Origin of the sequence: Mycolicibacillus koreensis (assembly GCF_002104795.1) — a bacterium.
Taxonomy (GTDB): Bacteria; Actinomycetota; Actinomycetes; order Mycobacteriales; family Mycobacteriaceae; genus Mycobacterium; species Mycobacterium koreense.
In genome coordinates this window covers 1-56,731 of record NZ_NCXO01000013.1, presented here as the reverse complement: position 1 = coordinate 56,731, position 56,731 = coordinate 1, and the positions used below count along the sequence as shown (strand labels likewise).

54 protein-coding genes (1 of these 54 cut by a window edge) are annotated in these 56,731 nt (G+C 69.7%); 40 read left to right on the top strand and 14 right to left on the bottom strand.

Annotated features, from left to right (window positions below; genetic code table 11):
* Nucleotides 1-723: the 3' portion of a DUF7937 domain-containing protein gene (locus tag B8W67_RS08180; protein WP_133056077.1), read on the top strand. The gene continues 750 nt to the left of window position 1, outside the view; only the last 723 of its 1,473 coding nucleotides appear in the window; its start codon lies beyond the left edge, outside the window; the stop codon is at nt 721-723.
* Between the two features lie 12 nt (nt 724-735).
* Here the strand turns inward: B8W67_RS08180 and B8W67_RS08175 are convergent, their stop codons facing one another.
* Nucleotides 736-1,287 (bottom strand): RDD family protein, encoded by a 552-nt coding sequence (locus tag B8W67_RS08175; RefSeq protein ID WP_069392220.1) that lies wholly within the window; start codon nt 1,285-1,287, stop codon nt 736-738.
* 237 nt (nt 1,288-1,524) lie between these two features.
* Here B8W67_RS08175 and B8W67_RS08170 point away from each other — a divergent pair, with 237 nt between their 5' ends.
* The 8 genes from B8W67_RS08170 to B8W67_RS08135 all read left to right on the top strand — a co-directional run bounded on the left by B8W67_RS08170 (nt 1,525) and on the right by B8W67_RS08135 (nt 9,281).
* A complete protein-coding gene (locus tag B8W67_RS08170) occupies nt 1,525-2,766 on the top strand; it encodes an NAD(P)/FAD-dependent oxidoreductase (RefSeq protein ID WP_085303364.1) in 1,242 nt (413 codons plus the stop codon).
* Nucleotides 2,767-2,842: 76 nt separating this feature from the next.
* The gene (locus B8W67_RS08165) at nt 2,843-3,289 is read left to right on the top strand and encodes a GreA/GreB family elongation factor (protein ID WP_085303362.1); all 447 of its coding nucleotides are present in this window, start codon (nt 2,843-2,845) and stop codon (nt 3,287-3,289) included.
* An 88-nt stretch (nt 3,290-3,377) separates the two neighbouring features.
* Nucleotides 3,378-5,555, top strand: a complete 2,178-nt coding sequence (locus B8W67_RS08160; RefSeq protein WP_085303360.1) for an acyl-CoA dehydrogenase family protein — start codon at nt 3,378-3,380, stop codon at nt 5,553-5,555.
* Between the two features lie 36 nt (nt 5,556-5,591).
* Nucleotides 5,592-7,337 carry a ubiquinone-dependent pyruvate dehydrogenase gene (gene poxB / locus B8W67_RS08155; protein WP_085303348.1) on the top strand — a complete coding sequence of 582 codons (1,746 nt, stop codon included), beginning with the start codon at nt 5,592-5,594 and terminating at the stop codon, nt 7,335-7,337.
* Between the two features lie 57 nt (nt 7,338-7,394).
* The gene (locus B8W67_RS08150; protein WP_069392215.1) at nt 7,395-7,787 is read left to right on the top strand and encodes a carboxymuconolactone decarboxylase family protein; all 393 of its coding nucleotides are present in this window, start codon (nt 7,395-7,397) and stop codon (nt 7,785-7,787) included.
* Nucleotides 7,788-7,815: 28 nt separating this feature from the next.
* Entirely contained in the window at nt 7,816-8,085 is a 270-nt protein-coding gene (locus B8W67_RS08145; protein ID WP_069392257.1) for a metal-sensitive transcriptional regulator, read from the top strand.
* Between the two features lie 43 nt (nt 8,086-8,128).
* Nucleotides 8,129-8,536: a DUF302 domain-containing protein gene (locus tag B8W67_RS08140; protein WP_085303346.1), complete on the top strand. Its 408-nt coding sequence runs from the start codon at nt 8,129-8,131 to the stop codon at nt 8,534-8,536.
* A 229-nt stretch (nt 8,537-8,765) separates the two neighbouring features.
* Nucleotides 8,766-9,281, top strand: a complete 516-nt coding sequence (locus tag B8W67_RS08135; RefSeq protein WP_085303344.1) for a 2-isopropylmalate synthase — start codon at nt 8,766-8,768, stop codon at nt 9,279-9,281.
* 6 nt (nt 9,282-9,287) lie between these two features.
* Here the strand turns inward: B8W67_RS08135 and B8W67_RS08130 are convergent, their stop codons facing one another.
* Nucleotides 9,288-10,763 (bottom strand): cytochrome P450, encoded by a 1,476-nt coding sequence (locus B8W67_RS08130; protein WP_085303342.1) that lies wholly within the window; start codon nt 10,761-10,763, stop codon nt 9,288-9,290.
* Nucleotides 10,764-10,919: 156 nt separating this feature from the next.
* Between B8W67_RS08130 and B8W67_RS08125 the strand changes: the two genes are divergently transcribed.
* The 5 genes from B8W67_RS08125 to nrdE all read left to right on the top strand — a co-directional run bounded on the left by B8W67_RS08125 (nt 10,920) and on the right by nrdE (nt 15,865).
* Nucleotides 10,920-11,558 (top strand): TetR/AcrR family transcriptional regulator, encoded by a 639-nt coding sequence (locus B8W67_RS08125; protein WP_069392212.1) that lies wholly within the window; start codon nt 10,920-10,922, stop codon nt 11,556-11,558.
* Between the two features lie 37 nt (nt 11,559-11,595).
* Nucleotides 11,596-12,480 carry an SDR family oxidoreductase gene (locus tag B8W67_RS08120; RefSeq protein WP_085303340.1) on the top strand — a complete coding sequence of 295 codons (885 nt, stop codon included), beginning with the start codon at nt 11,596-11,598 and terminating at the stop codon, nt 12,478-12,480.
* A 507-nt stretch (nt 12,481-12,987) separates the two neighbouring features.
* Nucleotides 12,988-13,227: a redoxin NrdH gene (locus B8W67_RS08115; protein WP_085303338.1), complete on the top strand. Its 240-nt coding sequence runs from the start codon at nt 12,988-12,990 to the stop codon at nt 13,225-13,227.
* A gap of 56 nt (nt 13,228-13,283) precedes the next feature.
* Nucleotides 13,284-13,730 (top strand): class Ib ribonucleoside-diphosphate reductase assembly flavoprotein NrdI, encoded by a 447-nt coding sequence (gene nrdI, locus B8W67_RS08110; protein ID WP_069392209.1) that lies wholly within the window; start codon nt 13,284-13,286, stop codon nt 13,728-13,730.
* A gap of 53 nt (nt 13,731-13,783) precedes the next feature.
* On the top strand, nt 13,784-15,865 hold the full coding sequence (nrdE, locus tag B8W67_RS08105; protein WP_069392208.1) for a class 1b ribonucleoside-diphosphate reductase subunit alpha: 2,082 nt from the start codon (nt 13,784-13,786) through the stop codon (nt 15,863-15,865).
* 34 nt (nt 15,866-15,899) lie between these two features.
* Here the strand turns inward: nrdE and B8W67_RS08100 are convergent, their stop codons facing one another.
* Complete coding sequence (locus B8W67_RS08100) at nt 15,900-16,136, bottom strand: hypothetical protein (protein ID WP_085303336.1); 237 nt, start codon at nt 16,134-16,136, stop codon at nt 15,900-15,902.
* Between the two features lie 45 nt (nt 16,137-16,181).
* Nucleotides 16,182-17,363, bottom strand: a complete 1,182-nt coding sequence (locus B8W67_RS08095; RefSeq protein WP_085303334.1) for an NAD(P)/FAD-dependent oxidoreductase — start codon at nt 17,361-17,363, stop codon at nt 16,182-16,184.
* Between the two features lie 166 nt (nt 17,364-17,529).
* On the opposite strand from B8W67_RS08095, the gene B8W67_RS08090 reads away from it, so the two are divergent.
* Nucleotides 17,530-18,264, top strand: coding sequence for a TetR/AcrR family transcriptional regulator (locus B8W67_RS08090; protein WP_069392192.1), 735 nt, complete (start codon nt 17,530-17,532; stop codon nt 18,262-18,264).
* Nucleotides 18,265-18,372: 108 nt separating this feature from the next.
* Complete coding sequence (gene nrdF, locus B8W67_RS08085) at nt 18,373-19,347, top strand: class 1b ribonucleoside-diphosphate reductase subunit beta (protein ID WP_109470109.1); 975 nt, start codon at nt 18,373-18,375, stop codon at nt 19,345-19,347.
* A gap of 97 nt (nt 19,348-19,444) precedes the next feature.
* On the opposite strand, the gene B8W67_RS08080 is transcribed toward nrdF, so the two are convergent.
* Nucleotides 19,445-20,491, bottom strand: coding sequence for an NAD(P)-dependent alcohol dehydrogenase (locus B8W67_RS08080; RefSeq protein WP_085303332.1), 1,047 nt, complete (start codon nt 20,489-20,491; stop codon nt 19,445-19,447).
* Nucleotides 20,492-20,751: 260 nt separating this feature from the next.
* On the opposite strand from B8W67_RS08080, the gene B8W67_RS08075 reads away from it, so the two are divergent.
* The gene (locus B8W67_RS08075; RefSeq protein WP_085303330.1) at nt 20,752-22,641 is read left to right on the top strand and encodes a hypothetical protein; all 1,890 of its coding nucleotides are present in this window, start codon (nt 20,752-20,754) and stop codon (nt 22,639-22,641) included.
* Here B8W67_RS08075 and B8W67_RS08070 read toward each other — a convergent pair.
* Nucleotides 22,634-23,695 (bottom strand): ABC transporter substrate-binding protein, encoded by a 1,062-nt coding sequence (locus B8W67_RS08070; protein ID WP_372507476.1) that lies wholly within the window; start codon nt 23,693-23,695, stop codon nt 22,634-22,636. The two genes, B8W67_RS08075 and B8W67_RS08070, sit on opposite strands and share 8 nt — an antisense overlap.
* A gap of 242 nt (nt 23,696-23,937) precedes the next feature.
* Between B8W67_RS08070 and ctaD the strand changes: the two genes are divergently transcribed.
* From ctaD to B8W67_RS08025, 9 genes are all read left to right on the top strand, one after another.
* Entirely contained in the window at nt 23,938-25,665 is a 1,728-nt protein-coding gene (gene ctaD, locus B8W67_RS08065; RefSeq protein ID WP_069392188.1) for an aa3-type cytochrome oxidase subunit I, read from the top strand.
* 19 nt (nt 25,666-25,684) lie between these two features.
* Nucleotides 25,685-26,917 (top strand): phosphoserine phosphatase SerB, encoded by a 1,233-nt coding sequence (gene serB, locus B8W67_RS08060; RefSeq protein ID WP_085303328.1) that lies wholly within the window; start codon nt 25,685-25,687, stop codon nt 26,915-26,917.
* Nucleotides 26,918-27,073: 156 nt separating this feature from the next.
* Nucleotides 27,074-27,913, top strand: coding sequence for an ABC transporter ATP-binding protein (locus B8W67_RS08055; protein ID WP_069392186.1), 840 nt, complete (start codon nt 27,074-27,076; stop codon nt 27,911-27,913).
* The gene (locus B8W67_RS08050; protein ID WP_069392185.1) at nt 27,913-28,737 is read left to right on the top strand and encodes an NUDIX hydrolase; all 825 of its coding nucleotides are present in this window, start codon (nt 27,913-27,915) and stop codon (nt 28,735-28,737) included. The genes B8W67_RS08055 and B8W67_RS08050 overlap by 1 nt, the downstream gene beginning before the upstream one ends.
* Nucleotides 28,725-29,393, top strand: a complete 669-nt coding sequence (locus B8W67_RS08045) for an enoyl-CoA hydratase (RefSeq protein WP_085303326.1) — start codon at nt 28,725-28,727, stop codon at nt 29,391-29,393. The genes B8W67_RS08050 and B8W67_RS08045 overlap by 13 nt, the downstream gene beginning before the upstream one ends.
* A 195-nt stretch (nt 29,394-29,588) precedes the next feature.
* On the top strand, nt 29,589-30,908 hold the full coding sequence (locus B8W67_RS08040) for a phosphoglycerate mutase family protein (protein ID WP_085303324.1): 1,320 nt from the start codon (nt 29,589-29,591) through the stop codon (nt 30,906-30,908).
* A gap of 152 nt (nt 30,909-31,060) precedes the next feature.
* Nucleotides 31,061-32,032: a class I SAM-dependent methyltransferase gene (locus B8W67_RS08035; protein ID WP_085303323.1), complete on the top strand. Its 972-nt coding sequence runs from the start codon at nt 31,061-31,063 to the stop codon at nt 32,030-32,032.
* A gap of 10 nt (nt 32,033-32,042) precedes the next feature.
* A complete protein-coding gene (locus B8W67_RS08030; protein ID WP_085303321.1) occupies nt 32,043-33,251 on the top strand; it encodes a class I SAM-dependent methyltransferase in 1,209 nt (402 codons plus the stop codon).
* A 45-nt stretch (nt 33,252-33,296) separates the two neighbouring features.
* Nucleotides 33,297-33,995 carry an esterase gene (locus tag B8W67_RS08025; RefSeq protein WP_085303383.1) on the top strand — a complete coding sequence of 233 codons (699 nt, stop codon included), beginning with the start codon at nt 33,297-33,299 and terminating at the stop codon, nt 33,993-33,995.
* Nucleotides 33,996-34,013: 18 nt separating this feature from the next.
* Here B8W67_RS08025 and B8W67_RS08020 read toward each other — a convergent pair whose 3' ends face one another.
* Both B8W67_RS08020 and B8W67_RS08015 read right to left on the bottom strand, forming a co-directional pair.
* On the bottom strand, nt 34,014-34,376 hold the full coding sequence (locus tag B8W67_RS08020; protein ID WP_085303319.1) for a DUF6264 family protein: 363 nt from the start codon (nt 34,374-34,376) through the stop codon (nt 34,014-34,016).
* On the bottom strand, nt 34,373-35,668 hold the full coding sequence (locus tag B8W67_RS08015) for a BamB-related PQQ repeat family beta-propellar protein (protein WP_085303317.1): 1,296 nt from the start codon (nt 35,666-35,668) through the stop codon (nt 34,373-34,375). Before B8W67_RS08015 ends, B8W67_RS08020 begins: the two co-directional genes overlap by 4 nt.
* Before the next feature lie 50 nt (nt 35,669-35,718).
* Here B8W67_RS08015 and B8W67_RS08010 point away from each other — a divergent pair, with 50 nt between their 5' ends.
* Both B8W67_RS08010 and B8W67_RS08005 read left to right on the top strand, forming a co-directional pair.
* Entirely contained in the window at nt 35,719-36,456 is a 738-nt protein-coding gene (locus B8W67_RS08010; protein ID WP_085303315.1) for an acyltransferase, read from the top strand.
* Between the two features lie 211 nt (nt 36,457-36,667).
* Nucleotides 36,668-37,030, top strand: a complete 363-nt coding sequence (locus B8W67_RS08005; protein ID WP_069392177.1) for a hypothetical protein — start codon at nt 36,668-36,670, stop codon at nt 37,028-37,030.
* A 24-nt stretch (nt 37,031-37,054) separates the two neighbouring features.
* On the opposite strand, the gene B8W67_RS08000 is transcribed toward B8W67_RS08005, so the two are convergent.
* From B8W67_RS08000 to B8W67_RS07990, 3 genes are read right to left on the bottom strand one after another with little or no spacing between them, the layout of a single operon-like run.
* Nucleotides 37,055-38,299 carry a glycosyltransferase family 4 protein gene (locus tag B8W67_RS08000; RefSeq protein WP_069392176.1) on the bottom strand — a complete coding sequence of 415 codons (1,245 nt, stop codon included), beginning with the start codon at nt 38,297-38,299 and terminating at the stop codon, nt 37,055-37,057.
* Nucleotides 38,296-39,858, bottom strand: a complete 1,563-nt coding sequence (locus B8W67_RS07995; RefSeq protein WP_174254773.1) for a 1,4-alpha-glucan branching protein domain-containing protein — start codon at nt 39,856-39,858, stop codon at nt 38,296-38,298. Before B8W67_RS07995 ends, B8W67_RS08000 begins: the two co-directional genes overlap by 4 nt.
* Before the next feature lie 26 nt (nt 39,859-39,884).
* Entirely contained in the window at nt 39,885-40,694 is an 810-nt protein-coding gene (locus tag B8W67_RS07990; protein WP_085303309.1) for a class I SAM-dependent methyltransferase, read from the bottom strand.
* 220 nt (nt 40,695-40,914) lie between these two features.
* On the opposite strand from B8W67_RS07990, the gene B8W67_RS07985 reads away from it, so the two are divergent.
* The 7 genes from B8W67_RS07985 to B8W67_RS07955 all read left to right on the top strand — a co-directional run bounded on the left by B8W67_RS07985 (nt 40,915) and on the right by B8W67_RS07955 (nt 49,468).
* Nucleotides 40,915-41,706 carry an electron transfer flavoprotein subunit beta/FixA family protein gene (locus B8W67_RS07985; RefSeq protein WP_069392173.1) on the top strand — a complete coding sequence of 264 codons (792 nt, stop codon included), beginning with the start codon at nt 40,915-40,917 and terminating at the stop codon, nt 41,704-41,706.
* Nucleotides 41,707-41,738: 32 nt separating this feature from the next.
* Nucleotides 41,739-42,695, top strand: coding sequence for an electron transfer flavoprotein subunit alpha/FixB family protein (locus B8W67_RS07980; RefSeq protein WP_069392172.1), 957 nt, complete (start codon nt 41,739-41,741; stop codon nt 42,693-42,695).
* 101 nt (nt 42,696-42,796) lie between these two features.
* The gene (locus B8W67_RS07975) at nt 42,797-43,975 is read left to right on the top strand and encodes a cysteine desulfurase family protein (protein ID WP_069392171.1); all 1,179 of its coding nucleotides are present in this window, start codon (nt 42,797-42,799) and stop codon (nt 43,973-43,975) included.
* On the top strand, nt 43,972-45,045 hold the full coding sequence (gene mnmA / locus B8W67_RS07970; protein ID WP_085303307.1) for a tRNA 2-thiouridine(34) synthase MnmA: 1,074 nt from the start codon (nt 43,972-43,974) through the stop codon (nt 45,043-45,045). Before B8W67_RS07975 ends, mnmA begins: the two co-directional genes overlap by 4 nt.
* Before the next feature lie 2 nt (nt 45,046-45,047).
* Entirely contained in the window at nt 45,048-46,079 is a 1,032-nt protein-coding gene (locus B8W67_RS07965; RefSeq protein ID WP_085303305.1) for a uroporphyrinogen decarboxylase/cobalamine-independent methonine synthase family protein, read from the top strand.
* On the top strand, nt 46,076-48,145 hold the full coding sequence (gene ligA, locus B8W67_RS07960) for an NAD-dependent DNA ligase LigA (protein ID WP_085303303.1): 2,070 nt from the start codon (nt 46,076-46,078) through the stop codon (nt 48,143-48,145). The genes B8W67_RS07965 and ligA overlap by 4 nt, the downstream gene beginning before the upstream one ends.
* A gap of 147 nt (nt 48,146-48,292) precedes the next feature.
* Nucleotides 48,293-49,468, top strand: a complete 1,176-nt coding sequence (locus tag B8W67_RS07955; protein ID WP_069392167.1) for a DUF4878 domain-containing protein — start codon at nt 48,293-48,295, stop codon at nt 49,466-49,468.
* Nucleotides 49,469-49,475: 7 nt separating this feature from the next.
* On the opposite strand, the gene B8W67_RS07950 is transcribed toward B8W67_RS07955, so the two are convergent.
* On the bottom strand, nt 49,476-50,120 hold the full coding sequence (locus B8W67_RS07950; protein ID WP_174254772.1) for an ACT domain-containing protein: 645 nt from the start codon (nt 50,118-50,120) through the stop codon (nt 49,476-49,478).
* 75 nt (nt 50,121-50,195) lie between these two features.
* Here B8W67_RS07950 and gatC point away from each other — a divergent pair, with 75 nt between their 5' ends.
* The 3 genes from gatC (at nt 50,196) to B8W67_RS07935 (ending at nt 53,114) form a co-directional block, all read left to right on the top strand.
* Entirely contained in the window at nt 50,196-50,495 is a 300-nt protein-coding gene (gatC, locus tag B8W67_RS07945; protein WP_069392253.1) for an Asp-tRNA(Asn)/Glu-tRNA(Gln) amidotransferase subunit GatC, read from the top strand.
* The gene (gatA, locus tag B8W67_RS07940; protein WP_069392165.1) at nt 50,492-51,976 is read left to right on the top strand and encodes an Asp-tRNA(Asn)/Glu-tRNA(Gln) amidotransferase subunit GatA; all 1,485 of its coding nucleotides are present in this window, start codon (nt 50,492-50,494) and stop codon (nt 51,974-51,976) included. Before gatC ends, gatA begins: the two co-directional genes overlap by 4 nt.
* 106 nt (nt 51,977-52,082) lie before the next feature.
* The gene (locus B8W67_RS07935) at nt 52,083-53,114 is read left to right on the top strand and encodes an ATP-dependent 6-phosphofructokinase (RefSeq protein ID WP_069392164.1); all 1,032 of its coding nucleotides are present in this window, start codon (nt 52,083-52,085) and stop codon (nt 53,112-53,114) included.
* A gap of 22 nt (nt 53,115-53,136) precedes the next feature.
* On the opposite strand, the gene B8W67_RS07930 is transcribed toward B8W67_RS07935, so the two are convergent.
* Nucleotides 53,137-53,523 carry a DUF2237 family protein gene (locus B8W67_RS07930; RefSeq protein ID WP_085303300.1) on the bottom strand — a complete coding sequence of 129 codons (387 nt, stop codon included), beginning with the start codon at nt 53,521-53,523 and terminating at the stop codon, nt 53,137-53,139.
* Nucleotides 53,524-53,628: 105 nt separating this feature from the next.
* Here B8W67_RS07930 and tenA point away from each other — a divergent pair, with 105 nt between their 5' ends.
* Nucleotides 53,629-54,297 (top strand): thiaminase II, encoded by a 669-nt coding sequence (gene tenA, locus B8W67_RS07925; RefSeq protein WP_085303298.1) that lies wholly within the window; start codon nt 53,629-53,631, stop codon nt 54,295-54,297.
* 11 nt (nt 54,298-54,308) lie between these two features.
* Here the strand turns inward: tenA and B8W67_RS07920 are convergent, their stop codons facing one another.
* Nucleotides 54,309-54,950 carry a hypothetical protein gene (locus B8W67_RS07920; RefSeq protein WP_131814673.1) on the bottom strand — a complete coding sequence of 214 codons (642 nt, stop codon included), beginning with the start codon at nt 54,948-54,950 and terminating at the stop codon, nt 54,309-54,311.
* Between the two features lie 117 nt (nt 54,951-55,067).
* Here B8W67_RS07920 and gatB point away from each other — a divergent pair, with 117 nt between their 5' ends.
* Nucleotides 55,068-56,570 (top strand): Asp-tRNA(Asn)/Glu-tRNA(Gln) amidotransferase subunit GatB, encoded by a 1,503-nt coding sequence (gene gatB / locus B8W67_RS07915; protein ID WP_085303296.1) that lies wholly within the window; start codon nt 55,068-55,070, stop codon nt 56,568-56,570.
* Nucleotides 56,571-56,731: the final 161 nt, after the last annotated feature.

Sequence of the window (56,731 nt, the reverse complement as noted above, 5' to 3'; positions counted from 1 at the left end):
GCGGGGGTGGGTTTCGAGGGGTATCTGGCCTGGGTCGCCGCCGCCGCGCTCGTCGGCCCCGCCGTGGTGGCGGCGGTGAGGTCCGGCGATGCGGCCCGACTCTGGCCCGCTGCCGCCCGGTCAACGCTGATCCTCATCGCGGCGTGGTGCGGCGGCACGGCGGTGCTGAGGATCACCGGGGTGGCGCTGACCGGGGTGCTCGACCTGCCCGGCCCGCCGTACAACAACACCGCGTTGATGGCCGCCGACGTGATCGCGGCAGTGATCGCAATCTGGTTGGCGCTCAACGGGACCGGCCGAGCCGCCCCGCGCGCGGTGAGTGCGGTGCTGTTCGGCGCCCTGTCCGTGGTGGCGGTGTGCCGGCTGATCCTGGGGGTCGCGTTGGTCCCGCGCAGTGAGCCGCTGAACCCCGGGGTGATCAACGCCGTGTTCGGCAATTCGCTGTCCCAGCAGATCACCAGCACATTCGATGTGACGGTGGCCGTGGCCGCGGCGGTGCTGCTCACCGCGGTGTGGGTGACCGAGATCGCGGCGCGCCCGGTGCCGCCGGCGCGCCCGACGCCCCCGGCGCAGCGGCCCGCGGCGGCTCCCAAAAGCGCGGCTCCCAAAAGCCCGGCTCCCAAGAGCGCGGCGCCGAAGATCGCGGCACCGCCGAAGATCGCCGCGGCCGGCCCGCCCGCACCGCCGAAGATCGCCGCGCCGCCGTCGGAGCGGCCGGACTGAGCGCGCCGCGCCTCAGCGGTAGTCGTCGAGGCGGGGTGGCCCGGCGACCGGGTCGGCGCCGTTGAGCACATCGAGCACGGTGAGACCGGTGAGGCGGTCATGCCAGCCGGGTGCGCCCCGCAGCACCGGCAACCCGGCCACCCCGACGGTGAGCAGAAAGATCAGGCTGCGCCCGAGCGTGGCGGCCAGTCCCGGCGGACGGAAGTCGGCGGCCCGGACTAAGCGAAGACCCAGAATCGACTTGCCGAAGGTGCTGCCCGACAGCGACTGCCAGATCTGCATCCAGGCCCAGATCGCGACGAAACCGACCGGCACCACCAGGTAGACCACTGCCGCGACCCCCAGCAGGGCGGCGATCACCGCCAAGGGCAGTGCGGGGCTGAGCATCGCCGCCAGGTCGAGCAGGAAAGCGCTGCAGCGGACCACCCGCCCGGCCGGTTGATAGACCGACGGATCGACCGGCGGCAGGGCGCGGCCGCACATCGTGCAGAACTCCCCGTCGGCGGGGGTGTCGAAACCACAGTGCGGACACGCGTAGGTCGCGCCGCTGAACCGTCCTGACATCCCTAATACCCCGCCGTCACCGCGAACCGCCGCCGTTGCTCACTGCCCGGTGGGCCCGGCGACCATGGCCGCCCGCCTGATCAGCGTGGCCCCACCGGGCTGCGCTGCCGACGGTCCGTCGATCTGCGTCGGCCAGTTTATCCGTTCGGCGCCGGCCGGCCTCGGACGTCGGCGCCGAACCACATTTTTCACCATCATGGAAGAGACGGGTCGCCGAAGGAGAGACGGAGGACAGGGATGGCAGGCAACGCACCGCGCACCGCGATCGTCGTCGGAGCGGGGATCGTCGGGTTGTCCACGGCGTGGTTCCTGCAGGAACGCGGGGTGCAGGTCACCGTCGTCGACCGTGCCGGGGTGGCGGCCGGCTCATCGTGGGGCAACGCCGGGTGGATCTCACCGGCGTTGACGATCCCGCTCAACGAGCCCTCAGCACTGCGCTACGGGCTGACCTCGCTGTGGGACCCGACCGCGCCGCTGCGCATCGCGCTCTCCGCCGACCGGCGCATGTGGGGATTTTTGCTGCGCTTCGCCGCGCACTGCCGATGGTCGGCGTGGCGGCGCGCCGCGCAGGCCGCCGTCGGAATCAACGCGATGATCCTCGACTCCTACGACCTGCTCGCCGCCGGCGGCGTCGACGCCCCGACGACCGACGGGCCCATCACCGCGGTGTTCGAAACGACCGAACAGGCAACCCGATTCGAAGCCGAACTGCGGCGGTTCGCCGACACCGGCCAGCCCGTCGATGCCACTGTGCTCTCCGGTGCCGAGCTGCGCGAGCAGGTCCCGGCGGCTTCGGCGCGGGTCACCGCCGCGGTCAACGTCAACGGTCAACGCTTCTTCGACCCGGGCCGGTTCGTCACCGCCTTGGGCAACGCGGTGGCCGACCGCGGGGGACACCTGCCCATCGCCGAGGTCACCGCCGTGCGGTCCGAGCGCGGCGCGGCGGTGGTGGCGACCCGCGACGGCGCGGACCTGCGCGCCGACGTCGCGGTGATCGCCACCGGGGCGTGGCTGTCGCAGCTGGTGGGCTCGCGCACCCGCAGCCCGGTGCACGCCGGGCGCGGCTACTCGTTCACCGTGCCCACCGACCGGCCGGTGCCGACACCGATCTACCTGCCCGACGCCCGCGTGGCCTGCACCCCGTACCGGGACAAACTGCGGGTGGCCGGAACCATGGAATTCCGCTCGGCGGATGCGCCGGCGGTGCCGGCCAGGTTCGACGCGATCGCCGCGGCAGCCGCACCGCTTCTCGACGGGATAAACTGGGCGCAACGCACCGACCTGTGGGTGGGGCCACGCCCGTTGACCGCCGACGGTCGGCCGTTGATCGGAGAACTTCCGGAGCGTGGAATCTATGTCGCAGGGGGGCACGGAATGTGGGGTATCGCCCAGGGCCCGGCCACCGGTCGGCTCTTGACCGACCTGATCACCACCGGCAAACTCCCCGCAGCACTGCGCGACTTCGATCCGGCGCGTTAACGTCGCGGCACCGCCCGCACACCACCGAGCCACCACCTGCTAGTTTCCCGGCATACCCGAGAACGGAGAAGACCTGATGACCGGCCCGCAATCTGTCTGGATGACACGCAGCGCACACAATCGGCTGCAGGCCGAGTTGAACGAGCTCCTCGAGACCCACGAGGAGGACGAATCGGTGGCCCTCGATCACCTGCAAGCCAACCGGGCACGGATCGCGCAGATCCGCGACCTGCTCTCCCACGCCGTCGTCGGCGAGGACCCGCCGGATGACGGCATCGCCGAGCCCGGGATGGTGCTCACCGTGCGGTTCGACGACACCAAGGAGACCGAGACGTTTCTGCTCGGCGTGCGCGACGTCGACCCCGGCGACATCGAGGTCTACTCGCCGCAGTCCCCGCTGGGCACCGCACTGGCCGGCGCCCGCCCGGGCGAGCAGCGCAGCTACCGCGTCCCGAGCGGGGACTCGGTGTCGGTGACGCTGCTGTCCGCGGTGCCCTACAGCCAGCGCGACGCCACCGCTTAGCCCTGATCCGCGCCACCCCCGCGCGGCCACCGTCGCCGCGGGCGCGATAGCTTGCGGGGACGATCCGGCGACGCGTCAAGGAGGCCCTATGGGGATCGCACTCACCGACGACCACCGCGAGCTCGCCGAGGTGGCGGCCTCGTTCCTCACCGCCCAAAAGGCGCGGTCCGCCGCGCGAGCGCTGCTCGACGCCGACGAGGAGTCCCGGCCGCCGTTCTGGGATGCCCTCGCCGGTCTGGGCTGGCTGGGGCTGCACATCGACGAGGAGCGCGGCGGATCCGGCTTCGGGCTGCCCGAACTGGTGGTGGTCGTCGAACAACTCGGCCGGGCGGTGGCCCCGGGGCCGTTCGTGCCCACCGTGATCACCTCGGCGACGATCGCCGCGGCCGGCACCGACGACCAGAAGAGCCGGTTGTTGCCCGGCCTGATCGACGGCCAGGTCATCGCCGGGGTCGGTTTCGCCGGCACCGTGGACCTCGCCGGTGGGGTGGCCAGCGGCGACGCCGGCATCGTGCTGGGCGCCGGGCTGGCCGACCTGTTGCTGCTCACCGTCGGCGAGGACGTCGTCCTCATCGAGGCCGACCGCGCCGGCGTCACGGTCACGGTGCCCGACAATCTCGACCCCACCCGCCGCTGCGGGCGGGTCACGTTGACCGACGTGGCGGTCGGCGACGGTGACGTGCTGGCCGGGGCGGCGGAATCGGCGCGGGCCTATGCGCGGGTGCTGCTGGCCGCCGAGGCGGTCGGCGGTGCCGGCGACTGCGTGGACTCCGCCGTCGAGTACGCCAAGGTGCGCCAGCAGTTCGGCCGTACCATCGCGACCTTCCAGGCCGTCAAACACCACTGCGCCAACATGCTGGTGGCCGCCGAATCGGCGACCGCGGCGGTGTGGGATGCCGCCCGCGCCGCCGACGAGGCCGCCGGGGCCGACGACGACCAGTTCCGGCTGATGGCCGCGGTGGCCGCGACGCTGGCGCTGCCGGCTTACGCCCGCAACGCCGAGATGAACATCCAGGTCCACGGCGGCATCGGTTTCACCTGGGAACACGACGCCCATCTGCATCTGCGGCGCGCGCTGAGCGTGCAGGCGCTCGTCGGCGGCGACGGCCCGGCCCGCGACACCTTCGAGCGCACCGCCGCCGGGGTGACCCGCGCCAACAGCCTCGACCTGCCGGCCGAGGCCGACGAGATCCGCACCCGGGTGCGCGCCGACGCCGCCGCGATCGCCGCTCTCGACGGTGATGCCCAGCGCGACAAGCTGATCGAGACCGGCTACATCATGCCGCACTGGCCCACCCCGTGGGGGCGGGCCGCCTCCGCGGTCGAACAGCTGGTCATCGAGCAGGAGTTCAGCGCCGCCGGGATCAAACGGCCCGACTACTCGATCACCGGCTGGGTGGTGTTGACCCTCATCCAGCACGGCACCGCCTCGCAGATCGACCGTTTCGTCGCCAAAGCGCTGCGCCAAGAAGAGATCTGGTGCCAGCTGTTCTCCGAGCCGGACGCCGGATCGGACGCGGCGGCGGTCAAGACCCGTGCCACCCGTGTCGACGGCGGCTGGAAACTCAACGGCCAGAAGGTGTGGACATCCGGGGCGCACTATTGCCGTCGGGGCCTGGCCACCGTGCGCACCGACTTCGAGGCCAGCAAGCACGGCGGGATCACCACCGTCATCGTCGACATGCAGGCCCCCGGGGTGGAGGTGCGTCCGCTGCGCCAGATCACCGGCGGCTCGGAGTTCAACGAGGTGTTCTTCAACGACGTGTTCGTGCCCGACGAGGACGTCGTCGGCGAACCCAACACCGGCTGGACCGTGGCCCGCGCCACCCTGGGCAACGAGCGGGTCAGCATCGGCGGCGGCGGCTCGTTCCATGAAGGCATCGCCGAGCATCTGGTGAGCCTGGTCGGCCAGGACGGGTCACGGCTGGCCGGCGCGCAGGTGCGCGTCGGCACCTACATCGCCCACGATCATGCGCTGCGTCTGCTCAACCTGCGTCGCGCGGTGCGCAGCCTCGAGGGTGCGGGCCCCGGCCCGGAGGGCAACATCACCAAACTGACCCTCGCGGAGCACATGGGGGAGGGCGCGGCGATCGGGGCGGCACTGTTGGGTCCGGAGGTGGCGCTGACCGACGGTCCGGCCGCGTTGGCCGGGCGGATGGTGATGGGCGCACGCGGTATGGCGATCGCCGGGGGCACCTCGGAGGTCAGCCGCAACCAGATCGCCGAACGTATCCTGGGCATGCCGCGGGATCCCTTGATCAAGTAGCCGGCCCGCGGCGCTACCGCCGGAAAAGGAGCGCCCATGGCCACCGTCGCCGACCAGCTCATCACCGCGCTGCGCCACGGCGGCGTGCGCCGCGTCTACGGCATCCCCGGCGACAGTCTCAACGGCTTGACCGACGCGATTCGGCGGGTGCCCGGCCCGGACGGGGTCAGCTGGGAACTGGTGCGCCACGAGGAGACCGCCGCGTTCGCCGCCGCCGCCGACGCGGCACTCACCGGGACGCTGGCGGTCTGCGCGGGCAGCTGCGGTCCGGGCAACCTGCACCTGATCAACGGGCTGTTCGATGCGCAGCGTAGCCGGGTGCCGGTGGTGGCGATCGCCGCGCACATCCCGATCGCCGAGATCGGCTCGCAGTACTTCCAGGAGACCCACCCGCAGGAGCTGTTCAAAGAGTGCAGCGTGTACTGCGAGCTGATCAGCACCCCGGAGACCGCGCCGCGCATCGTGGCACAGGCGATGCGCGCCGCGATCGAGGACAACGGGGTCGCGGTGATCGTGGTGCCCGGCGAGGTGCTGTTGGCCCGCAGCGACGATCCCGGGTGGGCGCAGCGCCCGGTGCTGGCGACCCGGTCGGTGTACCGTCCCGACGACCGGTCGCTGACCAACGCGGCCACGGTGCTCAACGCCGCCGAGAAGGTGACGATCCTCGCCGGCGCGGGGGTGGCCGGCGCCCACGACGCGCTGATCGCCGCCGCCGACACCCTCGCCGCGCCGATCGTGCACGCGTTGCGCGGCAAGGAACACATCGAATACGACAACCCGTTCGACGTCGGGATGACCGGGCTGCTCGGGTTCGCCTCCGGCTACAAGGCGATCGGTGAGGCCGAGGTGCTGCTGATGCTCGGCACCGACTTCCCCTACCAGCAGTTCTATCCGGAGGACGCCACCGTCATCCAGGTCGACATCCGCGGGCGCCACCTGGGCCGGCGCACCCCGGTGGATCTGCCGCTGGTCGGCAGCGTCGCCGACACGCTGGCCGCGCTGCAGCCGCAGCTGACCCGCAAAACCGAGCGCGGCCACCTGCAGCGGGCGCTGGAGCACTACCGCAAGACCCGTGCCGGGCTCGACGCGCTGGCCGTCGACGACCGCGGCCGCACTCCGATCCGCCCCGAGTACGTCGCAGCCACCGTCGACCGGATCGCGGCCGACGACGCGGTGTTCACCGTCGACGTGGGCTCACCGGTGGTGTGGGCGGCCCGCTACCTGCACATGAACGGGCGGCGCCGGCTGATCGGGTCGTTCAACCACGGCAGCATGGCCGGTGCGGTCCCGCAGGCTGTCGGCGCGCAGACCGCCGCCGCAGGGCGGCAGGTGGTCGCCCTCGCCGGGGACGGTGGGCTGACGATGCTGCTCGGTGAGCTTCTGACCCTGGTCCAAAACCGGCTTCCGGTGACGGTGGTGGTGTTCAACAACTCCTCGCTGAACTTCGTCGAACTGGAGATGAAGGCCGCCGGGTTCGTCAACTTCGGCACCGGCCTGCACGACCCGGATCTGGCCGCGGTGGCCAGCGCGGCGGGCCTGCTCGGTCGGCGCGTCGAGCAGCCCGAGGACCTGGAACCGGCATTGCGCGAAGCGTTCGCCCACGACGGTCCCGCGCTGGTCGACGTGGTCACCGCCCGCCAGGAGCTGTCGATTCCACCGGCGATCAGCGTGGAACAGGCCAAGGGGTTCTCGCTGTATGCGATCCGCACCATCCTGGCCGGTCGCGGCGACGAACTGCTCGACCTGGTCACCACCAACGTGGCCCGCCGCATCCTGTCCTGACCGAACCGGCCGTTCGCGGGGGTAGCCGATAAATACCCCATGGGGTATAGTGGGGGCATGACCTACCACGATGTCCTCGACGACCTCAACCCGCAACACCGCGCGCTGCGCACGATGATCCCCGACGTCTACGCCGGTTTCGGGGAGTTGAGCAAGGCGGCGTTCAAGTCCGGCGCCCTCGACGCCAAGTACAAGGAGTTGATGGCGGTAGCCATCGGGGTGGTGCACGGCTGCGACGGTTGTATCGCGTCGCACTCCCGCGCCGCGGTGAAGGCCGGGGCCACCCGCGAGGAGGCCGCCGAGGCGATCGGGGTCAGTATCTTGATGATGGGCGGGCCGGCCACCATCTACGGTGCCCGTGCCTATGACGCATTCTGCGAGTTCGCCGAGGCCGAGGAGGAGGCCGCCGGCGCATCCGCGGGGGTGGGCACCGCGACGGCGAACCGATGACACGGCGGTGAGTGAGGAGAAGAAACCGATGGCTCAAGACCCGGAGAGCATGACCGCGGTCCTCAACCGGTTGCGGCGCGCCCAGGGGCAGTTGACCGGGGTGATCACGATGATCGAGCAGGGCCGCAACTGCCGCGACGTGGTGACCCAACTCGCCGCGGTGTCGCGGGCGCTCGATCGCGCCGGATTCAAGATCGTCGCCTCGGGGCTGCGCGAGTGCCTCAGCGGCGCCGACAGCGGGGACGGCGAGGCGTTGACCGAGGCCGAACTGGAGAAGTTGTTTCTCACCTTGGCGTGAGTCGGTACCCACGCCGATCGGGTGATCACGAGAGGAGTAGGCAATGAGCGTGGCGCTGACCACCACCATGCAGACCTCGTTCGAGGACGCGGTGAAAAAGACTCGGGAAGCATTGGCGCAGAACGGGTTCGGTGTTCTCACCGAGATCGACATGAAAGCCACGCTGAAGGCCAAACTCGGCGAGGACATGGAGGACTACACCATCCTCGGTGCGTGCAACCCCACGCTGGCGCATCAGGCCGTCAACGCCTATCGCCAGATCGGTGTGCTGCTGCCGTGCAACGTCGTGGTGCGCGCCGACCCCGACGCGCCGGGCACGGTGATCATCGACGCGATGAACCCGGGCTTGATGGCCCAGGTCACCGAGGAGCCCGAACTGCGCGAGATCGCCGGCAAGGTCACCGGACTCATCGACAACGCCCTGCGCGAACTGGGTGCCGCGCCCGGCTGACCCGGACCCCACCCCAAAGCACCCAAAGCACCCCGCCCAAAACCGGTTGCGCCGCCGTCGCTGCCGCCGCTACGCTGGCGGCCATGTCGACGCTGCGAGTTGCCGCACGCGCGCTGAAGCGCGCCGTAGCCAGCACCCGCAGTGGGGTCTGCTCGTAGACCGACCCCCCGCTGCGGGTCGCTAGCCACCCCTGTCGGTCACCCTTCGGATCTGAGAAGAAGGCCGACCCATGACCCGAGACCACCTGACAGCCCAACCCGGCTCCGCGCACCGGGCCACCGTGCGCTTCGCCGAGCTGTTCGGGGTGCCCCTGCCGCGCGGTCTGCGCGACGAGGCCGCCGCGTTGAGCTGGGCACAGTTCCTCGCCCGCTACGACGACTCCCGCCGCTGCCGCGGTCCGCTGCGGCTGCGGCAGTGGAGCCAGTCTGCGCCCGCCGGGGCCACCGCGGGGACCTACCGGGCCACCCTGGCGGTCGGGGAACGCGACACCGCCGTCGCCGCCGTCGCCACCGGCCCGATCGGCGCGCTCACCGCGATGCTGCACGACAACGGCATCGCGGTGGAGGTGCTCGGCTTCCACCAGATGAGCGGCGCCGCCGGTGCGACCGCCACCGTCATCCGCGGCAGCGACGGCACCCGCAGCACCTGGGCGATGGCCTGTGACACCGACGCCGGAGCCTCGGCGCGCGCGGCGGTGATCGGCTGCGCCAACCGGCTGCTGGCCCCGCCGGCACGGAGCGGGTAGCCGGCGTCAGCGCCGCCGCAGCACCAGCGGCATGCCGTCCATCGGCAGCGGCATGCCGGCGTAGTCCCAGCGCGGCTGGTAGCCGGGGTGGGCCAACTCGATGCGGTATCGGCGCAGCATCCGGTGCAGCACCGTCTTGACCTCCAGGCGGCCGAAGACCATGCCGATGCACTTGTGCGCCCCACCGCCGAACGGCGCCCACGCGTAGCGGTGCTTCTTGTGCTCCTCGCGCGGCGGCAGGAAACGCTCCGGGTCGAATTTCTTCGGCTCGGTGTAGAGCTCCTCGAGCCAGTGGTTGGCGCCCGGCCAGATGACGACGTTGGTCCCGGCGGGCACGTAGTAGCCCAGCAGGTCGGTGTCGCGCACGGTCTGGCGCATGTTGAACGGCAGCGGGGTGACCAGCCGCAGCGACTCGTCCATCACCAGATCCAGCGTGGTCAGGCTCTCCAGGGTCTCGATGTCGAGGGGCCCGTCGCCGATCGCGTCGGACTCCGCGCGGGCGCGCTCCTGCCAATCCGGGTAGGCGGCCAGGTGGTAGGCCATGGTGGTCACCGTTGACGTGGTGGTGTCGTGGGCGGCCATCATCAAAAAGATCATGTGGTTGATGATGTCCTCGTCGGTGAACCGGTTGCCGTCTTCGTCCTCGACGTGACACAGCGTGGTGAGCATGTCGGTGCCCTCGACGTGACGACGTTCCTTGACCCGTTCAGCGAAGTACTGCTCGAGGACCTTGCGGCCCTGCAGCCCCTGCCACCATTTGAACGGCGGCACCGCGGTGCGGATGATCGCCCCGCCGGCGCGGGTGGTCTGCTCGAACGCCCTGTTCACCTTGGTGACCAGCTCGTGGTCACCGCCGGGTTCGTGGCCCATGAACACCACCGAGGCGACGTCGAGGGTGAGCTCCTTCATCGCCGGCTGGAACAGAAAGCGGGGGTCGTCGGTGGGCCAGCCCGCGACGATGTCGGTGGCCACCCGGTCGATGTCGGCGACATAGCTGGCCAGTCGCGGCCGGGTGAACGCCTGCTGCATGATCCGCTTGTGGCCCAGGTGCTCGTCGAAGTCCAGCAGCATCAGCCCGCGGTTGAAGAACGGCCCGATCACCGGGACCCACCCCTTCTGGGAGAAGTCCTTGGCCCGGTTGGCGAAGACCGTCTGGGTGGCGTCGGGTCCCAGCGCCACGATCGACGGCAGGATCGGCGAATCGGCGAAGGTGACCGGCCCGCGGGTCTCATAGAGGAACTTCGCGTAGTCCGGCCCGCCACGGAACATCTCGATGATGTGGCCCAGCAGTGGCAGCCCCGAGTCGCCCAGGATCGGTTTGAGGTCGCTGCCCGGCGGCGGGGCGGCCAGCGCGTGCTGCTTCCAGTTGACGGTGAGCAGCGCTTTCTCCAGCGCCCCCATCCCGGGAATGGTGTTCAAGGTCGGGACGAACCGGCGCTTGGCCTGGTCGAGCAGATAATGCGGGGTGCTGATCGTAGTCATCGGCGCTCCTTGACTGAACGGATGGGCGCGGCGCACCGCCGTCGGCCGGCACCACCGCATGACGGCTGTGGCAGCCGTCACTGTGTCTCCATCACAGCGGCAAAGTTGACGGCTGTCAAGTTTTTTCTCCGGCGTGCCGTGGTGCATGGTAGGCAGGTGAGCACCCACCCCCAGACGACCGCGACATCGCAGCGCCGCGGCGACCGGCAACGGCAGGCGATCGTGACCGCCGTGCGTGAGCTGCTCGAGGAGAAACCGTTCGCCGAGTTGTCGGTGAGTGCCATCAGCGACCGGGCCGGCGTGGCCCGATCGGGGTTTTATTTCTACTTCGAGTCCAAATACGCCGTCCTCGCCCAGATCATGTCCGACGCGGCCGCCGAGCTCGACGAACTCACCCAATTCTTCGCCCCGCGCGGCGAGAACGAGTCGCCGGCCGCGTTCGCGCGCCGGATGGTCGGCAGCGCGGCCGCGGTCTACGCCCACAACGATCCGGTGATGCTGGCGTGCAGTGCCGCACGGCACACCGACGCCGAGATCCGCAAGATCCTCGACCAGCAACTCGACACCGTCATCGCCCAGATCGTCGGGATTGTGCAGGACGAACTCGCCGCCGGCACCGCCCACCCGATCAGCGACGACATCCCCGCGTTGGTGCGCGCCTTGGCCGCGACCACCTCCTCGGTGCTCTCCGGTGACACCGCCTTCGTCGGTGCCGACCCCGACCTCCAGGGCGGCACCCGTGTGCTCGAGGCGCTGTGGCTCACCGCCCTGTGGGGCGGGCAACTCACCGAATAGTCGTTGCCGCCGGGCCCACGGCGATATCGTCGGCGCCATGGCAGGAACGAAGATGACCACGTTCGCGGGCAAGAAGTGCTTTCTCACCGGTGCGGCCAGCGGCATCGGCCGCGCCACCGCACTGGCGCTGGCCGCCGAGGGCGCGCAGCTGTTTTTGACCGACCGCAACGCCGAGGGGCTGGCCGAGACCGTCGCCGACGCGCGGGCCCTCGGTGCCGAGGTCCCGGCCCACCGCGTCATCGACGTCGCCGACCACGACGAGGTCGTCGCATTCGCCGCCGACATCCATGCCGGACACGGTGCGATGGACGTGGTGATGAACATCGCCGGGGTCTCGGCATGGGGCACCGTCGACCGGCTCAGCCACGACCAGTGGAGCCGGATGGTCTCGATCAACCTGATGGGACCGATCCACGTCATCGAGGAGTTCATCCCGCCGATGCTGGCCGCCGGGCGCGGCGGCCAGCTGGTCAACGTGTCCTCGGCGGCCGGGCTGGTGGCCCTGCCCTGGCATGCGGCCTACAGCGCCTCCAAATACGGGCTGCGCGGGGTCTCGGAGGTGCTGCGGTTCGACTTGGCGCGCTACGGCATCGGGGTGTCGGTGGTGGTGCCCGGGGCCGTGAAGACACCGCTGGTGGGCACCGTCGAGATCGCCGGGGTCGATCGCGACGACCCGCAGGTCAAAAAATGGGTGGATCGGTTCTCCGGGCACGCGGTCAGCCCGGAGCGCGCCGCGGCCAAGATCCTCGCCGGGGTGCGTAAGAACCGCTTCTTGATCTACACCTCCGTCGACATCCGCGCGCTGTACGCGTTCAAGCGCGTCGCCTGGTGGCCCTACAGCGTGGCGATGCGTCAGGCCAACCGGTTCTTCGCCCGGGCCCTGCGTCCCACCCCAGCGGGGCCGGCGCGCGAGATCCGATAGTCGCCGGGGCCGGGCACCGGCGGCCGCGATGAGCAGGCCCGCTGGGTGCCGCACCGGTGTCCACGGCGCCGTTCGCACCGGGCGCCGGGGTGCTCAGCACCCCAAAGAAAAGTTTGCTGAAAACCCTCGGGAGCGGTTGTGGTGCCGGCGGGCGGCCCGGCTGTGTCAGACCCCGGTGGTATCTGTGAGGTGATCTGTGGCGTGACGGGATTGTGACCTGCGACACGCCGGGACGGGAGGTGGTGCAGGCCGTGCGACCAGCGAATTTCACGAATGTTGTTCAGAACATCTTGTATGTCTTCCCCCGGTCAGACACTAGGTGTAGTGTTCACGGTGCTGTCAGACCACATGATTCCCCGATCGGCCCGGAGCCCGGGTCCGGTCACCGGAGCGGCCCCCGTCGGGACGTTCGGATCGGGGATCGCAGTGTCGGTCAGCCCGCTGAACAGCGGTGCGGATGTAGTTCCTGAAGAAGTTGCTCACCTTCCACCGAGGAGTCGTTCGACGATGAACATCACCGTGTACACCAAGCCGGCCTGTGTGCAGTGCAACGCCACCTACAAGGCGTTGGACAAAGAAGGCATCGACTACCGCTCGGTGGACATCTCGCTGGATTCCGAGGCCCGCGACTACGTGATGGCGCTGGGCTACCTGCAGGCCCCCGTGGTGGTGGCCGGCGACCAGCACTGGTCGGGCTTCCGTCCCGACCGCATCAAGGCGCTCGCCGGTGTGGCGCTGAGCGCCTAGCCGGGCGGCGTCGGCCGTCTGAGGGTTGGGTATTCGCCAGATGAAGGAGGGAAGCCATGGGCGTCAACCTGGTGTATTTCTCCAGCGTGTCGGAGAACACCCACCGCTTCGTGCAGAAGCTGGGCCTACCTGCCACGCGTATTCCGCTGCACGGCCCGCTTGAGGTCGACCAGCCCTACGTGCTGGTGGTGCCCACCTACGGCGGTGGCCGCCACACCCCCGATGTCAACGACGGGGCCTACGTGCCCAAACAGGTCAAGAAGTTTCTGAACAACGAACACAACCGGTCGTTGCTGCGCGGCGTCATCGCCGCCGGCAACAACAACTTCGGTGCGGAGTACTGCTTCGCCGGTGAGGTCATCTCGCGCAAGTGCGGGGTGCCCTACCTGTATCGCTTCGAATTGATGGGAACCCCCGACGACGTGGAAACCGTTCGCGAGGGACTGGCTACTTTCTGGAAGGACGAAACGTGTCACCAACGGTCACAGCTGCAGAGCCTGTAACGACGCCGGCCACCAGCGCGGGGGGAGAGACCGACTACCACGCGTTGAACGCGATGCTGAACCTGTACGACGTCGACGGCAAGATCCAGTTCGACAAGGACGTCGACGCGGCCCGTCAGTACTTCCTGCAGCACGTCAACCAGAACACGGTGTTCTTCCACAACCAGGACGAGAAGCTCGACTACCTGATCCGGGAGAACTACTACGAGCGTGAGGTGCTCGACCAGTACTCTCGCAACTTCGTCAAGACGCTGCTGGATCGCGCCTACGCCAAGAAGTTCCGGTTCCCGACGTTTCTGGGCGCGTTCAAGTACTACACCTCCTACACGCTGAAAACGTTTGACGGCAAACGGTATCTGGAACGGTTCGAGGACCGGGTGGTCATGGTGGCGCTGACGTTGGCCTCCGGTGACACCAAGCTCGCCGAGCAGCTCGTCGACGAGATCATCGACGGCCGGTTCCAGCCGGCCACCCCGACCTTCCTCAACTCCGGCAAGGCCCAGCGCGGGGAGCCGGTCAGCTGCTTTCTGCTGCGCATCGAGGACAACATGGAGTCGATCGGGCGCTCGATCAACTCCGCGCTGCAGCTGTCCAAGCGCGGCGGGGGAGTGGCATTGCTGCTGACCAACATCCGCGAGTACGGCGCGCCGATCAAGAACATCCAGAACCAGAGCTCCGGGGTGATCCCGATCATGAAGCTGCTGGAGGACTCGTTCTCCTACGCCAACCAGCTGGGGGCGCGTCAGGGGGCGGGTGCGGTGTACCTGCACGCCCACCATCCGGACATCTACCGCTTTTTGGACACCAAGCGGGAGAACGCCGACGAGAAGATCCGGATCAAGACGCTGAGCCTGGGTGTGGTGATCCCCGACATCACCTTCGAGTTGGCCCGCAAGAACGAGGACATGTACCTGTTCTCGCCGTACGACGTGGAGCGTGTCTACGGGGTGCCGTTCGCCGACATCAACGTCACCGAGAAGTACTACGAGATGGTCGACGACTCGCGCATCCACAAGCACAAGATCAAGGCGCGGGAGTTCTTCCAGACGGTCGCCGAGCTGCAGTTCGAGTCGGGCTATCCGTACATCATGTTCGAAGACACCGTCAACCGGGCCAACCCGATCGACGGCAAGATCACCCACTCCAACCTGTGCTCGGAGATCCTGCAGGTCTCCACGCCGTCACTGTTCAACGAGGACCTGTCGTATGCCAAGGTGGGCAAGGACATCTCGTGCAACCTGGGCTCGATGAACGTCGCCAAGACGATGGACTCGCCGGACTTCGCGCAGTCGATCGAGGTGGCGATCCGGGCGCTGACCGCGGTCTCCGATCAGACCAACATCGCGTCGGTGCCCTCGATCGAGCAGGGCAACAACGAGTCCCACGCGATCGGGTTGGGGCAGATGAACCTGCACGGCTACCTGGCGCGGGAGCGTATCTTCTACGGTTCCGAGGAAGGCATCGACTTCACCAACATCTACTTCTACACGGTGCTCTACCACGCCCTGCGCGCCTCGAATCGCATTGCGATCGAACGGGGTACGCACTTCTCCGGTTTCGAGCGCTCCACCTACGCCTCCGGTGAGTTCTTCGACAAGTACACCGAGGGTATCTGGGAGCCCAAGACCGACAAGGTGCGTCGCCTGTTCGCTGACGCCGGCATCCGCATCCCCGACCAGAACGACTGGCGGCGGTTGAAGGAATCGGTGGCCGCGCACGGCATCTACAACCAGAACCTGCAGGCGGTGCCGCCGACCGGGTCGATCTCCTACATCAACCACTCGACGTCGTCGATCCACCCGATCGTGTCGAAGGTGGAGATCCGCAAGGAGGGCAAGATCGGCCGGGTCTACTACCCGGCGCCGTACATGACCAACGACAACCTGGAGTACTACCAGGACGCCTACGAGATCGGCTACGAGAAGATCATCGACACCTACGCCGCGGCCACCCAGCACGTGGACCAGGGGCTGAGCCTGACGCTGTTCTTCAAGGACACCGCCACCACCCGTGATGTGAACAAGGCGCAGATCTACGCCTGGCGCAAGGGCATCAAGACGCTCTACTACATCCGGTTGCGTCAGATGGCGCTGGAGGGCACCGAGGTCGAGGGCTGCGTGTCCTGCATGCTGTGACGCCGTTCGCCCACCGGATCTGTGGCGGTTACGGTCAGTCGACCGGTTCGATGTCCTCCCCGGAGTCATACCGAATCGGAAGATGCACGCCGCTGACCGTCTCGATCAGGAGGACACCGAACGGTGCGGTCTCATAGTAGCGGTGGACTCCCTGCGCGTCGGGCGCTGACGAGCAGGGGCCGTAAGGGCAGATGCTTTTGACCGGCACGGCGAGCAAGGCGAAAACCACCACGACCACGGTGAGGGTGATCGCGAACCTACGCCTGGTCATGGCCGGCCCGGTGCGACGCGATCATGGTGTGCACCCGGTAGCCGCTCAGTAGCGGTGCGCCGGGCCCTGGGCTTTTCTGTACAGCGCCTTGAGCATCCGGTCACGGAAGGCGGCGTTGTCGATCAGCCGCACACCGGCATCGGCGATTCGCGGATAGCCCAGAAGCTGATGGAAGTAGCGCCCGCGCCGGTACTCGCGGCCCCAAGCGTCCTGCATCCGCTGGGCGTAGTTGGTGAAGTCGTCGGGCCCGGCGTTGGTCAGCGCCGCCACCGCGCACTCGCCGGCCGCCATGCCGGACTCCAGCGCCTTGGAGATGCCCGCCCCGGAGGCCGGCTTGCCCGCGCCCAGTGCGTCCCCGGCGAACAGCACCCCGGGCCGCCACGGCGGCCAGGCGGTGAATCCCATCGGCAGGCGCCACGCGCGAACCCCTTTGGCCTTCTTGAGTTCTTCGACGGCGGGCAGCTCCCAGTCCGCCGGCAGTGTGCGCATGAACTCGCCCAGGAATGCGGTGGCGTTGATGGATTGCCAGTTCTTGTAGCTGTTGACGTAGCCCAGCCCGATGTTGAACCGGCCGTCGCCCATCGGGAACACCCAGCCGTAGCCGGGCAGCTGGTCGCCGTCGAAGCGCAGCCGGAGGTAGATGTCGAGGCTGTCGGAGTCGGGCCGGTTGGCCTGCATCTCGGCGCGGATCGCGATCGCGGAGTAGCCGTTGTAGGCCGAGTCGAGCTTCAGGGCCCGCTTGATGGGGGAGTAGGCGCCGTCGGCGGCGATCACCGCGTCGGCCGACACCGTCTCACCGCCCTTGAGTTGCACCCCGGTGACTCGGCCGCGCTCGTCGAGGACCGGTCCGGCCACCTCCGCGGATTCCCGCACCTCCGCACCGGCGGCGGCGGCGTGGCGCAGCAGCATCGTGTCGAGCACGGTGCGGCTGACGGTGTGGCCGTGATCGGGCATGCCCGGGCGGCGCGGGAAACTCAGCTCCCAGCGCGACGGGCTGAACACCGTGACCCGGTTGACCCGGTGGAAGGTGGCGACCTCCTCGGCCAGGCCCATCTTCTGCAGGTAGCTGACAGCGCGCGCGGTCAGCCCGTCGCCGCAGGGCTTGTCGCGCGGGAACTGGGCCTTGTCCAACACGACCACCGAGGCGCCGGATTGCCGCGCCTGCCACGCCGCGGCCGACCCTGCCGGGCCGCCGCCGACGATCGCGAGATCGAACTGTTTGCTCACCCGTGTTCAGCCCTTCGGTGGTGGAACGCCTCGCCCACGCTACCGACGTCGGCGGGTCAGGGAAAATCCCCCCATCGGCTCCCGGCCGGTGCTCGCTCGTCGTCGGCGACCGGTCCGGGCAGGTCAACCACCGTACCGGCCGGGGTGGGCGAGTAGAGTATCGGGCGTGCGCAGACCGTCCCGGCCCGCCGACGCCGCCCCGCCCGTCAAGGTCGACGCGCGGCGGGAGCGGTGGCGTGAGCATCGCAAGAAGGTCCGCGCCGAGATCGTCGACGCGGCGTTCCGGGCGATCGATCGGCGGGGCCCGGAGATCAGCGTGCGCGAGATCGCCGAGGAGGCCGGCACCGCGAAGCCGAAGATCTACCGGCACTTCGCCGACAAGGCCGACCTGTTCCAGGCCGTCAGCGAGCGGATGCGCGACATGTTGTGGGCGGCGATCTACCCCGCCATCGACCTGGCCACCGACTCCGCCGACGAGGTGATCCGCAAGGGCGTCGAGCAGTACGTCCGACTGGTCGACGAGCACCCCAACGTGTTGCGGTTTCTGCTGCTGGGCCGGTTCACCGAGCAGACCGCGGCCACCCAGCGCGCCCTGCAGGAGGGCCGCGAGATCATGCTGGCCATCGCCGAGCTGTTCAGCAATGAGCTCCGAGAGCTGGAACTGGATCCCGACGTGGTCGAGCTCGCCGCGTTCACCACGTTCGGATCGGTCGCCTCGGCGACCGACTGGTGGCTCGGCTCGGAGACCGCCAGCCCGCGGCGGATGGCCCAACAGGCCTTCGTCGAGCATCTCAGCGTCATCCTGTCGGGCACGGTCATCAGCACCGCCGCGCTGGTCGGTGTCGTCATCGACCCGGCGCAGCCCATCCACGCCGCCGTCGTGCGCCGAGCGGCCAGCTGACGCCGGCCGGACACGACACGCGACCACAAGTTGTTGTGTTGACGCACGTTGTCGCCCACAACGGGTAGTGTCTGAATCCTGGTTGTCCGTCTGCGAAGTGGGGTAGTGGTGAGTGGACAGGTGAAGCTGATCGACCGGGTCTCCGCGATCAACTGGAACCGGTTGCAAGACGATAAGGACCTTGAGGTCTGGGACCGGTTGACCGGCAACTTCTGGTTGCCGGAGAAGGTGCCGGTGTCCAACGACATTCAGGCCTGGGCCACGCTGACCGACCAGGAGAAGCAGGTCACGATGCGGGTGTTCACCGGCCTGACCCTGCTGGACACCATCCAGGGCACCGTCGGGGCGGTCAGCCTCATCCCGGATGCGTTGACCCCGCATGAGGAAGCGGTCTACACCAACATCGCGTTCATGGAGTCGGTGCACGCCAAGAGCTACAGCCAGATCTTCTCCACGCTGTGCTCGACCAACGAGATCGACGACGCGTTCCGCTGGTCGGAGGAGAATGTCAACCTGCAGCGCAAGGCTGAGATCGTGCTGCGCTACTACAAGGGCGACGAGCCGCTCAAGCGCAAGGTGGCCTCCACCCTGCTGGAGAGTTTCCTGTTCTACTCCGGTTTCTACATGCCGATGTACTGGAGCAGCCGGGGCAAGCTGACCAACACCGCCGACGTGATCCGGTTGATCATCCGCGACGAGGCGGTGCACGGCTACTACATCGGCTACAAGTTCCAGCGTGGGCTGGCGATGGTCGATGAAACCAAGCGTCAGGAGCTCAAGGACTACACCTACGAGTTGCTCTTCGAGCTCTACGACAACGAGGTGGAGTACACCCAGGACCTCTACGACGACATCGGGCTGACCGAGGACGTCAAGAAGTTCCTGCGCTACAACGCCAACAAGGCATTGATGAACCTCGGCTACGAGGCGCTGTTCCCGCGCGACGAGACCGACGTCAACCCGGCGATCCTCTCCGCGCTGTCCCCGAACGCCGACGAGAACCACGACTTCTTCTCCGGCTCGGGAAGCTCCTACGTGATCGGCAAGGCGGTCATCACCGAGGACGAGGACTGGGAGTTCTGAGCGCGGCACCACGCTGACGCGACGCGAGGGGGGCACCGATACGGTGCCCCCCTCGGCGTTGTCAGCGGCGTTGTCAGCGGCTCGGCGCGCCGGCGGCTCAGATCGTCGCGGTGTCGATCACGAAGCGGTAGCGCACGTCGGAGGCCAACACCCGCTCGTAGGCGGTGTTGACGTAGTCGGCGTCGATGATCTCGATCTCCGGGCGCACGTCGTGCTCGGCGCAGAAGTCCAGCATCTCCTGGGTTTCGGCGATCCCACCGATCATCGAGCCCGACAGGCTGCGGCGCATCCCGGCCAGCGGGAACGGCGGAACGCTCATCGGCTGCTCGGGCATGCCCAGCTCCACCAGCGTCCCGTCGACCTTCAGCAGGTTCAGGTAGGCGCCCAGGTCGAGGTTCGCCGAGACCGTGTTGAGGATGACGTCGAAGTTGTTGCGCAGCTTCTTGAACGTGTCCGGATCGGAGGTGGCGTAGTAGTGGTTGGCGCCCAGACGCAGGCCGTCCTCCATCTTCTTCAGCGACTGCGACAGCACGGTGACCTCCGCGCCCATCGCGGCGGCCAGCTTGACGCCCATGTGGCCGAGCCCGCCGAGACCGACGATGGCGATGTGCTTGCCGGGGCCGGCCTGCCAGTGCCGCAGCGGCGAGAACAGCGTGATCCCGGCGCAGAGCAGTGGCGCGGCGGCATCCAGCGGGATCTGATCGGGGATGCGCAGCACGTAGTTCTCGTCGACGACGATCGCCTGGCTGTAGCCGCCCTGGGTGGGCTCGCCGTCACGGCCGATCGCGTTGTAGGTGCCGGTCATCCCGCCCCCGGTGCAGTACTGCTCGAGTCCGGCCACACAGCTGGGGCACTCGCGGCACGAGTCGACGAAACAGCCCACCCCGACACGGTCGCCCACCTGGTAGTTGCTCACCTCCGAGCCCACGGCGGTCACCACCCCGGCGATCTCGTGGCCGGGCACCACCGGGTAACGCGGGGTGCCCCACTCGGCCTTGACGGTGTGGATGTCGGAGTGGCAGATCCCGGCGAACTTGATGTCGATGGCCACGTCGTGCGGGCCGGGTGCCCGGCGCGGGATCGTGGTCTTGACCAGCGGTTCAGTCGCCGAGGTGGCGGCGTAGGCGGAAACGGTTGTGCTCATGTCGGGATCCCTCTGTTGGTTGCGGTTACGTGTCCGTCACGGCGGGCAGGCGGCTCAGCCCCGGTTGACACCGGTCGTGCCGGCCCCGTGCCGGCCCCAACGCCTCATTGTATAGCTTAGCGAAGTTAAATTTTCTGGGGCGGCCCGTGGCCCGACCGCGGCGCAGTTCCCACGGTAGGGGCGCAAGGACCGCAACGATAACCCGCACGCCCGCCCCCGAACGCCCCGACGGTGTCGGCGCCGACCGATATCGTCACCGCATGAGCCCTCGGCCCCCGGTGACGCGTCTGGTCCTCTACAAGCACGGCATGGCCTTCGTCGACCGACGCGGGCCGATCGACGGGGAATTCAGCCTGACCTTCCGCCGCGAGGACATGAAAGACGTGCTGAAATCGCTGGTCCTCGATGTCGCCGACGGTCAGGTGTCGATGGGCGCGATCACCTTCGACACCCCGGCCGACCCCGACGAGCAGTTGGCCGACCGTCGCCTGCGGTTCGACAGCGGCAAGGCGCTGCTGGGGTTGCTCGACGGGCTGCGCGGCCGTGCCGTGGAGGTGCGTTGCGGTGCGCGTCGGCATCGCGGCGAGGTGATCGGTGTGGACGACGGCGCCGATCATCACCGCTCTGCCACCGGCACCGGGCGCCACCTGGTGCTGCGCACCGACGCCGGCGAGATCGGGCTGGTCGACCTGGCCGAGGCCGACGGGCTGACGATGCTCGACGATTCCTCCCGCGCGGACCTGGAGTACCTGATCGACCGGTTCCGGGCGGCCACCGGCGGGGCGAACTGCGAGGTGGGCGTGGCGGTGCGCGGGAAGGCGCGCGACGCGCGGATCGCCTATCTGGTGGCGGCACCGATGTGGCGGGTGTCGTATCGCATCCTCAGCGACGGTGATCGGTTGCGGTTGGCCGCGATGGGAATTCTGCACAACCCGATCGATGAGGACCTCACCGATGTCGAGGTGACATTGACCACCGGCCAACCGATCTCGTTCGAGATCGACCTCTACCAAGCACGTCGTGTGCATCGGGTGGCTCGCGAGGAGCGCGAGCGGGTGTTCGCGCCGCAACCGCCCGGCGCCATGGTGCGCTCGGCGGCCATGCTCACCGGTGTCGACGCCTACGAGCAGGCCGCCGAGGAGGTGGCGAGCGCCGACCGCGGACAGTATTTCGAATACCGGCTCACCAGCCCGATCTCGCTGAAACGTGGCGGCGCGGCGATGGTGCCGTTGGCGGTGGCTTCGGTGTCCGATGTGCACCGAGAGCTGGTGTGGCGCCAGGGATTCGGGCCCGCGCCCGAGGTTGCGTTGGCGTTCTCCAACACCACTGACCTGGTGCTGGAGGAAGGGCCCGCGGTCGTCTACGAACACGACGGGTACGCCGGGGAGGCGATGGTCGATTTCACCGCCCGGGGCGCACCGGTGCGGCTGGGCTTCGCCAAGGACCTGGCCGTGCGCTGCAGTGCCGTCGAACGCCACCACACCGTCACCACCCGGGTGCGGCTGGCGAGCGAGGCGCTCATCGAGGAGTGCCGCGAAGAACGCCGGCACACCCTGCGCGCGCAGAACGACCACGATCACCCCGTCGAGGTGATCTTCGAGGTGCCCCGGGTGGTCGGCCACCACATCGCCGACCACGACGGGGCGACCCTCGACGGCGAAGACGGCGAGGAGGGGGAAGACGGGGCAGATCCCGACTGGCACCGCTTCCGGGTGGCGGTGCCGGCACACCAGCTCGCGGAGGCGACCGTGGTGGAGGCCTGGCCGGTGCGTCGCGAAATCGATTACGAGGACCTCGCGCCGGGGCGCCTGGAGTCCTGGCTGGCCGGTCGCTCGTTGGACGCCGAGACCGTCGCGGCGCTGTCGGGGGTGTTGGCGCACTGGGAGCAGGCCGGCCGCCTCGATGGGCAGCGGGAGCAGACCGAGGCGACGCGTGCAGACCTCTACGAGGCGCAGCACCGCATCACCGAGCAACTTTCGGTGCTCGGCACCGACGGCGACGAGGGCCGGCTGCGGTCGCGTCAGGTCGGTGAACTCGCGGGCCTGCAGGATCGGGTCGGTGAGCTCGACACGCAGGTCCACCGGCTGCGCGCGGAGGCCGACGCCGCGCGAACGGCGGCCACTGACGCACTGCACCGGCTGATCAGTTGATCGGCGCGTTGACCCACTGCAAGTCGTCGAGCACCCCGTAGGCGGCGACCAAGCCCTGGCCGAGGTGCCACACCTCGTTGTTGACGATGAACACCCGGTTGTCGCGGTTGGCCGCCAACGCCCGCCACGCGGGGCTGTCGAACACCGCGGGGGCGCGGTCCTTGGCGGCCGGCGAGTCGAACGACACGTAGATGATGTCGGCGTCGGCGGCCGACAGGTCGGCGTCGCCCTGCAGCGCCGCAGCGTCGGCCGCAATCTCCACAAACGGCTTATCGGTGAACCGCTGCGCCGCCGGGCGGTCCAATCCGGCGGCTTTGAGCACCGTGGCGGGGAAGTTCACCGCCCCGTAGACCCGCACGCTGTCCTCGGTGAGCTGCACGATCGAGGCCTGATAGTGCGCCGTATCGGCCTCGGCGCCGCCCCGGGCGGCGTCCTCGGCGAACCGGTCGAGCAACCCGTCGACCGCCTCGGCGCGCCCGGTCGCCGCGGCGACCGCACGCAACGTGGCCTGCCAGCGCGCCCCGTCCGCCCCGGTGAGCACGGTCGGTGCGATCGCCGCCAACTCGGGGCAGACCTGCTGGCTGCCCGGCACCGAGCCGAGGATCAGCTCCGGGTCGGCGGCCTCGATCGCCCCCGGATCCGGGGTGTCGCGCGGTCCCACGCCGGGCGTGTCGTGCACCACGGCGCCCAGGTAGGAGGGTGGCGGCACTCCCACGCCGACCAGGCGTGACTGCAGCCCCAGTGCGCACAGCGCGTCGAGCTGATCGATGGCCAGCGCCACGATGCGCTGCGGGTCGGCGGGCACCTCGACGGTCTCCGGGTCGACGCCCTCGGCGTTGGTGACCGTGCGCAGCGAGGACCCCGGGTCGGCCGGCGCCGGCTCGGGGGCGCAGGACTCGTCGGGGCGGCGCTGGTTGCCCAGCACCCCGGCCCCGGCGATCGTGGTGGTGCTGGTGATCACCGATGTCATCGACTCGGTGGGCGCGGCGGTGTCGTCGCTGGTGCAGCCGGTGGCGAACGCCACGGTCAGCGCGACCGCGATAGCGGTGGTCAGGGCGGTGTTTCCAGCGGTGGTCCCAGGGGTGTTTCCAGCGGTGGTCCCAGCCGGGGCCGGACCCGCGGCGCGAAGCGATTCACCGCTGTTCAGCACGTGGTTGACGGTAACACTGCGGTGTCGCAAAATTGGGCACGGCATCATTACGACAGTTTGTAGGACCGGCGCGGGCCGTCGTCCGTGCGGAACGCTACGATCACTGCAGTAATCCAGGGATGCCGGGACGAACCGTTGGAGGAACCTTGACAGCCGAAGCCCCCCCGCGCGGAGAACTAGAGGCCAGTCGCCCCTACCCGCCGCGCACGGGACCCAAGGGTGCCCTCCTGTACAAGCTGATCACCACCACCGATCACAAGCTGATCGGGATCATGTACGTGGTCACCTGTATGGCGATGTTCGGTGTCGGCGGGCTGCTGGCGCTGTTCATCCGGGCCGAGTTGGCCGCGCCGGGGCTGCAGTTCCTCTCCAACGAGCAGTTCAACCAGCTGTTCACCATGCACGGCACGATCATGCTGCTGTTCTATGCGACACCGATCGTGTTCGGATTCGCCAACCTGGTGCTGCCGCTGCAGATCGGCGCCCCCGACGTGGCGTTCCCGCGACTCAACGCGCTCAGCTACTGGCTGTTCCTGTTCGGCACCCTGATCGCCCTCGGCGGGTTCCTCACCCCCGGCGGCGCCGCCGACTTCGGCTGGACCGCCTACACCCCGCTCTCCGACGCGGTGCACACCCCGGGCGCCGGTGCGGACCTGTGGATCACCGGTCTGGCGGTGGCCGGTCTGGGCACCATCCTCGGTGGGGTCAACATGATCACCACCGTGGTGTGCATGCGCGCCCCCGGGATGACGATGTTCCGGATGCCGGTGTTCACCTGGAACATCCTGGTCACCTCGCTGATGGTGCTGATCATCTTCCCGCTGCTGACCGCCGCGCTGCTCGGGCTGGCCTACGACCGTCACCTCGGCGGGCACATCTACGACCCGGCCAACGGCGGGGTGCTGCTCTACCAGCACCTGTTCTGGTTCTTCGGCCACCCCGAGGTCTACGTCATCGCGCTGCCGTTCTTCGGCATCGTCAGTGAGGTCATCCCGGTGTTCAGCCGCAAGCCGATCTTCGGCTACACCACGCTAATCTTCGCGACGATGGCGATCGCGGCGCTGTCCACCGCGGTGTGGGCGCACCACATGTTCGCCACCGGCGCGGTGCTGCTGCCGTTCTTCTCGTTCATGACGTTCACCATCGCGGTGCCCACCGGGATCAAGTTCTTCAACTGGATCGGCACCATGTGGAAGGGCCAGATCACCTACGAGACCCCGATGCTGTTCTCGCTGGGCTTCGTGGTGACCTTCCTCGCCGGTGGGCTCACCGGGGTCATGCTGGCCAGCCCGCCGATCGACTTCCACGTCACCGACACCTACTTCCTGGTGGCCCACTTCCATTACGTGCTGTTCGGCACGATCGTGTTCGCCACGTTCGCCGGGATCTACTTCTGGTTCCCCAAGATGACCGGTCGTCTCCTCGACGAGCGTCTGGGCAAGCTGCACTTCTGGCTGACGTTCATCGGGTTCCACACCACGTTCTTGGTGCAGCACTGGCTGGGCAACGAGGGCATGCCACGCCGCTACGCCGACTACCTCGACATCGACGGGTTCCAGCCGCTGAACATCGTGTCGACCGTCGGTGCGTTCATCCTCGGTGCCTCGCTGATCGTGTTCACCTGGAACTCGTTCAAGAGCTGGCGTTACGGCGAGGTCGTCACCGTCGACGACCCGTGGGGCTACGGCAACTCGCTGGAGTGGGCGACCAGTTGCCCGCCGCCGCGGCACAACTTCACCGAGCTGCCGCGGATCCGCTCCGAGCGCCCCGCGTTCGAGCTGCACTACCCGCACATGGTCGAGCGGATGCGGGCCGAGGCGCACATCGGTCGCAAGCACCCCGAAGAGGCCATCGCGGCGTCACCGTCGACCTGACCCTCCTGGGGGTTTGCGGGTGAACACCCCCAACGTGTCGGTGCTGATCACCGTCACCGGGGTCGACCGACCGGGCGTCACCTCGGCGCTGTTCGAGGTGCTCGAGCGGCACGGGGTCGCGCTGCTCAACGTCGAACAGGTGGTGATCCGGGGTCGGCTGATCCTGGGTGTGCTGGTGTCGGCGTCGCCGCCGGTGGTCCACGGTGGTGAGCTGGATGCGGAGTTGCGCACCGCAATCGGCGCGCTGGGCCTTGAGGTCACCGTCGAGCACAGCGACGACCTGCCGATCATCCATGAGCCCTCCACCCACAAGATCGTGGTGTTGGGCCGACCGGTGACCGCGGCCGCGTTCGGGGCGCTCGCCCATGATGTCGCCGAGCTCGGCGTCAACATCGACGCGATCCGCGGGATCTCGGACTATCCGGTGACCGGGTTGGAACTGCGGGTCACGGTGCCGCCCGACGTGGGTGGGCAGCTGCAGAGCGTGCTGGCGCGCGCCGCCGCCGATGAGCACCTCGACGTGGCGTTCTCCGACAGCAGCCTGTCCGGGCGCACCAAGCGGCTGGTCGTGTTCGATGTCGACTCCACCCTGATCCAGGGTGAGGTCATCGAGATGCTCGCCGCCCATGTGGGCGCCGAAGCCGAGGTCGCCGCGATCACCGAGGCGGCGATGCGCGGCGAACTGGACTTCGCCGAATCGCTGCACCGGCGGGTCGCCACCCTGGCCGGCCTGCCCGCCACGGTCCTCGACGACGTCGCCGATGAGCTGGTGCTCACCCCGGGGGCACGCACCACCTTGCGCACGCTGCGCCGGCTCGGCTACTTCTGCGGGGTGGTCTCCGGCGGGTTCCGGCAGGTCATCGATCCGCTGGCACACGAGTTGGCGCTCGACTACGTCGCCGCCAACACCCTCGAGATCGTCGATGGGGTGCTCACCGGACGGTTGGTCGGCCCGATCATCGACCGGGCCGGCAAGGCCCGCGCCCTGCGTGATTTCGCCCGCGATGTCGGAGTGCCGATGAGCCAGACCGTGGCCGTCGGCGACGGCGCCAACGACATCGACATGCTCGCCGCCGCCGGGCTCGGCGTGGCGTTCAACGCCAAACCTGCGTTGCGGGAGGTCGCCGACGCCGCGCTGAGCTACCCCTACCTCGACACCGTGCTGTTCATCCTCGGGGTGACCCGCGGGGAGATCGAGGCGGCGGACGCTGTCGACGGCACCGTTCGTCGGGTGGAGATTCCCGCCGAGTAGCGGCTGAGATCGATGCCTGAGCGGACATGCTCCTTGCTATTTGAGGCCGTGTGTCCGCTCAGGCATCGATCTCAGCAGTAATGCCGCCGCGACACGCCCCTCACCGGGCGGTGACCCCTTAGCCCACCGGCGAACCGAGTACGGCACGATGGTTGCGTGCCTGACAACGAAGCCGACGCAGTCGACCCCGACCTGCTGCTCGACTTCGCCGGTGTCTCGCTGCAGCGCGGCGGGCACACCCTGGTCGGACCCCTGGACTGGTCGGTCGAACTGGACGAGCGGTGGGTGGTGGTCGGTCCCAACGGGGCAGGCAAGACCTCCCTGTTGCGTATCGCGGCGGCCACCGAACACCCCACCAGCGGGGTCGCCCACGTGCTCGGCGAGCGACTCGGCCGGGTCGATGTCACCGAACTGCGGGCCCGGATCGGGTTGAGTTCCTCGGCGCTGTCCCACCGCATCCCCGATGACGAGGTGGTGCGCGATCTGGTGGTCTCCGCCGGCTACGCGGTGCTGGGCCGGTGGCGGGAGCGCTACGACGAGGTCGACTATCACCGGGCGATCGACCTGCTGGAGAGCCTGGGCGCTGAGCATCTCGCGGACCGCCGCCACGGCACCCTGTCGGAAGGGGAACGCAAACGGGTGCTGATCGCCCGGGCGTTGATGACCGATCCGGAGTTGCTGCTGCTGGACGAACCGGCCGCCGGGCTGGACCTCGGTGGGCGCGAGGAACTGGTTGCGCGGCTGGCGGACCTGGCCGCCGACCCCGACGCCCCGGCGCTGGTGCTGGTCACCCACCACGTCGAAGAGATCCCCCCGGGGTTCAGTCACTGCCTGCTGCTCTCGGAGGGCACCGTGGTCGCCTCGGGGCTGTTGACCGACGTGCTGACCGCGGAGAACCTGTCCGCGGCGTTCGGGCAGTCGATCAGCCTCGATGTCATCGACGGGCGCTATTTCGCTCGCCGTACCCGCAGCCGTGCCGCCCACCGGAGGTTTTGATGACACCGTTGACGCCACGACCGGCCGCCACCGTGATGTTGATCCGCGACAACACCGCAGGTGCACGAGACCTCGACGTGTTCTTGATGCGCCGTGCGGCCAGCATGCAGTTCGCGCCGCGGGTGATGGTGTTTCCCGGCGGGGGAGTCGACAAGCGAGACCGTACCGCCGAGATCGGCTGGGAGGGACCCAATCCCGGATGGTGGGCGCAGAGGTTCGGCGTCGACACCGACCTGGCCGAGGCGTTGGTGTGTGCGGCGGCCCGCGAGACCTTCGAGGAGTCCGGCGTGTTGTTCGCCGGACCGGCCGACGACCCGGCCGCGATCGTGTCCGATCCGTCGATCTACGGCGAGCAGCGGCGCGCACTGGCCGCCAACACATTGTCGTTCGCGGAGTTCCTGCGCGCCGAGCAACTGGTGTTGCGCGCAGATCTGCTGCGCCCGTGGGCCAATTGGGTAACCCCGGAAGCCGAACGCACGCGGCGGTATGACACCTACTTTTTCGTCGGTGCGCTGCCGCAGGGCCAGAGCGCCGACGGCGAGAACACCGAGTCGGACACCGCGGACTGGGTGAAGCCCCAGGCGGCGATCGACGACTTCGCCGCCGGACGCAACTTGTTGTTGCCGCCCACTTGGACCCAGCTGGACTCGCTGGCCGGGCGCACCGTCGCCGAGGTCCTTGCCGTGGAGCGCACCATCACCCCGGTGCAGCCGAACCTGACGATGGACGGCGACAACTGGCACATCGAGTTCTTCGACTCCGACCGCTACAACGCCGCGTTGGCGCAGCGCCCCGATGGGCTGCCCCAAGGGTGGGCGCAGTGAGCGAATTCGTTCACCTGCGCACCGCTGATGCCCATCCCGCGGTGGGCACGATCACGATCAGCCGCCCGCCCACCAATGCGCTGACCCGCCAGGCATACCGGGAGATCGTCGCGGCGGCCGGTGAGGCCACGCGCCGCGACGACATCGCCGCGGTCATCCTCTACGGTGGCCACGAAATCTTCAGCGCCGGCGACGATGTGCCCGAACTGCGAACACTCAATGCGCAGGAGACCGCGGTAGCCGGCCGGGTCCGCGCCGACGCCGCTGCCGCGGTGGCCGCGATCCCGAAGCCGACAGTTGCTGCCCTCACGGGCTACGCCCTCGGTGGGGGACTGAGCCTGGCGTTGGCCACCGACTGGCGCATCGCGGGGGACAACGTGAAATTCGGGGCGACCGAGATCCTCGCCGACCTGGTGCCCGACGCCGACGGTCTGGTCCGATTGGCGCGCACCGTCGGCGCGAGTCGCGCCAAGGAACTGGTGTACAGCGGGCGTTTCTTCGACGCCGAGGAGGCGCTGGCGCTGGGGCTCATCGACGACATGGTCGCTCCCGACGGTGTGTATGAGGCGGCGGTGGCCTGGGTGGGCCGGTTCGCCGAGGCGCCGCCGCAGGCGCTGGCCGCCGCCAAGGCCGGCATCGACGCCGCCTTCTCCTGACAGCCGCCTACTGACAGCCGCGACTCAGCTGACTCCGCTGCGCGGCAGCGCGGTCCCACAGCACTGAGCTGGGGGAACACTGCCGAGAAAATTCCGGGCGCACCCCTTGACCTGAGATCATCCTTAAAGTAACTTAGGCGCACATTGCGATACGAGGCGGCTCGTATCGAAACATCGACTTGCGAGGATCGCCCCATGCAGCAACGCGCCACCCGCCCCTGGGCCACCACCGCGATCGCCCTGGCCGGCGCCGGCATGATCGCCGCCGCCCCGCTGGTCGCCCCGCCGACGAGCGTGCAGATCCCGGACATCTCGGTGCAGAACATCTCGGTTCAGCTGATGAGCGCCGGGGATGTGGTCATCGATTTCATCCGGCACGGGGAGTCGTTGGACAACGTCGCCAACCTGGTGGGGACGGTGCCGCCGGGGGCGGAACTCAGTCCCGCGGGTTTGCAGCAGGCGATTGACATCGTGGGTGACCTCGACGTGACCGGGGTTGACAAATCGGGGGTATTCGCCTCGGACTTCCTGCGGGCCCAGCAGACCGCATGGCCGCTTCTGTACTCGTTGTTGCACGAGGGGGATCTACCGGATATCAGTCAGATCCCGGACACGGTCGCGGGGACTGAGACGGCGTTTGCCTCCGGGAATATTCTCGGCGGACTCAACGAGATCAACGCCGGGATCCTCGACAAGGGCTCGTTTCTGGGTTCGCTGATGCAACCACTCGGCCGGCTCAACGAGATCCTCTACATCCTGCCGCCGTTCCTTTGGACGCTCGGCTTTCCGATCGTCCCCGAGTGGGGCTCGATGACCAACTTCAACGGTGTGGTGTTCAACGACAACTTCACCGACGCGGTCGACTACATCGCCGGGCAGGTCGGATCGGGCGGTAAGGCCGCCGCGTTCTCCCACGCCGCGGCGATCATGGCCTGGACCCAGATGAACGTGAACAACCCCAACCCGCTGATGATGTTCACCGACCCGCTGAGCAACACCGATCAGGTCGTGGTCAGCGGCAGTCCCGGAGACTGGACCCTGGACATGTGGAACGGTGACCACGTCGGCGCCGCCAACCTCTGGCAGGACCTGTTCGTCAACACCCGCGACCTGATGGTCGCCCCGCAAGCCGCGCTCACCCACGTCATCGAGGCGGCACTGGGCCAGGGACCGTACGCCGGGGACCTCTTCGGCGCCCTGGAAGGCGGCCTCACCGACATCGCCAAGACCACGCTCGGCTACCCCGGGGCGATGATCGCCGACATCGTCGACGCGTTCAAGGCGCCCAGCCTGGAGGAGTTCGGCCTGGATGCCATCGGAGGGTTGTTCTCCGGCGGCGGTGGACTCGGTGATCTTTCGGGGATGTTCACCGACCTGCTGCCCAGCGGGCTGGGCGACATCCTGCCCACCGACCTGGCCGGGTTCCTGCCCGCAGCCGCCGACGGCCTGATGGGGCTGCTGCCGGGCCAGCTGGCCGAGCTCATCGCCAGCCTGCTCGCCGGCATGGCCTTCTAGACCGGCAACGGCCGGGCCGCCCTGCGAGAGATCCCCCCGTCTCCGCGCGGCCCGGCCGTTTCGCCACCCGCCCGCCACGCCGCCACACCACGCGCACACCCGGTCACGGCAGTTTTCCCCCGGCCTGGACCGGCCGTTAGGCTAACCCCACCATGACGACTACCGACCCGGCACCAAACCCGCACGCCACCGCCGAGCAGGTGGAGGCCGCCCGCCACGACAGCAAACTCGCCCAGATCCTCTACCACGACTGGGAAGCCGAGAGCTACGACGACAAGTGGTCGATCTCCTACGATCAGCGCTGCGTCGACTACGCCCGCGGCCGGTTCGACGCGATCGTTCCCGCCGACGAGGCACGCCGTGACCTGCCGTATGACCGGGCCCTGGAACTGGGCTGCGGGACCGGATTCTTCCTGCTCAACCTGATGCAGTCGGGGGTGGCCCGCCGCGGCAGCGTCACCGACCTGTCCCCGGGCATGGTCAAGGTGGCCGTGCGCAACGGCCAGGGACTGGGCCTGGACATCGACGGCCGCGTCGCCGACGCCGAAGGCATCCCGTATGAGGACAACACCTTCGACCTGGTGGTCGGTCACGCGGTGCTGCACCACATCCCCGACGTCGAATTGTCGCTGCGGGAGGTGCTGCGGGTGCTCAAGCCCGGCGGCCGGTTCGTCTTCGCCGGCGAGCCCACCACCGTCGGCAACGGCTACGCCCGCGGCCTGTCGACCCTGACCTGGCGCATCACCACCAACCTCACCAAACTGCCCGGCCTGGGGGGCTGGCGGCGCCCGCAGACCGAGCTCGACGAATCCTCCCGCGCCGCCGCCCTGGAGGCGGTCGTCGACCTGCACACCTTCGAACCCGCCGACCTGGAGGCGATGGCCTCCCGCGCCGGCGCGGTCGACATCGCCACCGCCAGCGAGGAGTTCACCGCCGCCATGCTGGGCTGGCCGGTGCGCACCTTCGAGGCGGCGGTCCCGCCGGGAAGGCTCGGCTGGGGCTGGGCCCGGTTCGCGTTCTCCAGCTGGACCGCGCTGAGCTGGGTCGACACCAACGTCTGGCGGCAGGTGGTGCCCAAGGGCTGGTTCTACAACGTGATGGTCACCGGGGTGAAGCCGTCCTGACCGACCGCTGATGGTCGGCTACCCGTTCGACCGTGACGACGTCGCCTACCTGCGCTCGCGGCCCGGGCGGGACGCCCTCGCCGACACCGCGCGTCACGCGCTGAGCCCCGCCACCCGGCTGGCCGACGTGACGGCGGTTCGCTCCGCCCACGGCAACCACGCCGGGGCGCTCGTCGAGACCGTGCTGCTGCGCCGCCGCGCGGCGACGAAACTGGCGGAGCTGCCCGGCAGCGCCGAGTGGCTGTTCACCTCCGACGCGTTGCAGCAGGCCAGCGCCGCGGCGGTGGCGCGCTACCGCGCCGAGCGGCTCGCCGGGCGGGTCGTCCACGACGTCACCTGCTCGATCGGCACCGAGTTGGCCGCACTGCGCGACACCGCGGCCGACCTGCTCGGCAGCGACCTCGACCCGGTGCGCCTGGCGATGGCCGACCACAACCTGGCGGGGGCGGTGGCGCTGTGCCGCGCCGATGCGCTGCAGCCGATCAGCACCACCCCGGTCATCGTCGCCGACCCGGCACGACGCTCCGGCGGGCAGCGCCGGTTCGATCCGCGCGCCTACCGCCCGGCCCTCGACGCGCTGCTAAAGACCTACCGCGACCGCGACCTGGTGGTCAAAGTCGCCCCCGGGATCGACTTCGCCGCGCTGGGGCGACTGGGATTTCACGGCGAGATCACCGTCAGCTCGCTGGCCGGATCGGTGCGGGAGGCCTGCCTGTGGTCACCGGGGCTGGCCACCGCCGGGGTGCGCCGCCGCGCGGTCCTGCTCGACAGTGGTGAGCAGCTCACCGACGCCGATCCCGACGACTGCCCGGTCGGTGCGGCCGGGCGCTACCTCATCGACCCCGACGGTGCGGTGGTGCGTGCCGGGCTGGTCCGCCACTACGGCGCCCGCCACCAGCTGTGGCAGCTCGACCCGGCGATCGCCTACCTGTCCGGTGACACGCTGCCGCCGGGAATCCGCGGCTTCGAGGTGCTCGACCAGCTGCCCTATAAGGAGAAGTCGCTGCGTGCGGCGCTGGCCGCCCGCGACTGCGGGGCGGTGGAGATCCTGGTGCGCGGTGTCGACGTGGACCCCGACGCCCTGCGGCGGCGGCTGCGGCCGCGCGGCGCCGCGTCGCTGTCGGTGATCGTGACCCGCATCGGCGCCGGGGCGGCGGCCAAGGCCACCGCGTTTGTCTGCCGGGCGACCCGCGGGAACGCGGACCTGACGGTAAGCTGAGCAGCTTCACCGCCCCTGCTGATGGACTGGACCAGACCACCGATGATGCGCAGAGTCGCCGCCGCCGTTTCGCTCGGGATCGCCGCCGCCTTCATGGGGATACCGGTCGCCGCCGCCGAGGTGTCGTGTGCGGACCTCGGCGGGGTCGGCGAAGCCGAGCAGCTCTGCCGTCTGCAGACCACCACCGAGCGCTACCGGCTGAACCTGGTGTTTCCCACCGACTACGCCGATCAGGACGCCCTCACCGACTATGTGGTGCAAAACCGCGACGGGTTCGTCAGCGTCGCGCAGATGCCCGGCCCCCGCGCGGTGCCCTACGAGATGGACGGCAGCGCCGAACGCTACCGGTCGGGCCAGCCCCCGGGCGGCACCGAGAGCGTGGTGCTCAAGATCTACCAGGATGTCGGCGGTCCGCATCCGGCGACCTGGTACAAGACGTTCACCTACGACCTGAACCGCCACCGGCCGATCACCTTCGACACGCTCTTCGGCCCCGACACCCCTAGCAGTGACGTGCTGGAGAAGGTGTTCCCGCTGGTGCAGCGCGATCTGGAACGCCAACTGGGCTGGCGGGCCGCGGTGCTGCCGGGCACCGGCACCGACCCGGCGCACTACCAGAACTTCGCGATCACCGACGACGAGGTGATCTTCTTCTTCGCGCCCGGCGAACTGCTGCCGCTGGCGTCCGGGGCGACCTCGGCGCGGGTGGCCCGCTCGGCGATCCCGCCGCTCGCGCTGGGCTGAGCCGGCGCGCCGAGCCGGCTACAGCGGCCCGGCCAGCGATTCCAGCGCCAGGCCCACCGCGCCCAGCCCGAGCTGGGCGATCAGACCCAGGATCGGGACGAAGAACGTGAGCCGCTTGCGCCGACGTCGGATCACCGAGACGGTCACGGTGGTGGCCAACAGTGCCCCGCCGCTCCAGAACCCGAGGGCCAGCGCCCGGGCCAGCCAGGCCTCGTCACCGCATTCGACGTAGGCGCAGTTGTCGGTGCTCATCACCATCAGCCCCAGCACCATCATCGTCATCGCGTAGAGCAGCAGCTGCGCCACCAGTAGCAGCACCGTGGCGACGAGATCGGCGGTGCCGCCACGGCGCGGGGTCGGGGGGACGGGATGGGTGCTCATGACCCGGTGGGGGCGAAGCTGTACACCTGCCCGGCGCTGGTGGCGGTGACCACGCTCCGGTCGGACCCGACCGCCACCCCCACCGGGAATCCGGAGGCCTCCGGCAGCGGATAGCTGTTGAGGGTGCGCCCGTCGCCGGGGTCGAACACCAGCAGCGACAGCCCGGTCGGGCCCACCGAGGTGCCGTCGACCACCGTGTAGGCGACCTTGTCGCCGGCCAGGCCGGCGGTGGCCAGCGGGGTGACGTCGTCGCGGCGCCACAACGGCTCGCCGTGGTCGTCGTCGTCGCGGATCGCCACCAGATCGGTCTGCGGGCCGCCGCCGGCCACGATCACCCCGTCGGGGGAGACCGCCGGCGGGGTCTGGGCCGCGAACCCCAACGGCGCCGACCACTTCGCGGAGCCGTCGGCGGCGTCCAGCGCCCACAGCTGCTCGTCGCGGCCGGTGACGTAGACGGTCTGGCCGTCGGCGGCGAACACCGGGGCGCCCAGTGCGCCGTCGCCGACCGCGCTTGAGGCCCACTCCCGGGTGAACTGGGGGGAGCCTCCCGGGTGGTAGCGCAGGCCCGCCAGCACCGGGGCGTCGGCGCCGGGCTCCCACAGGTTGAGCACCACCAGGTTGGTCCCGGCGTCGAACGCCGGTGGGGCCGCCACCGGGCACGCCGGCCCGCCGCGGGCGCAGTCGCCGAGCCCGCGGCGCGGATCGGTGGGCGCCACCCCTTCGACGAGATCCAGCGGGGTGCCCACCACGGTGCCGCGGTGGGCGTCGAACACCAGCACCTGCCCGAGATGGGTCACTACCAGCAGACGGCCCGGGTCGAGCATCCGCGGCGTGGTCGGCATCCCGATCACCGGTTGGCGCCAGCGCACCCACTGGGTGATCGGGAACGCCAGCATCTGGCCCGGCTCACCCACATACAGGTTGTCGAACTTGTCGAACAGCACCCCGGCGAAGCCGCCGCCCTGCGCCAGCCGCAGACACCAGCGCTGCCGGCCGGCGTTGTCGTCCTCCCACTGCATCAGCGAGCATCCCGCGTCGGTCTGCGCGTTGAGCCCCAGATACCCGGTCTCGCTGAGTGCCGGTCCGGCACCGAGATCGCCCTTGACCGAGCGGGTCCAGGCCAACGCCAGCGCTGACGCGCCGGCGGTTTCGGTGTAGCTGCTGTTGGCCGCGTCGGCGTAGGGGGCCGACCAGCCCGCCGAGGCCACCGGCTCCACCCAGGAGTCGGTGTTGGTGCAGCCGGCCAGCGTCACCACCAGCGCGGCCGCGGTCGGAAGGAACCGGCGCAGCATCAGGTGAGCGTATCGGGTCGCGGTAAACCGCTCGCGTAGGCTTTCCGGTCATGACCACCATGTGGGGCGCCCCCATCCACAAACGGTGGCGGGGTTCCCGGCTGCGCGATCCCCGCCAGGCCCGGTTCCTCACCCGGGCCTCGCTGAAATGGGTGCTGGCCAACCGGGCCTACACCCCGTGGTACCTCGTCAGGTACTGGCGGCTGGCCAAGTTCAAGTTGACCAATCCGCACATCATCACCCGCGGCATGGTGTTTTTGGGCAAGGACGTGGAGATCCAGGCCACCCCCGAACTGGCGCAACTGGAGATCGGTCGCTGGGTGCACATCGGCGACAAGAACACGATCCGCGCCCATGAGGGTTCGCTGCGGTTCGGCGACAAGGTGGTGCTCGGCCGCGACAACGTGATCAACGCCTATCTCGATATCGAACTCGGTGATTCGGTGCTGATGGCCGATTGGTGCTACATCGTCGATTTCGACCACAAGATGGACGACATCACCCTGCCGATCAAAGACCAGGGCATCGTCAAGACCCCGGTGCGGATCGGCCCCGACACCTGGGTGGCGGCGAAGGTGACCGTGCAGCGCGGCACCACCATCGGGCGGGGCTGCGTCCTGGGTTCGCACGCGGTGGTACGCGGTGACATCCCGGACTTTTCGATCGCGGTCGGCGCCCCGGCCAGGGTCGTCAAGAACCGCAAGGACCAGTGGGAGGCCAGCGCGGCACAGCGGGCCGAACTCGCCGAGGCGCTGGCCGACATCGAGCGCAAGAAGGCGGCCGGCTGAGCACGTCGCCGCAACGCCGACGGTGACCAAATCCGCGCTGCCGGTATGGATTCGATACCGAAGCGGCAACCGGCTACACTGCGCTGTTGACGAACGCCGTTGGGCGCGTTGAGAGCCGACATCGGCTCCCCGTGCCGTCGACGGACCATCGGCGACGCCGATCAGCGCCGCAGCGCGCGATCGCCTCGCCCCCCGAGAAAGAGAGTCCACTGTGACCACCCTCACCCTGGCGATCGGCGCGATCCTCGTGCTCACCGGCGTCATCGCCTACGTTGCTTCCGCGTTCGCCAGCGTCACCGCGCTCATCCCCGCCTTCGTCGGGATCCTGCTGCTGGTGGCCGGCCTGATCGCCCGCAAGCCCGCCGCTCACCGCCACGCCATCCATGCCGCGCTCGCCGTGGCACTGCTCGGTGCGCTGGGCGCACTGATGAACGTCGCCAAACTCGGCGACCTGTTCGCCGGGACCGCTGAGCGTCCCGGTGCGGTGATCACCAGCACCGTGATGTTCGTGCTGCTGGTCGGCTACGTGGCCATGGGGGTGCGTTCGTTCGTCGCCGCCCGGCGCAGCGCCTGACCGCAATCCGCCTGCCCGGCCGGCCTACCGGTCGGGCAGGGCGTGTTCGACGATGGGGCGACGCGGCTGCGGGGAGCGCACCCGGCGTTTGGCCGCCAGGTACACCCCGGCGGTCTCCTCGGCCACGGTCTCCCAGTCGAAGTCGGCGGTGAGCCGTTCGCGGGCGGCCCGGGCGCGCTGCTGGGCGGCGGCCGGGTCGGCCAGCACGGCGGCGACCGCGTCGGCCAGCGCAGCCGGGTCGCGCGGCGGGCAGGACATCCCGGTCACCCCGTCGACGACCAGTTCACCGAGGCCGCCGACGTTCGCGGTCACCAGCGGGGTTCCCGCAGCGGCGGCCTCCAGCGCGGCCAGCCCGAACGGTTCGTAGTGGCTGGGCAGCACCGCCGCGTCGGCGCGGTGCAGCATCGCGAGTAGCTCGTCGTGGTCGAGACGGCCGACGAAGCGGGTGGCCTTGACGACGCGGTGTTTGCGGGCCTGCTCGCGCAGCCAGTCGAGTTGGGTGCCGTCGCCGGCGACGGTCAACGTGGTGCCCGGGTACACACGTCGGATGCGTGGCAGCGCCGCGATCGCCTCCTGGATGCCCTTCTCGTACTCCAGTCGGCCCACATAGAGCAGCTCCGGAGCGCCGGGGTGCGGGCGACGCTCGGCGTACGGCCAGCGTTGCGCTTCGATCCCGTTGCGGATCACGGTGGTCTCGGCCAGGCCCGCCCCGAACAGTTCGCCGATCTCTTCGCGCATTGACGCCGAACAGGTGATCAGACAATCGGATTCGTGGGCCAGCCAGGATTCCACTGCGTGGACCTGCCGGCTGATCGGCCCGGACACCCAGCCGGAATGTCGACCCGCCTCGGTGGCGTGCAGTGTCGACACCAGCGGCACGTCGTAGAACTCGGCCAGCGCGATCGCCGGATGCGCCACCAGCCAGTCATGGGCATGAACGATATCCGGACGCCAAACCTCATCGCTGCCACGGGTTTTCACGTTCAACCCGGTGCGTACCATGGAGTGGCCCATCGCCAGGGTCCAGGCCATCATGTCGGTGCCGAAGCTGAACTCGTGCGGGTCGTGCGCGGCGGCGATCACCCGCACCCCTTCGCTGACGTCGTCGCTGGGCGGATGGGTGCTCGGGTCGGTGCCGGTGGGTTGGCGGGCGAGCACCACCACTTCGTGGCCGGCAGCGGCCAGCGCCACCGACAGGTGATGGACGTGGCGGCCCAGCCCGCCGACCACCACCGGCGGGTACTCCCAAGACACCATCAAGATCTTCATGGCCGCGGCAGCCTCCGGGCATCCAGGGCGCCGAACAACCCGTCGGCGCGGTTCCAACCATCGGCCAGCCGGGCGGCGGTCTCGCGGCGGCCGGAGGCCAGCGCGTCGGCGATCTCCCGGGTGGCGTGGGCGTGCAGGTGAGCGCGGTAGCGCGCGTACTCGGCGGCCGAGTCCTTGCTGACCATGAACGGCCAGTCGCTGGAGACCGTCAGCAGCGCCTCGCGCAGGATCTGGTCGGCGACCCGGTCGCGCACCGCCGGCCCGTTCAGCGAGGCGGTGCCCGCCGCGGCCGGCGGAAGGGCCTTGTCCACGGCGCTCAACGCAGTCTCGACCACCTCGGCGTTGAGTGACACCAGGTCGGCGACCTGCTCCCCGGACCACACCTGCCAGTTCTTGCCCGATCCCCACGAGCCGGCCGGCAGGTCCACCGGGGAGCCGACGAACCCGGCGGCCGCGGCGTCGGCGAGGGTGCCCACCCGCACCCCGGCCGCGGGCAGGGCGCGCAGCACCCGCTCCAGCCAGATCGGTCCCTCATGCCACCAGTGCCCGAACAGCTCGGTGTCGAACGCGGCGACGACGTGGGCGGGCCGCCCGATGCGCTCGGTTTCGCTGTGCAGCCGCCGGCGCACCACGTCGACGAAGTCGGCGACGTGGGTGTCGACGGCGGTGTCGGCGCGGGCCGGATCGTAGGGCGCTTTGCGGTCCGGGGCGACCGTGCGCCCGGTGACCCGTGCCGGCTTCAACCCGGTGCGGTGATCGTAGGTGTGAAAGTCCCGGTACGCGGCGTGGCCGGGGTAGCCCGACTTCGGCGACCACACCCGGTAGCTGACGGTCAGGTCCCGGCCGAACGCCAGCACCCCGGAGTCGGTGACCGGGCGCCCCAGCGCGGTGTCGCCGTGCAGCGACGGCCCGTCGACCATGAAATGCCCCACGCCGGCGGCGGCGTAGCCGTGCTCCATGCCCGGGGCGTAGGCGCATTCGGGCGCCCAGATCCCGCGCGGGGTGTGTGCCAGCCGGTGGCGGGTGTCGGCGAGGCCCTCGGCCAGCGCGAACTCCCGCAGCCGCGGGGCCAGCAGCGGCTGGAACGGGTGGGCCAGCGGCCCGCCGAGCAGCTCCACCGTGTCGGCGTCGAGCAATGCGCGCAGCAGCGGGCTGGCGCCGTGGCTCCAATGGGTGGCGAAGTCGGCCTCGGCGGCCTCGGCGGCGGCGTATTCGCGGCGCCCGAACACCCGCAGGGCCTCGGGTTGGGAGGCCGGCGCCGTCGACCCGACCGCATCACCCGGGCGCAGACTGGCGGCCTCCGCGGCACGCAGCCGCCAGTTGGCCAGCCAATGGCCCATCCCGGCCAGGCAGTACGGATCGTCGAGCTGGGCGGCCACGACCGGGGTGATCCCCAACGTCAGCAGGTTGCGTCGGCCTTCGGCGGCCAAGGTGCGCAGCACCCGCAGCACCGGCAGATAGCAGGCCGCCCACGACTGGTAGAGCCATTCCTCGCCGACCGGCCAGCGTCCGTGATGGGCCAGCCACGGCAGGTGCGTGTGCAGCACCAGCGTGAACATGCCGGGTGCCGGCGCAGGCGAATCCGTCACGGGCGCACCGCGATTGCGATCAGGTCCAGGCTGTCATCGATCGGGTGATCCGGGTCGGTGTCGGCCTCGACGAGGGCGAAGTCGTCCGCGCCGACGGCCGCGACGTCGGCGAGCAGCTCAGCCGGCCAGGGGGCGTCGGCCACCGCGCGGGCGATCTGGGCGTCGATGATCGACCCGCCGTGGCGGGCGTCGAGGGCGCGCAGCGCGGCGCCGTGGAACAGCCCGTTCATCGACTCCATCGTGAACCCGCCGTCGGTGAGCAGTTCGGTCAGCTCCGCCGCGTTGAGCTCCCGGGTGTGGAACGGATTGATCGGGGTGTCGCGCCCGGGGGAGAACGTGATCCGGTTGGGGGTGGAGATCATCAGCAGCCCGCCGGGGCGCAGCACCCGGGCGCATTCGGCGATGAACCCGGGCTGGTCCCACAGGTGCTCGATGACCTGGAAGTTGACCACCACGTCGACCGCGGCGTCCGGCAGCGGCAGGTCGGCGAGGTTGCCGTGGCGGATGCCCACCCGCGGATAGCGGGCGCGCACATGCGCCACCGTCGTCTCGTCGTAGTCGACGGCGACGACCTCCGCGGCGACACCGGCGATCAGGTCCGCCCCGTAGCCCTCGCCGCAGCCGGCCTCGAGCACCCGCCGTCCCGCGCAGCGCGGGGCCAGCCGCTGGTAGACCACCTCGTGGCGGCGGAACCAGTAGTTCTCCTCGGCGAGGCCGGGGATGGTGCGTTCACCGGTGAGAACCAACCCGGGGTCAGTGTCCGGCGGGGTGTGGAGGTGCGGGCCCTCGGCTGCGGATGCGCTCATTGCACAAGGGAGGTTATCGGTGAAGCACTCCGGTTGCGAATGGGTCGGCCCGGTTGCCGGGGGAGACGCCGGTGATCGCCGCGGAACCACCGGTTATGGTAGACGAGCGAAACAGCCGAAGTTACTCATCGGTAACCTCGGTTTTGTTCCGTGACACATTTTGAGCCAAGTCCGGTGGCCGGCCGCCGCGGGACTCGTTCGAGGAGGACAGGCCAGACTTATGACGAACATCGTGGTCCTGATCAAACAGGTCCCAGACACATGGTCGGAGCGCAAGCTCTCCGAGGGTGACTTCACTCTCGACCGCGACGCCGCGGATGCGGTGCTCGACGAGATCAACGAGCGCGCCGTCGAAGAAGCCCTGCTGATCAAGGAGAAAGAGGGCGGCGACTCCACCGTGACGGTGCTGACCGCCGGCCCCGAGCGGGCTACCGAGGCGATCCGCAAGGCGCTGTCGATGGGCGCGGACAAGGCGGTGCACCTCAAAGACGACGGCCTGCACGGCTCCGACGTGGTGCAGACCGCGTGGGCGCTGGCCCGCGCCCTGGGCACCATCGAGGGCACCGAGCTGGTCATCGCCGGCAACGAGTCCACCGACGGGGTGGGCGGCGCGGTGCCGGCCATCATCGCCGAGTACCTGGGCCTGCCGCAGCTGACCCATGTGCGCAAGCTGACCGTCGAGGGCGACAAGATCACCGGCGAGCGGGAGACCGACGAGGGTGTGTTCAACCTCGAGGCCACGCTGCCGGCGGTGGTCAGCGTCAACGAGAAGATCAACGAGCCGCGCTTCCCGTCCTTCAAGGGCATCATGGCCGCCAAGAAGAAGGAAGTCACCGTGCTCACCCTGGCCGAGATCGGTGTGGAGGCCGACGAGGTCGGCGTCGCCAACGCCGGGTCCACGGTGACCGCCTCGACGCCCAAGCCGCCCAAGACCGCCGGTGAGAAGGTCACCGACGAGGGCGACGGGGGCACCAAGATCGCCGACTACCTGGTTGCTCAGAAGATCATCTAGAGACGTCCAGACTGAGTTAGGGAAGAGACAACATGGCAGAAGTATTGGTGCTCGTGGAGCACGCCGAGGGCGCCGTGAAAAAGGTGACCTCCGAACTGATCACCGCCGCCCGTGCGCTGGGTGAGCCGTCCGCGGTCGTCGTCGGCGCCCCCGGCACCGCCGACCCGCTGGTCGACGGGCTCAAGGCGGCCGGCGCGGCCAAGATCTACGTCGCCGAGTCCGACGACGTCGACAAGTACCTGGTCACCCCGGTGGTCGACGTGCTGGCGTCGCTGACCGAGTCGGCCAGCCCCGCCGCGGTGCTGCTGGCCGCCTCGCCCGACGGCCGGGAGGTCGCCGGGCGGCTGGCCGCGCGCATCGGCTCCGGTCTGCTCGTCGACGTCGTCGACGTGCAGGAGGGCGCGAAGGTGGTGCACTCGATCTTCGGTGGTGCGTACACCGTGGAGGCGCAGGCCAACGGTGACACCCCGGTGATCAGCGTGCGCGCCGGCGCCATCGAGCCGCAGCCCGCCGACGGGGCCGGCGAGAAGGTCACCGTCGAGGTGCCCGAGCAGGCCGAGAACGCCACCAAGATCACCGCGCGCGAGCCGGTGGAGGCCGGGGACCGCCCGGAGCTCACCGAGGCCACGATCGTGGTCGCCGGTGGCCGCGGTGTCGGCAGCGCCGACAACTTCAGCGTGGTCGAGGAACTCGCCGACTCGCTCGGCGCCGCCGTCGGTGCGTCGCGTGCCGCGGTGGACTCCGGGTACTACCCGGGGCAGTTCCAGATCGGTCAGACCGGCAAGACCGTCTCGCCGCAGCTGTACATCGCGCTGGGCATCTCCGGGGCGATTCAGCACCGCGCCGGGATGCAGACGTCCAAGACCATCGTGGTGGTCAACAAGGACGAGGAGGCGCCGATCTTCGAGATCGCCGACTACGGCATCGTCGGGGACCTGTTCAACGTCGCCCCGCAGCTGACCGAGGCGGTCAAGGCCCGCAAGGGCTGAGCCCGGCCCACCGGACACAGAAGCCCCCGCGCGCCCGGCGTGCGGGGGCTTTTGTGTCTGCTCGCGGCGGCGCCCGGCGGCGCCGGTATTCTGGGCGGGTCATGGTGTATTTGGACCACGCCGCCACCACGCCGATGTATCCGGCGGCCATCGAGGCGATGACGGCCGCGCTCGGCATGGTCGGCAATGCGTCCTCGCTGCACACCGCCGGACGCGCCGCCCGGCGGGTGATGGAGGAGTCCCGCGAGGCGCTGGCGGCCGCGCTGTCGGCGCGGCCCTCGGAGGTACTGTTCACCGCCGGCGGCACCGAGAGCGACAACCTGGCGGTCAAGGGCCTGTACTGGGCGCGCCGGGCCGCCGACCCGCGCCGACGGCGCATCGTGACCACCGCGGTGGAACACCACGCCGTGCTCGACGCGGTGAACTGGCTCGTCGAGCACGAGGGCGCGCAGGTGAGCTGGCTGCCGACTCAGCCCGACGGGTCGGTGAGCCCGGCGGCGCTGCGCGCCGAGCTCGCCGGCAGCGACGATGTGGCGCTCGTCACGGTGATGTGGGCCAACAACGAGGTGGGCACCGTGCTGCCGGTGATCGAGTTGGCTGAGATCGCCGCGGAGTTCGAGGTCCCGATGCACAGCGACGCTGTACAGGCCGTCGGAGCGCTGCCGGTCGCCTTCGACACCACCGCATTGGCGGCGATGAGCGTGACCGCACACAAATTCGGGGGTCCTCCCGGAATGGGGGCCCTTCTGCTGCGCCGTGACGTCTCCTGTGTTCCGCTGCTGCACGGCGGTGGTCAGGAACGCGACATCCGTTCGGGCACACCCAATGTGGCCGGTGCAGTCGGGATGGCCACCGCTGCGGCCATCGCAGTGGACGCGGTGGAAGCCACCGCGGGGCGGCTGACGGCGCTGCGTGACCGGCTCATCGACGGGGTGCTCGCCGGGATCGCCGACACCGTGCTCAACGGGTCCCGGCAGGCGCGCCTGCCCGGCAACGCCCATTTCACTTTCCGTGGCTGTGAAGGAGATTCTCTGCTGATGCTGTTGGACGCCAACGGGATTGAGTGTTCCACCGGTTCGGCATGTACCGCCGGGGTGTCCAGGGCATCCCACGTACTCACCGCGATGGGCGCCGATCCGGTGGGGGCTCGCGGGTCACTGCGGTTGTCACTGGGCCACACCAGCACCGACGCCGACGTCGACGCCGCGCTCGCGGTGCTGCCCACGGTGGTCGCCCGTGCCCGGCAGGCGGCGCTGGCCAGTGCGGGGCAGAGCCGATGAAGGTGCTGGCCGCGATGAGCGGTGGGGTGGATTCCTCGGTGGCTGCCGCCCGGATGGTCGACGCCGGACACGACGTCGTCGGGGTGCACCTGGCGCTGTCCAGCGCGCCCGGCACGCTGCGCAGCGGCTCGCGGGGCTGTTGCTCGAAGGAGGACGCCGACGACGCCCGCCGCGTCGCCGACGTCCTGGGCATCCCGTTCTACGTGTGGGACTTCTCCGACCAGTTCAAAGACGACGTCATCGACGACTTCATCGAGTCCTACGCCCGCGGTGAGACCCCCAACCCGTGCGTGCGCTGCAACGAGAAGATCAAGTTCTCGGCGCTGGCGGTGCGTGCCCTCGCCCTCGGGTTCGACGCGGTCGCCACCGGCCACTACGCCCGGCTCACCGGCGGCCGGTTGCGTCGCGCCGTCGACGTCGACAAGGACCAGTCCTACGTGCTGGGGGTGCTCACCGCCGAGCAGCTGCGTCACGCCGCGTTCCCGGTCGGTGACACCGCCAAGCCGGCGATCCGCGCCGAGGCGGAGCGCCGCGGCCTGGCGGTGGCGGAGAAACCCGACAGCCACGACATCTGCTTCATTCCGACCGGTGACACCCAGGCGTTCCTCGGCGCCAACATCGGGGTGCGCCGCGGCGACGTCGTCGACGCCGACGGCACCGTGCTCGCCAGCCACGACGGGGTGCACGGGTTCACCATCGGCCAACGCAAGGGGCTGGGCATCGCCGGGCCCGGCGCCGACGGCAAACCCCGATATGTGACCGCCATCGACGCCGCCACCGGCACCGTGACCGTCGGATCGATCAGCGACCTCGATGTCAACGAGCTGATCGGGGACAGGCCGGTGTACACCGGCGGGGCGGTGTTCGCCGGACCGGTGCGCTGCGAGGTGCAGGTGCGCGCTCACGGCGAGACCGTGCCCGCGCTGGCCGAACCGGAGGGTGAGCGTCTCGCGGTGCATCTGCAGCGCCCGCTGCGCGGGGTGGCGCCCGGCCAGACCCTGGTCTGCTACCGGCCCGACCCCGACGGCGACGAGGTGATCGCCTCGGCCACCATCGCCGACACGGCCTGACGGTGGCGGTGTTCGCCGGCGCGACCGGATTGGGCTCCTGGCCGGGGCGAAGCGCGCGCACGGCCGCCGAGATCGTCGTCGGTGAGCTGGCCGACCTTCCGCACCTGGTCGAGCTGCCCGACCGCGGCGTCGGTGCGGACATGATCGGCCGGGCCGGTGCGCTGCTGGTCGACATCGCGCTGGACACCACCGTGCGCGGATACCGGATGGGTGCCGGGTCCGGTGCGGTGACCCGCCGGGCGGCCAGTCTGCTCGGCGAGGATCTCGACGCGCTGGAGGAGGCGTGGGAGAACGCCGGACTGCGCGGCGCCGCCCACCCGGTGAAGGTGCAGGCGCCCGGGCCGGTCACCCTCGCCGCCGAACTGGAGTTACGCAACGGCCACCGGGCGCTCACCGACCCGGGCGCGGTGCGCGAGTTGGGCGCCTCCCTGGCCGAGGGGGTCGGCGCGGCGGTGCGCGAGCTGGCCCGCCGGCTCGACAGCGCGGTGGTGGTGCAGTTCGACGAGCCGGCGCTGCCGGCCGCCCTGGGCGGCCGGGTGCCCGGGGTGACCGCGTTGAGCCCGGTCGCTCCGCTGGATCCGGAGGTCGCGCTGCGGGTGCTCACCGGGTGCATCGAGGCGGTGGGGGTGGCCACGGCGCTGCACTGCTGCGCCCCGGGCGTGCCGTGGGCACTGCTGCAGCGCAGCGGCGTCGACGCGGTCGCGGTCGACCCGGCGGTGCTGGGCCCTGCCGACCTCGACGGCCTCGGGGCCATGCTGGATTCCGGGCGCACGATTCAGCTCGGGGTGGTGCCCGCCCAAGCCCCCGCGGATCCGCCCGGCGTGACCGAGCTCGCCGCCGTGGCAGCCGGGCTCATCGACCGGATCGGGTTCGGCCGTATGGTGCTCGCCGACCGGGTCGGCATCACCCCCGCCTGCGGGTTGGCCGGGGCCACCGCCGACTGGGCCCGCCGGGCGCTCACGTTGGCCGTGCGCACCGCGGCGGCGCTGGCCGATGACCCCGAGTCGGTCGCCGGCGATAGCCTGCACAGGTGAGCTCCCCAGAGGACGATCCGGTCCCGCCCGACGTGCGACGCCAATGGCAGGACCTCGCCGACGAGGTGCGCGACCATCAGTTCCGCTACTACGTGCGCGACGCGCCGATCGTCTCCGACGCCGAGTTCGACACGTTGTTCACGACGCTGATCACGCTGGAGCAGCAGTATCCGGAGCTGCGCACGCCGGACTCGCCGACCCAGCTGGTCGGTGGCGCCGGGTTCGCCACCGACTTCGCCGCCGCGCCGCACCTGGAGCGGATGCTCAGCCTCGATGACGTGTTCAACACCGAAGAGCTGGACAGCTGGGATGCCCGCGTGCGCGCCGAACTCGGCGAAAACACCCCCTATCTGTGCGAGCTGAAGATCGACGGGGTGGCGCTGGCGCTGATTTACCGTGACGGGCTCCTCGACCGGGCGGCGACCCGCGGTGACGGGCGCACCGGGGAGGACGTGACGCTCAACGCCCGCACCATCGACGACGTCCCGCAGCGGTTGACCCCCAGCGACGACTACCCGCTGCCGGCGGTGCTGGAGGTGCGCGGCGAGGTGTTCTTCCGCCTCGCCGACTTCGCGGAACTCAACGCCGGGCTGGTCGCCGACGGGCGGGCCCCGTTCGCCAACCCGCGCAACAGTGCGGCCGGTTCGCTGCGGCAGAAGAACCCCGCGGTCACCGCGCGCCGGCCACTGCGGATGATCTGCCACGGCATCGGCCACACCGAGGGCTTCCGCCCCGCCACCCTGCACGAGGCGTACCTGGCGCTGCGGGCCTGGGGGCTGCCGGTCTCCGACCACACCGCGCGGGTCACCGACATCGCGGCGGTCAACGACCGCATCGCCTACTGGGGGGAGCACCGCCACGACGTCATCCATGAGATCGACGGCATCGTGGTCAAGGTCGACGACATCGCCGTGCAACGCCGGCTGGGGGCCACCTCGCGCGCACCGCGGTGGGCGGTGGCCTACAAATACCCCCCGGAGGAGGCCACCACGACCCTGCTCGACATCCGGGTCAGCGTCGGGCGCACCGGCCGGGTCACCCCGTTCGCCTACATGAGCCCGGTCACCGTCGCCGGGTCCACCGTCGCGCTGGCCACCCTGCACAACGCCGCGGAGGTGGCCCGCAAAGGTGTCCTGATCGGGGACACCGTGGTGATCCGCAAGGCCGGCGACGTCATCCCCGAGGTGCTCGGCCCGGTGGTCGACCTCCGGGACGGCACCGAACGGGCCTTCGTCATGCCCACCCACTGCCCGGAGTGCGGCACCGAGCTGGCCCCGGCCAAGGAGGGCGACGCCGACATCCGCTGCCCCAACGCGCGGTACTGTCCGGCGCAGCTGCGCGAGCGGGTGTTCCACGTCGCCGGACGCGGTGCCTTCGACATCGAGGCCCTGGGCTATGAGGCGGCCGCCGCGCTGCTGGAGGCGGGCGTGATCGCCGACGAGGGCGACCTGTTCACCCTCACCGCCGACGACCTGCTGCGCACCGAGTTGTTCACCACCAAGGCCGGGGCGCTGTCGGCCAACGGCGCCCGGCTTTTGGTCAACCTCGACGGCGCCAAGGACCAGCCGCTGTGGCGGGTGCTGGTGGCGCTGTCCATCCGGCACGTCGGCCCGACCGCGGCGCGCGCGCTGGCCACCGAATTCGCCGACCTCGACCTCATCATGGCCGCCGACACCGACCGGCTGGCCGCCGTCGACGGGGTCGGCCCCACCATCGCGGCGGCCATCACCGACTGGTTCGCCGTGGACTGGCACCGCGCGATCGTCGAGAAATGGCGCGCGGCCGGGGTGCGGATGGTCGACGAGCGCGACGCCAGCATCGCGCGGACCTGCGAGGGGCTCACGATCGTGGTCACCGGATCGCTGACCGGCTTCTCCCGTGACGAGGCCAAGGAAGCGATCGTCGCCCGGGGCGGCAAGGCCGCCGGGTCGGTGTCGAAGAAGACCTCCTTCGTGGTCGCCGGCGACGCCCCGGGCTCCAAATACGACAAGGCCGTCGACCTCGGGGTGCCGATCCTCGACGAGGACGGCTTCGTGGCCCTGCTGGCCGACGGGCCGCCGCAGTGACCGGTACGAAAGTGCTGTGAGGACCGCCCCCGGGGCCCGGTTAGACTTGGCCGGCGCTTCGCCGCACACCACCACCCGGCGCGGCACACCACGACCGCAGGACCAGGGGATGCGACATCGGCACCCCACACAGCAAGGGGAGCCGTAATGACGATCGGGCCGGATGGTTACCAGGTGCCCAACCCGATGGGCCAGCCGCCGCAACCCCCGGGGTCGGCGTCGTGGGATCCGACCCAGATGGCTTATCCCCCGGCCCCCCCGGCCTACCCGGACCCGCAGGCCTACCCGGGCCCCCAGGCCCCGCCGCCCGGTGGCGGCTGGCCGGGCATGGAGGGCCAACCGCCGGGTGCACCGTACGGACCGCCGCCGCAGCGCAGCCGCAAAGGCCTCTACATCGGGCTCGGCATCGGCGGGGTGGCGCTGCTGGTGGTGATCGCTGTCGTGTTGGTGATAGCGCTCTCCGGCGGCAGCAGCAAGGACACCACCGGCGGGGAGGCGATGACCAACTACCTGCAGGCGTTGGCCGCCGGCGATGCGGAGAAGGCCTTGTCCTACGGCGCGGACCAGCCGGGATCGAAGGAGTTCCTCACCGACGAGATCCTGAAGAAGCAGATCGAGAAGATGCCGATCACCGACATCACGATCCTCAACGACGACACCAAAAGTATGATCGGCTTGGGACGGGTGCACGTGTCGGCCAAGTTCGGCGAGAAGACCTCCGACGAGACGATCAGCATGAAGAAGTCGGACAAGGAGTGGAAACTCGAGCAGGCGGCGATCAAGCTCGAGCCGTCGACCAGCTCCAACAAGGAGGCGCAGAAGACGCTCACGCTGTTCGGCAAGGAAGTCGGTGACGCGACGTTCTATGTGTTCCCCGGCTGGCTGGATCTCGGCAGCAACAACCCCAACCTCAAGGTGACGTTCGATCCGTTGCTGCTCAACGGGTTGGGCTACAGCTCGTTTTACAACCTCAACATCAAATACGACGTCAGTGAGCAGGGCAACAAGGCAGTCAAGGACGGCATGAAGTCGGCCCTGGCGAAGTGCACCACAACCCACGAACTGGCCCCCTCCGGCTGTCCGCAGTACGTCAGCCGCAGCGAGGCGGCCGAGAACACCGTCAACTGGGGCATGCCCGACCTGTCGCCGATCAAGACCGACCTCTTCAGCGAGTACGACCTGACACTGCGATTCAGCGGCGAGGTCGACTGGCCGTTGACTGCGAAGAAGCGCGACGGCAGCGACGTCAGCGGCACCGTCACGACCTACATCAGCGGCACCGCCGACCTGTCCACCAGCCCGCCGACGGTCACCATACGTTGAGCGGAGGTCAGCCCAGCAGGGTGGCGACGATCCCGGCCAGATAGCCCAACCGGGCCACTTCGGAGGCCCGGAACGCGGGGCCGCCGGCGCGGCCGAGCACCACCGCCACCTCGGGGCGGCCCAGCGGTGCCGCCGCGAGGGCGGTGTCGAGTTCCTGCCAGACCGGGGGCACCCACTCGGCGGCGCCGTCCAGGGCGGTTGCCCGTGCCAGCGGCAGCCACGGCAACACCGGGACGGTGGTTTCGGGCGCTCCGGGGCTGCCGGCCAGCCGTCGCGGGCCCTGCCCGGTGTGACTTACGACCGCGCACCACCCGGCGCGCAGCACCCGCGGCGCCTCATCGACGAGCAACTGCAGCTTGGCGTCGCGGCCACCGGCGGCGGCGATATGGTCGACCAGTTCGAGTTCGCGGTGCGCGTCGAGCACGTCGGTGTAGGGCCGCACACTGTCCACCCGCACACCGGCCAGCCGCTCGGCGGCACTGATCAAGGTGTCGGGCATCGCCCCGACGGGAAGCTCCACCACCAGGTCGTCGACGGCGTAGTCGGCGCCCCGGTCGACCACGTCCAGCGACAGGATGTCCGCGCTCACCGACCCCAACGCCACCGCCAACGACCCCAGAGAACCGGGGCGGTCCGGCAGCTGGACACGCATCAGGTACGACGGCACGGGTCAACTGTTCCACACGCCGTGCGAACCGAAATCGGTGGATGAGTAGGCTTGGACGCCGTGTCCCAGATCTCCCGAGATGAGGTGGCCCACCTGGCCAAGCTGGCCCGGCTGGCGCTTGACGACGCCGAGCTCGACGGCTACGCGGCCCAGCTGGACGCCATCCTCACCCACGTCAGCACGATTCAGTCCGTCGACGTCACCGGTGTCGCACCCACTGGCAACCCGCTGCCGGAGGTCAACGTGACGCGCCCCGACACGATCCGGATGGGGCTGCGTCAACAGCAGGCCCTCGACGGGGCGCCCCAGGCGCGCGAGGGTCGGTTCGTGGTGCCCCAGATCCTCGGAGATGACCAGTGAACGAACTGCTGCGCGCCGACGCGGCCGACCTCGCCGCCCGGATCGCCGCCGGTGAGCTGTCGTCGGTGGAGCTCACCGGGGCCTGCTTGGACCAGATCGCGGCCACCGACGGCGACTACGGGGCATTTCTGCACGTCGCGGCCGACGAGGCGCTGGCCGCCGCCGCCGCGGTCGACGCGGCGTTCGCGGCCGGCGAGCAGCCGGCCTCCCCGCTGGCCGGGGTGCCGCTGGCCCTCAAGGACGTGTTCACCACCAGCGACATGCCCACGACCTGCGGGTCGAAGATCCTGGAGGGCTGGCGCCCGCCGTACGACGCCACGGTGACGATGCTGCTGCGGGCCGCCGGCATCCCGATCCTGGGCAAGACGAACATGGACGAGTTCGCGATGGGCTCATCGACGGAGAACTCTGCCTATCACCCCACCCGCAACCCCTGGGACACCCAGCGGGTACCGGGCGGGTCCGGCGGCGGTAGCGCAGCGGCGCTGGCCGCGTTCCAGGCGCCGTTGGCGATCGGCACCGACACCGGCGGTTCGATCCGCCAGCCGGCCGCGCTGACCGCCACCGTCGGTGTCAAACCCACCTACGGCACGGTGAGCCGTTACGGGCTGGTGGCGTGCGCGTCGTCGCTGGACCAGGGGGGGCCGTGCGCGCGCAGCGTCCTCGACGCCGCACTGTTGCACGCGGTGATCGCCGCCCACGACCACCGCGACTCCACCTCGGTGGACCGCGCGCGCCCCGACGTGGTGGCCGCGGCCCGCGCCGGTGCCGACGGTGACCTCGCCGGACTGCGGGTCGGGGTGGTGCGTCAACTGCACAGCGGCGAGGGCTACCAGCCGGGCGTGCTGGCGTCGTTCAACGGCGCAGTCGACCAGCTCACCGCCCTGGGTGCCCAGGTCTCGGAGGTGGACTGTCCCAGCTTCGAGCACGCCCTGTCCGCCTACTATCTGATCCTGCCCTCGGAGGTCTCGAGCAACCTGGCCCGCTTCGACGCGATGCGGTTCGGGCTGCGGGTCGGTGACGACGGCACCCACAGCGCCGAGGAGGTCATGGCGCTGACCCGGGCCGCCGGCTTCGGCCCGGAGGTCAAGCGCCGCATCATGATCGGCACCTACGCGCTCTCGGCCGGATACTACGACGCCTACTACAACCAGGCGCAGAAGATCCGCACCCTGATCGCCCGCGACCTCGATGCCGCCTACGAGAATGTCGACGTGCTGGTCTCGCCGACGACCCCCACCACCGCGTTCCGGCTGGGGGAGAAGGTCGACGATCCGCTGGCCATGTACCTGTTCGACCTGTGCACCCTGCCGATGAACCTCGCGGGGCACTGCGCGATCTCGGTGCCGTCCGGGTTCGCCGAGGAGGACGGCCTGCCCGTGGGGCTGCAGGTCATGGCGCCGGCGCTGGCCGACGATCGGCTCTATCGGGTGGGCGCCGCCTATGAGGCCGCGCGCGGGACGTTGCCGACGGCGCTGTGAGCACCCCGCCGTACGGCGTCGAACCGTCGAACGGGCACTGACACCGCCGAGCGGCGATTGCTGGTCTGCCCACCGCGGTGGGCACCGACCCGGCATGATGGGCACTATGCGAATCGGAATCCTCACCGGGGGCGGGGACTGCCCCGGGCTCAACGCCGTCATCCGGGCGATCGTGCGCACCTGCGACGCCCGCTACAACTCGACGGTCGTGGGTTTCCAGGACGGATGGCGGGGACTGCTGGAGAACCGGCGGATCCAGTTGGCCAACGACGACCGCAATGACCGACTGTTGGCGAAGGGCGGCACCATGCTCGGTACCGCCCGCACCCACCCCGACAAGTTGCGGGCGGGACTCGAGCAGGTCAAACAAACGTTGGACGACAACGGTATCGACGTGTTGATCCCGATCGGCGGCGAAGGCACGCTCACCGCCGCGCATTGGCTCTCCGAGGAGAATGTCCCCGTCGTCGGGGTGCCGAAGACCATCGACAACGACATCGACTGCACCGACGTGACATTCGGTCACGACACCGCACTGATGGTGGCCACCGAAGCCATCGACCGACTGCACTCGACCGCTGAGTCCCACCAGCGCGTCATGCTGGTGGAGGTGATGGGCCGCCATGCCGGGTGGATCGCGTTGAACGCGGGCTTGGCATCCGGCGCGCACGCCACGCTGATCCCCGAGCAACCGTTCGACGTCGAAGAGGTCTGCCGATTGGTGAAACAACGGTTTCAGCACGGCTCGTCGCACTTCATCTGTGTGGTCGCTGAGGGTGCCAAACCGGCAGCCGGGTCGATGGAGTTGCGCGCCGGCGGCACCGACGAATTCGGTCACGAACGGTTCACCGGTGTGGCCGCCCAACTCGGTGTGGAGATCGAGGAGCGGGTCAAAAAAGAGGTGCGCGTGACCGTTCTCGGGCATGTGCAGCGGGGCGGTACCCCGACCGCTTACGACCGGGTGCTGGCCACCCGCTTCGGCGTCAACGCCGCCGACGCCGCGCACGCGGGGGAGTACGGGATGATGGTGTCACTGCGTGGACAGGACATCGGCCGGGTGCCCCTGGCCGATGCGGTGCGCCAACTGAAATTGGTGCCACAGAGTCGTTACGACGACGCCGCGGCGTTCTTCGGTTGAGGACCGCGCCTCGCAGGTCGCCTCACAGGTCGCCGAGGTCGTCGGGCACGTCGACGGCGTATCCGCGCAGCACCTGCAGTGGCACCACGTCGAGGGTGCGTTCATGGGTGGCGGCGAGCACCACCGGCGCGGCGTAGCCGTCCTGGTGGGCGCGCAGCCAGTTCACCGCGGTGACACACCAACGATCCCCCGGAGAGAGCCCAGGAAAGCGGTAGGCGGGCATCGGGGTGGACAGATCGTTGCCGATCGACCGTTGATGGGCCAGAAATTCCCCGGTGACCACCGCGCAGATCGTGTGCAGACCGACGTCCTCGGGTCCGCTCGAACAGCAGCCGTCACGGTAGAACCCGGTGACCGGGTCGGTGCCGCACGGCTGGAGCGGCCCACCGAGTACGTTGCGATCCGCCATCACCCCAGTTTAGGGGCGTCGACGTCGTCGGCACCGAAAATCCGGGTGTGTCACCCCATCTCGGCGCCAGGGCGGTGGGGCGGGTCAGCGGGCTACGGTGGGGGCATGGCTGACCGTTTTCGTGACCTGCTGTGGGCCGACATCACGGCCATCTACAGCGGCATCTGCGACCACCCGTTCATCACCGGACTGACCGACGGGTCGTTGAGCCACGACCAGTTCCGTTACTACATCACCCAGGACGATCACTATCTGCGCGGGTACGCACGGGCGCTGGCCGGTTGTGCCGCCAAGGCCGACGACGAGAACGACACGGTGTTGTTCGCCCGCCACGCGCACGAGGCGATCCTGGCCGAACAGGATGCGCACGCCGAGTTGCTCGCCGGACTGGGCACCTCCGCCGCGCAGGCCGCCGGAGAACCGGTGAGCCCCACCACCCAGGCTTACGTCAGCTACCTGCTGTCGGTCACCGTTCTGGGCTCCTACGCCGAGGCGGTGGCCGCGGTGCTGCCGTGCTACTGGATTTACGCCGCGGTCGGTGAGCACCTGCAGAAGAACGGTTCCCCGGACCCGCTGTATCAGCGGTGGATCGACATGTATGCCGGCGACGAGTTCGCCGTGATGGTCGACGACGTGCTGGCGGTGACCGACCGTCTCGGCGACCGCGCCTCAACTCACGAGACCGAGCTGATGCGCCGGCACTTCCGCACCGCGTCGCGCTACGAGTGGATGTTCTGGGATGCCGCCTACCGCCAGGAGGCCTGGCCGGTGTGAGCCGGTGTGGGTCAGCCCGGGTCGCCGGCGAACCACGCGGTCGCGACGGTGCGCGTCTGTGGCGGCGGAGTGTCGTCGGCGGCACGATCGGTGGGCCCGACCTGCACCGTCCAGGGCTCGTCACTGCGATCGATCGCCGGTGGGGCGTCCAAACCGATCCGTCGCAGTACCGCGTCCTCGCCCGAGCAGCCGTAGGCGGCCTCGTAGCCGTCGTCGCGGACACCCCACGCGCCACCGTGGCGCAGAAAGCACACCGTGCTGTCGTCCAGGCGCACAGCGAAGGGTTCGGGCATGTCCAGGGGGTGTACCGACGGCAGATCGCCGGTGTAGCCGACCCGGCGCAACTGCTTGTCGGTCGGATCGTCGAGGCACACCATCGACTCCGGCGGTGACGGCCAACACTGGTAGGCGGCCGCCGCGTAGGGGAAACACAGATAGATGTCGTCGCCGACCGCCGACGGCGACGGGTTGGTGCAGTCGTCGACGCGGCCCCCGTCGGAGGTGACGCGGTAACCGTCGACCGGCTGGCCCGCCCCGTCGACCGGAACCACGTTGACGACGTCGGTGCCCGGACCGGTGTGGCCGGTGCCGCACGCGGCCGCGGTGACCAGGGCCACCAGCGCTGCGGTGGCTGTCTGACTCGCACGTCGCACGCAGCGATCGTACCGACGCCGGGTGCGGCGACGCAGCGGCGCTCGGGTCGCGCGCGGGGCCACCCGCCGCCCGCGACACCCTGACCGCGGCGGAGCCCCGCCCCATAGACTCGGGCCATGACCGCTGCCACCGCCGATCTACTCGACTACGACGAGGTTCTCGCCCGCTTCGACCCAGTGCTGGGCCTGGAGGTCCACGTGGAGCTGTCCACGGCCACCAAGATGTTCTGCGGATGCTCCACCGAGTTCGGTGCCGAGCCCAACACCCAGGTCTGCCCGGTGTGTCTGGGGCTGCCCGGCTCGCTGCCGGTGCTCAACGCGGCCGCGGTGGAGTCGGCGATCCGCATCGGTCTGGCGCTGAACTGTGCGATCGCCCCCTGGGGGCGCTTCGCCCGGAAGAACTACTTCTATCCCGACCAGCCGAAGAACTACCAGATCTCCCAGTACGACGAACCCATCGCGGTCGACGGCTATCTCGATGTTCCGTTGGAGGACGGGACCACCTGGCGGGTGGAGATCGAGCGTGCGCACATGGAGGAGGACACCGGCAAGCTGACCCACGTCGGCAGCGACACCGGCCGCATCGAGGGTGCCACCGAGTCGCTGGTCGACTACAACCGAGCCGGCGTGCCCCTGATCGAGATCGTCACCAAACCGATCGTCGGTGCGGGCGAGCGTGCCCCGCAGATCGCCCGCGCCTACGTCACCGCACTGCGCGACCTGATGCGCGCCCTGGACGTCTCCGACGTGAGGATGGACCAGGGCTCGATGCGCTGCGATGCGAATGTTTCGCTCATGCTCACCGGCGCAACGGAATTCGGCACCCGCACCGAGACCAAGAACGTCAACTCGCTGAAAAGCGTGGAGGTGGCGGTCCGCTACGAGATGTGCCGGCAGGGCGCGGTGCTGACTTCGGGGGGCCGAGTTGTCCAAGAGACCCGGCACTTCCACGAAGCCGGTTACACCAGTCCCGGCCGGGTCAAGGAGACCGCGGAGGACTACCGCTATTTCCCCGAGCCCGACCTCGAGCCGGTGGCACCGAGCGCGGAGATGATCGAGCAGCTGCGCGCGACGATCCCGGAACTGCCGTGGCTGGCCCGCAAACGAATCCAGGATGATTGGGGCATCTCCGACGAGGTGATGCGCGACCTGGTCAATGCCGGTGCGGTCGACCTGGTGGCCGCCACCGTGGCCGCCGGGGCCCCCAGTGAGGCGGCCCGCGCGTGGTGGGGAAACTTCCTGGTGCAGAAGGCCAACGAGACCGGTGTCGAGCTTGAGGCGCTGCCGATCACCCCGGCCCAGGTCGCCACGGTGGTGGCCCTGGTCGATGAGGGCAAGCTGTCGAACAAATTGGCGCGACAGGTCGTCGAAGGGGTGCTGGCCGGCGAGGGTGAGCCAGAGCAGGTGATGACCGAGCGCGGACTGGAAGTGGTGCGGGACGACTCGGTGATCCAGGCGGCCGTCGACGAGGCGCTGGCCGCCAACCCCGACGTCGCGGACAAGATCCGCGGCGGCAAGGTGCAGGCCGCCGGCGCGATTGTCGGCGCGGTGATGAAGGCCACCAAGGGGCAAGCCGACGCCGCGCGGGTTCGTGAGTTGGTGTTGGCGGCCTGCCGTTAGGCGGGGCAGCTAGGCGGGGTCGTCTTCGCGGTCGTCTCCGGGTTTCTTCTCGGGGGCGTTCGCGTGGTCTCCGGCGTGGTCTCCGGCGTGGTCGTTGCCGTGGAGCAGTTTTTCTGGGTGGTGGAAGGTGTTGGTGCCGGGTGTGGCGCGGGTGGTGTGGG

Bases quoted from the DNA above. Each gene is read 5' to 3' on its own strand.
- B8W67_RS08015 (WP_085303317.1), bottom strand. From the start codon at position 35,668: ATGCTGCGCCGGTTCCTTCCGACCGCGGCCGCGCTGGTGGTGACGCTG.
- B8W67_RS07980 (WP_069392172.1), top strand. From the start codon at position 41,739: ATGGCAGAAGTATTGGTGCTCGTGGAGCACGCCGAGGGCGCCGTGAAA.
- B8W67_RS08020 (WP_085303319.1), bottom strand. From the start codon at position 34,376: ATGAGCACCCATCCCGTCCCCCCGACCCCGCGCCGTGGCGGCACCGCC.
- poxB (WP_085303348.1), top strand. From the start codon at position 5,592: ATGGCCACCGTCGCCGACCAGCTCATCACCGCGCTGCGCCACGGCGGC.
- tenA (WP_085303298.1), top strand. From the start codon at position 53,629: ATGGCTGACCGTTTTCGTGACCTGCTGTGGGCCGACATCACGGCCATC.
- B8W67_RS08050 (WP_069392185.1), top strand. From the start codon at position 27,913: ATGACACCGTTGACGCCACGACCGGCCGCCACCGTGATGTTGATCCGC.
- B8W67_RS08100 (WP_085303336.1), bottom strand. From the start codon at position 16,136: ATGACCAGGCGTAGGTTCGCGATCACCCTCACCGTGGTCGTGGTGGTT.
- B8W67_RS08140 (WP_085303346.1), top strand. From the start codon at position 8,129: ATGAGCGTGGCGCTGACCACCACCATGCAGACCTCGTTCGAGGACGCG.
- B8W67_RS07950 (WP_174254772.1), bottom strand. From the start codon at position 50,120: ATGCGTGTCCAGCTGCCGGACCGCCCCGGTTCTCTGGGGTCGTTGGCG.
- B8W67_RS08130 (WP_085303342.1), bottom strand. From the start codon at position 10,763: ATGACTACGATCAGCACCCCGCATTATCTGCTCGACCAGGCCAAGCGC.
- B8W67_RS08120 (WP_085303340.1), top strand. From the start codon at position 11,596: ATGGCAGGAACGAAGATGACCACGTTCGCGGGCAAGAAGTGCTTTCTC.
- B8W67_RS08175 (WP_069392220.1), bottom strand. From the start codon at position 1,287: ATGTCAGGACGGTTCAGCGGCGCGACCTACGCGTGTCCGCACTGTGGT.
- B8W67_RS08145 (WP_069392257.1), top strand. From the start codon at position 7,816: ATGGCTCAAGACCCGGAGAGCATGACCGCGGTCCTCAACCGGTTGCGG.
- gatB (WP_085303296.1), top strand. From the start codon at position 55,068: ATGACCGCTGCCACCGCCGATCTACTCGACTACGACGAGGTTCTCGCC.
- B8W67_RS08075 (WP_085303330.1), top strand. From the start codon at position 20,752: ATGAGCCCTCGGCCCCCGGTGACGCGTCTGGTCCTCTACAAGCACGGC.
- B8W67_RS08000 (WP_069392176.1), bottom strand. From the start codon at position 38,299: ATGAAGATCTTGATGGTGTCTTGGGAGTACCCGCCGGTGGTGGTCGGC.
- B8W67_RS08080 (WP_085303332.1), bottom strand. From the start codon at position 20,491: ATGAGCACAACCGTTTCCGCCTACGCCGCCACCTCGGCGACTGAACCG.
- B8W67_RS07995 (WP_174254773.1), bottom strand. From the start codon at position 39,858: ATGTTCACGCTGGTGCTGCACACGCACCTGCCGTGGCTGGCCCATCAC.
- B8W67_RS07955 (WP_069392167.1), top strand. From the start codon at position 48,293: ATGACGATCGGGCCGGATGGTTACCAGGTGCCCAACCCGATGGGCCAG.
- mnmA (WP_085303307.1), top strand. From the start codon at position 43,972: ATGAAGGTGCTGGCCGCGATGAGCGGTGGGGTGGATTCCTCGGTGGCT.
- B8W67_RS08135 (WP_085303344.1), top strand. From the start codon at position 8,766: ATGACCCGAGACCACCTGACAGCCCAACCCGGCTCCGCGCACCGGGCC.
- B8W67_RS08030 (WP_085303321.1), top strand. From the start codon at position 32,043: ATGGTCGGCTACCCGTTCGACCGTGACGACGTCGCCTACCTGCGCTCG.
- B8W67_RS08010 (WP_085303315.1), top strand. From the start codon at position 35,719: ATGACCACCATGTGGGGCGCCCCCATCCACAAACGGTGGCGGGGTTCC.
- B8W67_RS08170 (WP_085303364.1), top strand. From the start codon at position 1,525: ATGGCAGGCAACGCACCGCGCACCGCGATCGTCGTCGGAGCGGGGATC.
- B8W67_RS08035 (WP_085303323.1), top strand. From the start codon at position 31,061: ATGACGACTACCGACCCGGCACCAAACCCGCACGCCACCGCCGAGCAG.
- B8W67_RS08165 (WP_085303362.1), top strand. From the start codon at position 2,843: ATGACCGGCCCGCAATCTGTCTGGATGACACGCAGCGCACACAATCGG.
- B8W67_RS07935 (WP_069392164.1), top strand. From the start codon at position 52,083: ATGCGAATCGGAATCCTCACCGGGGGCGGGGACTGCCCCGGGCTCAAC.
- B8W67_RS08150 (WP_069392215.1), top strand. From the start codon at position 7,395: ATGACCTACCACGATGTCCTCGACGACCTCAACCCGCAACACCGCGCG.
- B8W67_RS08160 (WP_085303360.1), top strand. From the start codon at position 3,378: ATGGGGATCGCACTCACCGACGACCACCGCGAGCTCGCCGAGGTGGCG.
- B8W67_RS07985 (WP_069392173.1), top strand. From the start codon at position 40,915: ATGACGAACATCGTGGTCCTGATCAAACAGGTCCCAGACACATGGTCG.
- B8W67_RS07990 (WP_085303309.1), bottom strand. From the start codon at position 40,694: ATGAGCGCATCCGCAGCCGAGGGCCCGCACCTCCACACCCCGCCGGAC.
- B8W67_RS08025 (WP_085303383.1), top strand. From the start codon at position 33,297: ATGCGCAGAGTCGCCGCCGCCGTTTCGCTCGGGATCGCCGCCGCCTTC.
- B8W67_RS08115 (WP_085303338.1), top strand. From the start codon at position 12,988: ATGAACATCACCGTGTACACCAAGCCGGCCTGTGTGCAGTGCAACGCC.
- B8W67_RS07930 (WP_085303300.1), bottom strand. From the start codon at position 53,523: ATGGCGGATCGCAACGTACTCGGTGGGCCGCTCCAGCCGTGCGGCACC.
- B8W67_RS08040 (WP_085303324.1), top strand. From the start codon at position 29,589: ATGCAGCAACGCGCCACCCGCCCCTGGGCCACCACCGCGATCGCCCTG.
- B8W67_RS07975 (WP_069392171.1), top strand. From the start codon at position 42,797: ATGGTGTATTTGGACCACGCCGCCACCACGCCGATGTATCCGGCGGCC.
- nrdI (WP_069392209.1), top strand. From the start codon at position 13,284: ATGGGCGTCAACCTGGTGTATTTCTCCAGCGTGTCGGAGAACACCCAC.
- nrdE (WP_069392208.1), top strand. From the start codon at position 13,784: ATGCTGAACCTGTACGACGTCGACGGCAAGATCCAGTTCGACAAGGAC.